We start from the raw sequence: 57,671 nt of genomic DNA, 5'->3' as shown, positions 1-57,671 counted from the left end.
TCGTTTGGTGGATCGGGAAACCGGGCGTGGTGAGCCGGATCGACTGGCCGCGGTCGCGCGGTTGTACCTGGAAATCGCGGCCATGAGCGACGAGGAGGTTCTTGCCCAGCTCTGAGGCTGCCGCATGACAAACAGCCGAGGTCCCAGCGCACGGGCGCTGGGACCTCGTTTGTGTAGTCCTGCTGGATTGACAGCGATTCAGCGTGGCGCGGGGGAACCGATGATCATGCTGCCGACGCTGCACTCCTCCAATTCGTCCACGCCCGCGGCGGCTGCGAAAGCCGCTGTGTCGCAGAAACCTTGGGCGCACGCACCCAACCCCATGGCGGTCACCGTCAGGTAGATCGTCTGCATCAGCACGCCGACATCCTTGAGGATCGTGGCATAGGCGACCTGCTCGTAGGTCCACATCACCCGGCCGCAACGGGCCGCCATGACCACGAGCACCTGGGGTTCGGCGCCCTGGGGCAACGTTGCCGACGTGGACTTCAAGAGTTGTGCCACCGCAGGCGAATCCGCCGTGGCCACGGGGCGCAGCACATGCTCGAACGAGTCGTAGTGGTACATACCCGGCGCCAGTCCCGCGACATTGCGCACCACCGGATAGAGCTCGAGTTCGTAGACACTGCCGCCCGACGGATAGGGCCGTGAGAGCAGCTCTTCGCCCCCGTCCGCCGGTCCGGTGCTCCGCGTTCTGGCTGTGCGATACAGCAATTCGGCCAGCTGCGCGATGGTGATCGGGAGCGCATCGTCGAAGGTCCTGGTCGAGACCCGGTCCTCCAGGACGGCCGTCAGCGTCGGATCCTCGACACGGTTCGCCGCCAGATCTGGGACCGGCAACGCCACCGCCTCGCCCGGGTAGTTCGCCTTGCGGGCGGGCGGCTGCGGGAACTGCCCCTTCGCCCACTTGGTCGGGCCGAAATGCTCCCAGGTGACGGTGCGCTCGCCGAGCGTGCTGCGACGGTGGAACCACAGGTCGGGCAGGCTCCAACTGCGCGTGCTGAATTCGCGGTCCTCCGCGTCCGCGTCCGACACCAGGAATCCGCACCAGTGCAGGTCCTCGGCGAACTGCGCCTTGACGCCGACCGGCAGATTGGCGTCGGCCGCGCCCGGCCCGTCGAGCAGGGCGAGCAGCCGCGGATCATGGATGCGCAGATCGCACCAGGCCCGTGGGTGCTCGAGCACGAAACCCTTCGAGTCCCGGTGCAGCACTGCGAATGTGGACAACGTCGCGGACCAGGACAACGGGGTGGTCGGGCGGGGCGCGGGCTGTCCGAATGGCCGGACGGTGTAGAGATCGCGCCCGCCATCGCGCACCGTGACCGAGAGCCAGCCGCCGTCGGCGAGCCGGTCCATCAGCCCGGCGACGTCGTCGCCGCCCGCCGCCGCTGACATTTCGGAGACGGTCGCGGGCCCGCGGTTCAGTGTCTCGAGTGCCTGGATTTGACCGGCGGCCAGGCCGACCAGCTTCTCGTCGCGCGGCGGATTCAGCAGCACCGCGCCCGCGGTCGTTGTCAGGCAGGTGACACCGTCACGCAGCGCGAATCTGGTCTGGTCGGGATATGTGACGGCGGGCAAAATCGCGAACCTCTGCTTGTGGGATCGAAATGACTGGCGCGCTGCCTATTTCGCCGCGGTGGCGAAGGCAGGTTCGAGCTTGTCCAGGATGTAGGGCACCGAAAGCGCGGTCGGCTGGTTCACCGCGCTGATCTCCTGGGTGGTGAGGAATACGACCGAGCCTTTCTTCACCGCGGGCAGCTCGGCGTAGCCCGGCAGCTGCCGGTACTTCTCGTCCAGACCGGTGGAGTAGCCGGCCAACAGCACGTCGGAGGTGAGTTCGTTGACGCGTTCCGGGGAGAGCGCGAGGCGCCCCTGGTTGGCGGGCAGGTCGGTGAGGTTCTTGGGGATGCTGAGGCCGAGTTGAGTGAACACCTTGGAGGAGCCGTCGTTCGGGTCGGTCAACACCATCAACTGCGTGGGGCCTGCCAGCCAGGTGCTCGCGAAGGTCTTGCCCTTCAGGCCTGGGTTCGCCGCGGTGATCGCGGTGATCTTCGCGTCCACCTTCGCGATCACCTCGGTCGCTTCGTCCTGTTTGTGCAGTGCCTTACCGAGCGCGGTGACCTGGTCCTGCCACGGGGTGATGGCCTCCTTGGTGAGTCCGGGGAGGGTCGCTGCGATATGGGAGAGCTCGTCGTAGGTCTTCTGGTCGGCGATGAAAGTGTCGACCAGAATGAGATCGGGCTCCAGCGCGGCGACTTGCTCGACCAGATTGCCCGAGGCGTTCAATACCTTCGCGGACTCCAGCGTTTTCGGTTGCCACGGTGGCGCGCTCTTCGACATGACTGCGACATTGTCGACGTAGCCGATCGGTGTCACACCGAGCGCCAGTGTGGTGTCGAGCCACTGGTTGCCGAGCGCGACGATCTTCTGGGGAGTGCCCTCGATGGTGGTCTCCCCGCGAGCGTGGGTGATGGTGACCGAGGAGCCGCCCGAGCTCGAATCGTCGCTGGACGATCCGCACGCGGTGACGCCGAGGGCGAGGGCGCCGGCCAGCACGGCCACCGTCGCGCGCGCCCACCTGCGGGATGCTCGAACAGACTTCATGGTTGAACCCTCCTTCGTCGAGGAGCTTCCTCGACTCGACTCCTTCGAGCCACCAGCATTAAATCAGCCAAGGCTAACCTATCTTGCTGCCGGATTCGATGAGCAGGTGCGCGTCCGAAGGGTGGGACATCGACTTGATCGTTACATCCGCTAACTATATAGTTTGCGGAGCTAATATTTCTGCGAGGGGCTGCCGTGACGAATCCATCCACCGATCTCGACCTCGGCGATGTCCGAACCATCCGCCGCCGGTTGCGCTACGACCGGGACCATCCGCGCTACAAGTGGATCGTCCTGACCAACACCACCCTCGGCGTGCTGCTCACCGCGATCAATTCCTCGATCGTGCTGATCTCGCTGCCCGCGATCTTCCGCGGCATCGGTCTGAACCCGCTCGATGCGGGAAATGTCGGCTACCTGCTCTGGATTCTGATGGGGTACCTGCTGGCGACGGCCGTGCTCGTGGTGATGTTCGGGCGGCTCGGCGACATCTTCGGACGCGTGCGCATCTATAACCTCGGCTTCGCGGTGTTCGCACTCTGTGCGATCGCGCTGTCCTTCGATCCATGGGACGGCGGGTCCGGGGCGATGTGGATCATCGTCTGGCGGGTCGTGCAGGGCGTCGGCGGGGCCATGCTCATGGCCAACTCCTCGGCGATCCTCACCGACGCCTTCCCCTCGAATCAGCGTGGCACCGCGCTCGGCATCAATATGGTCGCCGCGGTGGCAGGGTCGTTTCTCGGCCTGCTCATCGGCGGGGTGCTGTCGGAGTGGGATTGGCGCGCGGTGTTCTGGGTGAGCGTCCCGATCGGCATCCTCGGCGCGGTCTGGTCCTACCGGTCGCTGCACGAGGTCGGTGTGCGCTCCGAAGGCGCGGTGGACTGGACGGGCACCATCCTCTTCGGGCTCGGCTTGACCGCGTTGCTCACCGGCATCACCTATGGCATCCAGCCCTACGGTGGGCACGCCACGGGTTGGTACAGCCCGTGGGTGCTGTCTGCGGTGATCGGCGGCATCGTGCTGCTCGGAGTGTTCTGTGTGGTGGAGAGTCGGATCGCCGATCCGATGTTCAATCTGGCCTTGTTCCGCAACCGGGCGTTCGGCTTCGGCAACTTCGCCAACCTCATGGTCTCCATCGGCCGCGGTGGCATGCAGTTCATGCTGATCATCTGGTTGCAGGGCATCTGGCTGCCGTTGCACGGCTACGACTTCGCATCGACCCCGCTGTGGGCAGGCATCTACCTGCTGCCGCTGACCGTGGGATTCCTTGCCGCGGGCCCGATTTCGGGCTGGCTGTCGGATCGCTACGGGGCCAGGCTGTTCACCACCGGCGGCGCCGTGATCGCGGGGCTGACCTTCCTGTTGCTGCTGGTGATCCCGGTCGACTTCGACTACTGGCTGTTCGCGGTGATCATCCTGATCAACGGAATCGGCAGCGGGTTGTTCTTCTCGCCGAACACTGCCGCGATCATGTCCAGCGTCCCCGCCGCTCAGCGCGGGGCCGCCTCCGGCATGCGCGGCACGCTGTTCAACGGCGGCAACGCCCTGTCCATGGGAATCTTCTTCTCCCTCATGGTCGTCGGCCTCGCCGCCGGCCTGCCCGCGGCGCTCGACTCCGGGCTGCGCGCGCAGGGCGTCTCGGCCGACGCCGCCGCCCAGCTCGCCGGCATGCCCCCGGTGGCCAGCATGTTCGCCGCCTTCCTCGGCTTCAACCCGATCCAGGAATTACTCGGCCCCTCCGGCGAATTGAGTAAGCCCGGCGTCGACGCCGATACCCTGACCGGCCAGGAGTTCTTCCCGCATCTGCTCACCGGGCCGTTCCATTCCGGTCTGATCGTCGTGTTCGTCGCGGCGGCCGTCATGATGTTCCTTGCCGCCGCCGCCTCCTACTTCGCGGGCGACAAGTACGTCCATGACGAGGGCGATGAGCTCGCCGAGGCGGATGCGCCGGCCGAGATCGCGGTGCCGGTCCCGGTGCGCTGACACCGCGCCCGTGCGCGGGCATCGCCTACTTGGCGGCGTTGGCGAACGCGGGCTGCAGCTTGTCGAGCAGATACGGCACCGACAGCGCGGTCGGCTGGTTGAGGCCGCCGAGCTCTTGGATGGTCAAGAAGGTGACAGCGCCCTTCTTCACCGCGGGCAGCTCACGGAAACCCGGCAGCTGACGGTAGGTTTCGTCCATGCCGGGGGAATAGCCCGCCAGCAGCAGATCCGCGGTGAGCTCGTCGACGTGTTCCGGCGTCAGCGCCAGCCTGCCCTGACTGGCCGGTTGGTCGGCAAGGTTCTTCGGAATGCCGAGGCCGAGCTGGGTGAAGATCTGACCGGCGACGGCGTTCGGGTCGGTGACCACTATCAGCTGGGCCGGACTCGCCAGCCAGGTGCTCGCGACGGTCTTGCCCCGCAGCCCGGGGTTCGCGTGTGTGATGGTCTCGACCTTCTTATCCACGTCGGCGATGACCTTGCTCGCCCGATCCGTCCTGCGCAGCACCGAGCCGAGCGCGGTCACCTGATCCCGCCACGGCGCGATCGCCTCGTTGCTCAGCGCGGGCAGCGTCGGTGCGATCTTGGACAACTCGTCGTAATACCGCTGATCGGCGAGCAACCCGTCCACCAGAATCAGATCCGGTTCCAGCGCCGCGGTCTGCGCGGCGATATCGCCGGTGGTGTTCAACGCCGCCGCGGCACTCAGTGAGTCGGGCTCCCACGGCGGAGCCGAGTTGGGCACCGTCGCGGCCGTATCGATATAGCCGACCGGAGTAACCCCCAGCGCCAAGGCGGTATCCATCCACTGATTACCCAGCGCGACAACCCTTTTCGGAGTCCCTTCCACTGTGGTCGCGCCACGTGCGTGGGTGATGGTGACGGGTTCGCCGCTGCTGGGGTCTTCGTCGTTGCTCGAAGGCCCCCAGGTGACGACTCCGAGGGCCAGCCCACCGGCGAGCACAACGGCCGCGGCCAGTGCCAAGCCACGGGTTATCCGAACAGACTTCATCGTGTGACCCTTTCGCCGCGGCGCGTCTCCGGTGGTGCCAGCATCGGTCAGCCTAGGCCGACCCATTGTCCTGCGGACCGCAGCGCATCGGGTTGCCGCCTGGGTAGGCTTCCATCATGACCATCGAACCGTCCGGCCACTTGCCGCACGAGATGACCGAGGAGCAGTACCGTCAGCTGCCCGAGGCGATGGCGCGCGAGATCGAAGTTGTGCACGGGCACGTGATTGTCTGTGAGTCCCCTGTACCGGAGCACAATCGCGTAGCGCGCAGACTGGCAGGAGCCATGGAGCAGCTGCCGAGCACCGAGCCGTGCATCCGGGTGGAGACCGGTATTGATGTTGTGTTGTGGCGAGTGCCGAAGTTCACGTTCCGTCGGCCCGATGTGACGGTGTACCGGTGCTTGCCCGAACGGGGCGCGAAGCCGGAGTCCGGCGATGCGTTGATCGTGGTCGAGGTTTCGTCTCCATCCACCGCGGCCGAAGACTTGCTGGACAAGAAGGCCCAGTACGCCCGGGCCGGCATTCCGCTCTACCTGGTCATCGCACTCGACACCAAGTACGACATCGAAGAGGTCCGTGAGTTCAGACTCGACGCCCATGCCGCCGAGTATCGGCTGCATCGGCTGCATCGCGATGGATTCCTGCAGCTCGAGCATGTCGTGCTCGGCGAGATCACCTTCGCGGACCTCGTTCGATAGTCAGCGAGATTCCTGTCGCTGTCGGGGTGCCTCCGAAAGTTACTCGGCTACCGAACTGGCGACCGGTTCTTGGCGGGTGCCCCCGCGCAGCCCGATCGACATGATGTCGGAGGGTTGGTCGAGTTCGATGCGGTGCCAACGGCCGCGTGGCACAACGTAAGCCGTGCCGGAGGTCAGGTCGACGATGGTCTCGTCGTCGCCGGGATGTTCCGGTCGCAGGTACAGGCGCATCGCGCCGGAGAGGCAGCACACCGCCTCTTCGGAGGACGGGTGGACTTCCCAGTGGTCGGCGTGTACATCGGCGTTGGTCTCGACATGGAATGTCGCGAGCTGCCAGCCGTCGGAGCCGGTGCTCATGCGACGTTCGCCCGCGCGGATAGTGCTGTCGGGGCGAAAGTGCAGGCCGCTGTCGAACAGGTCGATCGGTGTCTTGTTCATGGTTTTCCTTCCTCGGGTACTGCTATGGACGTGCGGGGGAGAGTTCTTCGCCCAGAGGCGCTTTCGGGGTGACTGTCGCGTCGCGGCGGGCGGCGGGCAGGACCACGGCGGCGACAAGGGCGGCAGTGCCGAACACGAGTGCGGCGATACCGAGGGCGAGCGCGTAGCCGTCGTTGAGTCCGGCGGGATCGAGGCGGGCGCCGGAGCGGCTCGCGGCGATGGTGGCCAGCGCGGCGACGCCGACGCTGCCGCCGAGTTGTCGTGCGCTGTTGAACACACCCGACGCCATGCCCGCCTCTGGTCCCGCGACGCCCATGGTCGCCGCTGCGGCGACCGGGGCCAGGCACAGGCCGAGGCCGAAGCCGCCGACCAGCGAGGGTCCGAGCACGTCGGTGACGAAGCCGCCGTCGGGACTGATCAGCGCGAACCAGCCGATGCCCGCGGCGGTGAGCAGGCCGCCGCCGATGAGTGCGGACTTGGGTGAGCGTCGCGCGCCGACCCGGGTGGCGACCACGGTGCCGATGATCACGGTCAGTGAGAACGGCAGGAAGGCCGCGCCGGTCGCGCCCGCACTCATCCCCAGTACCTGCTGCATATACAGCGACACCAGGTAGAAGGCGGAGAATTGTCCTGCGGCGGCGAGGAATACGAAGAGGTTCGCGCCGGTGACCCAGCGACTGCGGAACAGTCCGAGGCGAACAAGGGGAGTGGCGACCCGCGCCTCGACCGCTAGGAAGCAGGCCAGCACGACAATGCTCGCGGTCAGCGTGGCAATCGTGACACCCGAGGTCCAGCCGTAGCGATCGGTGCGGACCACGCCGATCACCAGCAGGCCGATGCCCGCGGTCGCGAGCACCGCGCCGAGCGCGTCCAGGCGGCCGGTGGCGTGGTCGCGACGATCGGCCGCCACTCCCGCCGCCACCGCCGCGAGCGCGATCGCGACGATCGGGATATTGATCAGCATGACCCAGCGCCAGTTCGCGTACTCGGTCAGCAGCCCGCCGACCAGCACGCCCATCGCGCCGCCCGCGGCATTCACCGCGCTCCACACGCCGAGCGCCCGCAGCCGGGCGGGTCCTTCGGTGAAGGTGGTGGTCAGGGTGGCGAGTGCGGCGGGCGCGACGCCCGCCGCCGCCACGCCCTGCACAGCGCGCGCGGCCACCAGTTGCCACGGAGCCTGCGCGAAACCGCCTGCCATCGAGGCGATTCCGAACACGACCAGCCCGGCGGCGAACAGCCTTCGCCGTCCGAACAGATCGCAGGCTTTGCCACCGAGCAGCAGGAACCCGCCGAAGGTCAGCGCGTAGATGTGCACCACCCAGGCCAGCTCGAGCGGCGCGAATCCCAGATCGGCGCGGATCGCGGGCAGCGCGACATTCACGACCGCCATATCGAGGGCCACCATGAACTGTGCGACGGCCACGGCCGCCAGGGCGACTCCTGGCCGCTCACTCAAGTTTTTATACACGTATAAAAACTAGCCGCAGAGTGGTCCCGTGTCCACACATCCCTTCGGCGATGGGCGATGATGGACCCCATGCCGAACCCGTCGCCGCAGCACAACCGCACCGGAAGGCCCCCGCGCATCTCCCTGCCGGAGATCCTCGCGGCGGCCCACACGGTCATCGATGCCGATGGCGTCGAGAAGCTGACGATGCGTCGCCTGGCCACCGAACTCGCCTGCACCCCGATGGCGCTCTACCACCACGTGCACGACAAGGAAGACCTGCTGCGGCTGCTACTGAACGACTACGCCGACCAGGTGGTCTGGCCGTCGCTGCCGGACGCGCCACGCGAGCGAATCCTCGTCGCCGCCAAGGCAATGCACGAGGTGCTCGCCGCACGCTCCTGGATCGTCGAGGTCCTCGTCTCCGACGACCTGTTCGGCGTCTCGGCGCTCTGGATCAACGAAACCATCATCGATGCCGCCATCGCGAGCGGCCTCGGTCCCGACCGGGCCGTGTACGCCTACCGCGTGATCTGGCACTACACGGCGGGCGACCTCATAGTTCGCGCCAAATCCGGGCGCCGAGCCGCCGAAAACCGTCCCACCTACCGCGAATCGGTCTTCGCCGACCTCGACCCCGAAACCCTACCCCGCCTAGCCGCTCTCGGCCCGCGCTGGGTCGAACTCACCGCTGTGGACACCTACGACTACGGCCTCCGAGCCCTGGTCGACGGTCTGCTCGCCGGCGGCGAAAGCTAGCAGCCCGGCACTGTGGCCGGGCTGCTGGTCGGGATGGTGGATAACCACCAAGCGCTCAGAAACTGACGCGCTGGTTCTCCGGCATGAACAACTTGTCGCCTTCCTTCACTCCGAAGGTGTTGTAGAACTCGGCGAGATTGCGCATCACCTGGTTGCAACGGAATTCGCTGGGGGAATGGGTGTCCTGCAGCTGATTGATGGTGGCTTCCTCGGTCTGCTTCTCGCGCCAGCTGCGGGCATGGGAGAAGAACATCTGCTGGAAGTCCGGTTCCTTGCCCTCTCGCTTCGCCGCGATGCGGTAGGCCTCCAGCGCGATCTGCAGCCCGCGCAGGTCGGCGAGGTTCTCGCCGACCGTGAGCGCGCCGTCGACGTGATATTTGGGATCCAGGCCCTCCGGGACAAGCGGGTTGTACTGGTCGATCAACTGCTTGGTCTTGGCCTCGAACGCGGCCAGATCCTCGGCGGTCCACCAGTCGCGCCGGTTGCCGTCGGCGTCGTACTTGGCACCCTGATCGTCGAAGCCGTGTCCGATCTCGTGGCCGATGGTGGCCCCGACCGCGCCGTAATTGACGGCTGTGGTGGCGTCCTTGTCGAAGAACGGCGGCTGCAAATAGGCGGCCGGGAAGGTGATCTGGTTATTGGTCGGGGAGTAGTAGGCATTCACCGTCTGCGGCGACATACCCCATTCGGCTTTGTCGACGGGGGTGCCGAGCCGGTTGAAGGCCTTCTTGGACTCGAAAGCATTGACCGCGAGCAGGGATTCGATCAACTTGCCCCTGGTGATCTTCAAGTCGGAGTAGTCGTCCCACTTGTCCGGGTAGCCGATCCTGGACTCGATCTTGTCGAGCTTGACGAGGGACGCTTCCCTGGTCGGCTGCGACATCCAGGTGGAATGGGTGAAGTTATCCCGGTACGCGGCCATGAGGTCGGCGACCATTTCCTTGGCGCGCTCCTTGGCCTCCGGCGGAAAGTGCGCGGCGACATACAGTTTGCCGAGCTGGTCGCCGAGATTGTCGTCCACGACACCGACGGCCGACTTCCACAGCTCCGGGCGTTCGTCGAGCCCGCTCAGCACCCGGCCGACGAAATCGAAGCGCGCATCGGAGATGGGCTTGGGCAGGAAGCGGGCGAAATTCGCCGTCACGCTCGTGCGCAGGTACTCCCGCCAGACGGCGATATCGACGTCGGCCCACAGCCGCGCCGCCCCCGTCACGAACGACGGCTGGGAAACCACGATCTTGTCGAACAGCTGGCGCGGCCGGTCGGTATTGCCCGCCATCCACGGGTCCCAGTCGAATTGCGGTCCGAGCGCGGTCAATTCCGACCAGCTCATCAGGTTGTAGGTGGCGTCGGTGTTCCGATTGCGCACGCTGTCCCAATGCGCGGCCGCGATCTTGGTCTCCAGGTCGACCACCCGCTGCGCCAGCCCGGTCGGATCGGCGAAGCCTGCGGCCGCGGCCATCTTTTCCACGTAGGTCTTGTAGCCCGCGAGTTGCGTCGCGTACTCCGGTTTGCGGTAGTACTGCTCGCTGAGGCCGAGGCCGGATTGGCCGATGGTCGGGATGTAGGCGTTGGAGTTCTTGCGATCGATGCCGATACCGATGCCGATCAGACCCGAGATGGGCAGTTCGGCCATCACCTTGGCCAGGTCGGGCTTGGTCGCGGCGCCGTCGATCTTGGCGTACAGATCGGCGAGCGGGGTCATCCCGAGGCGTTCGATCGTGTCGAGATCGAGGCGCGCGTCGTAGAGATCGCGAATCTGCTGCGCCTCCGAGCCCGCCTTCGGATCCTTGATGCCTTCGATGATCGCCCGCAACTGGTCCAGCGTGCGGTCGGAAGCCTCGCTGATCGCACCGACGGCGGCCTTGTCCGGCGGCAGCTGGTACTCCCGCAGCCACTTGCCGTTGACGTGCCGATACAGGTCGTCCTGCGGCCGGATAGCGTCATCGGCGCCACCCAGATCGACACCGGTGAGCTGCACGATGTCGGTCTTCGAGCACGAAACCAGCGCCACGGCGGCCGGCACGGCCCCGAGCGCGATCAGGAAGGCACGACGGTCCAGCTGGCCGGGACGACCGGTTGATGTCACGAGGATTCCTCTCCCGATGCGGTGTCCCGCATCCTCGTCAGGCGCGATATTGCTTGCCCGAGGCTACCTGTCCGCAGCGATGCGGGCCCGGCGGATCAGAGCGTGACCCGCTGGTCCTCGGGCAGGAACAGCCGGTCGGCGGCGGTGACGCCGAAGGTGGTGTAGAACTCGGGGATATTGCGGATCACCTGATTGCATCGGAATTCATTGGGGGCGTGGACGTCCATGGCCAGGCGCAGCTCCTGCCGCTGCTTGGTCGACTTGTCCCGCCAGATGCGCGCCCAGGATCCGAACAGCGTCGGGTAGTCGGGGTCGCCGGTGCCCTCGCGCTGTCCCGCGATCCGCAGGGCCGCCAGCGCGATGCTCAGCCCCCGCAGATCGGCGAGGTTCTCGCCGACGGTGAGCGCGCCGTCGACGTGCTTGCCCGGATCGAGGCCGACGGGAACGAGCACGTCGTACTGTGCGATGAGCTGCGCGGTCTTGGCGTCGAACGCGGCCCGATCCGCCGGGGTCCACCAGTCGCGCAGGTTGCCCTCGGCGTCGTATTCCGATCCTTGGTCGTCGAAGCCGTGACCGATCTCGTGACCGATGATCGCGCCGATCGCGCCGTAGTTGACCGCCGCCTGAGCATCCTTGTCGAAGAACGGTGGCTGCAGAATGGCGGCGGGGAACGAAATCTCATTGGCGCTCGGGTCGTACATGGCGTTCACCGTCTGCGGCGATATGCCCCATTCGGATCTGTCGACGGGTGTGCCGAGTCGCGCGAACATTCGCTTGTTCTCGAAAGTTTCCGCCGCGCGGAGGGATTCGATCAATTTGCCCCTGGTGATGTGCAGTCCGGAGTAGTCGATCCAGGTGTCCGGATAGCCGATCTTCGCGACGATCTTGTCCAATTTGGCGATCGACGCAGCCCTGGTCGGCGGCGACATCCACGACGAGTTGGTGAAGTTGTCCCGATAGGCGGCCATGAGATCGGCGACGAGCGCCTGCGCCCGTTCCTTGGCGACCGGCGGGAAGTACTCGCCCACATATATCTTCCCGAGCTGCTGGCCGAGCGTGTCGTCGACGGTGTCGATGCCGTCCTTCCACGGCTCTTGACGCTGTTGCTGGCCCTGCAGCGCCTTGCCGATGAAGTCGAAGGCGGCCTCGGAGATGGCTTTGGGTAGTTCGGCCGCGAATTTCTTCACCACGGCCATGCGCAAATATTCCCGCCAGCCCGCGATGTCGACCTCGGCCCACAGCTGTCCCGCCGCGGTCACGAAAGACGGCTGCCCGACCACCACCTCGCCGAACAGCTGCCCGGGTCGGTCGGTATGGCCCGCGAGCCATGGTTCCCAGTCGAATTGCGGTGCGAGCGAGGTCAATTCGGTCCAGCCGAGCGGGTTGTAGGTGGCGTCGGGATTGCGCAGCCGAACGTCGTCCCAATACCCGGCGGCGATCCTGGTCTCCACTGCGAGCACGCGCTGTGCCGTGCCCGCAGGATCGGGGAAGCCCGCCCCGGCGGCGATGCGCTCCAGATAGGCCAGGTAGGCCGCCAGCTGCTCGGCGTATTCGGGCTTCCGGTAGTACTGCTCGCCCATGGTCGGATCTATGCCGGATTGCTGGATCATGGCGATGTAGTCGCCGGAGTTCTTCTGGTCGACCGCGACCCCGAGCCCGATCAGGCCGCCGACCGGCAGCGCGCCCATCACCCCGGCGAGGTCTGCCTTGGTCGCGGCGCCGTCGATCGCGGCGAACAGGTCGGCAAGCGGAGTGATGCCGAGTCGCTCGATCTCGTCGAGATCGAGCCTGGCGTCGTAGAGATCGCGGATCTGCTGTTCGGCCGACCCCGGCTTCGGGTCGCGAATGCTGTCGACGATGTCGCGCAACTGCTGCTGGACACGGTCGCGGACCTCATTGAACGAGGTGTAAGACGGCCGGTCCGGCGGCAGCTGAAAATCGCGCAGCCAAGCCCCGTTGACGTGCCGGTATAGATCGTCCTGCGGACGAATCGCCTGGTCGGCGCCGCTCATGTCGACCCCGGTCGGCGGCGTCGCCGCGTCCTTGGAGCAGGACGCCAGAACCGCGGTGGCGGGAATCACTCCGATCGCGATCAGGAAAGCTCGGCGATCGAATCGAAACGGACCGGTGGACGAACTCAAGAAACCCCTCTTCCAGCGGCGATATCGAATACGCGTGACATTTTTGGTGATCCTGCCAGGACCGAGGGTAGTAACGAGAAGGCTCGCGAGCACTGATCGGCGGGGTTTCACAGCTGAATGTCAGGGTCGCCGAAATGGCCCCGATTTTGGGATGACCAGCGGATTCCCCTACACTGAACCGGTTGCCTGCGGGAGCTATGCCCGCAATCCGGCCGTGAACCCCCAGTGGTTGGGTCATCGAGATCCACATAACCGCTGGCAGGCGCGCGTTCGGGTGGCAGCAGGACCATGCCCGTCGGGTCGGCAATCCGGCGTGCGTATACATCCAGGTCAAGGAGGCTGAAGTGATTCAGCAGGAGTCGCGACTGCGCGTCGCCGACAACACGGGTGCGAAGGAAATCCTTTGCATCCGCGTGCTCGGTGGCTCGTCACGTCGCTATGCCGGCATCGGCGACATCATCGTCGCCACCGTCAAGGACGCTGTGCCCGGCGGCAACGTCAAGAAGGGCGAGGTCGTCAAGGCCGTCGTCGTGCGCACCACCAAGGAGCGCCGCCGTCCGGACGGGTCCTACATCAAGTTCGATGAGAACGCCGCCGTGCTCATCAAGCCGGACAACGACCCGCGTGGCACCCGCATCTTCGGCCCGGTCGGCCGCGAGCTGCGCGAGAAGAAGTTCATGAAGATCGTTTCGCTGGCCCCGGAGGTGCTCTGACATGAAGGTGCACAAGGGCGATACCGTGCTCGTCATCTCGGGTAAGGACAAGGGCGCGAAGGGCAAGGTCATTCAGGCCTACCCGGCGACCGGCAAGATCCTGGTCGAGGGCGTGAACCGCATCAAGAAGCACGTCGCGGACTCCGCGAACCAGCGTGGCGCCTCCTCGGGTGGCATCGTGACCCAGGAAGCCCCGATCCAGGTCTCGAACGTGATGGTCGTCGATTCCGATGGCAAGCCGACCCGTGTCGGTTACCGCACCGATGAGGAGAGCGGCAAGCGGGTCCGGATCTCCCGTAAGAACGGGAAGGACATCTGACATGACTACCTCTGAGAAGACCCAGCCGCGCCTGAAGGCGCGCTACCGGGCCGAGATCAAGGACGCGCTGAACGGCGAGTTCGAGTACGCCAACGTGATGCAGATCCCGGGCGTGGTCAAGGTTGTCGTCAACATGGGTGTCGGCGACGCCGCCCGTGACGCCAAGCTGATCAACGGCGCCATCAAGGATCTGGAACTGATCACCGGTCAGAAGCCCGAGGTCCGCAAGGCGACCAAGTCGATCGCGCAGTTCAAGCTGCGTGAGGGCATGCCCATCGGTGCGAAGGTCACGCTGCGTGGCGACCGCATGTGGGAGTTCCTCGACCGCCTGGTCTCCATCGCGCTGCCCCGTATCCGCGACTTCCGCGGCCTGTCGCCGAAGCAGTTCGACGGCAACGGCAACTACACGTTCGGCCTGAGCGAGCAGTCGATGTTCCACGAGATCGACGTGGACTCCATCGACCGTCCGCGCGGTATGGACATCACCGTCGTGACCACCGCGACGAACAACGAAGAGGGCCGCGCCCTTCTCAAGCACCTCGGCTTCCCGTTCAAGGAGAACTGACGATGGCCAAGAAAGCACTGCGTATCAAGGCGGAGGCCAAGCCGAAGTTTGCCGTCCGCGCCTACACCCGCTGCCAGCGTTGCGGTCGCCCGCACGCGGTGTACCGCAAGTTCGGCCTGTGCCGTATCTGCGTTCGCGAGATGGCGCACCGCGGCGAGCTGCCGGGCGTTCACAAGAGCTCCTGGTAGCCACCACCAACTTCCGTCGTCCGGCACACGCCGGGTCGCGACGGGAAACTAACCCCCACTTCGTGATAGGCCCACGAGTCCCGCTGGGGCTCCTGCATGGGAACCGTTGCGAGAAAGGTAAACGGTCAAAAACATGACCATGACTGATCCGATCGCAGACTTCCTGACTCGTCTGCGCAACGCCAACTCGGCGTACCACGATCAGGTGAAGGCGCCGCACTCGAAGCTCAAGGCGAACATCGCCGAGATCCTCAAGCGCGAGGGCTACATCGCCGACTACCGGACCGAGGACGCGACCGTGGGCAAGAGCCTCATCGTCGACCTCAAGTACGGCCCGAGCCGTGAGCGCAGCCTGCAGGGCCTGCGTCGCGTCTCGAAGCCGGGTCTGCGTGTGTACGCGAAATCCACCAACCTGCCCAAGGTCCTGGGCGGCCTCGGCGTGGCGATCATCTCCACGTCGACCGGTCTGCTCACGGATCGCCAGGCGGCCAAGCAAGGTGTAGGCGGGGAAGTCCTCGCCTACGTCTGGTAAGGGGAGGTAGGACAATGTCGCGTATCGGCAAGAAGCCCATCGCAATTCCCGCGGGCGTCGATGTCACCATCGATGGCCAGACCGTGTCGGTGAAGGGTCCCAAGGGCACCCTGTCGCACACCGTCGCCGAGCCGATCACCGTCGCCAAGGGCGAGGACGGTCAGCTCGAGGTCGCCCGTCCTAACGACGAGCGCCAGAGTCGTGCACTGCACGGCCTGACCCGCACCCTGGTCTCGAACATGGTCGAGGGTGTGACCAAGGGCTACGAGAAGAAGATGGAAATCTTCGGCGTCGGTTACCGCGTTGCGGCCAAGGGTTCGAACCTCGAGTTCGCCCTCGGCTACAGCCACCCGGTCCCGATCGAGGCGCCGGAAGGCATCACCTTCGCGGTGGAAACGCCCACCAAGTTCTCTGTGTCCGGAATCGACAAGCAGAAGGTCGGTCAGATCTCCGCTGTGATCCACGGACTGCGTAAGCCCGACCCGTACAAGGGCAAGGGCATCCGCTACGCCGGCGAGGTCGTTCGCCGCAAGGTCGGAAAGACGGGTAAGTGATCATGGCGCAAACCGAAAACCAGAAGGCCAAGCGCGTCCCGCGCGGCAAGGACGTTTCGACCACGCGTCGGCTGTCCAAGACGCGCCGTCACTTCCGTCTGCGCAAGAAGGTCGTCGGCACCACCGAGCGTCCGCGCCTGGTGGTCAACCGCTCCTCGCGTCACCTGCACGCACAGCTCATCGACGACTCGATCGGCAAGACCATTGCCGCCGCGTCCTCGATCGAGGCCGATGTGCGCGCACTGGACGGCGACAAGTCGGCCAAGGGCAAGAAGGTCGGCGCTCTGCTGGCCGAGCGTGCCAAGGCTGCCGGCATCGAGGCTGTCGTCTTCGACCGTGGTGGTCACGACTACCACGGACGGATCGCCGCGCTGGCGGACGCCGCTCGCGAAGGTGGGTTGAAATTCTGATGATCAAGAACAACGGAAGGAACGTCTGATGCCGGGACGTCAGAGGCGTGACGGCGGCAGCGGACCCGCCGGACAGCAGAATGGTGCCGCCAGTGGCGGCGACAACCGCGACGGCCGCGGCGGTGGCCGTGATCGTCGTGGCGGCGGTGACCGTCGCGACCAGCAGGCCGAGAAGAACCAGCTCGAGCGTGTCGTCGCGATCAACCGTGTCTCCAAGGTCGTGAAGGGTGGTCGTCGCTTCAGCTTCACCGCCCTCGTGATCGTCGGTGACGGCAACGGTCTGGTCGGCGTCGGCTACGGCAAGGCCAAGGAAGTTCCCGCGGCTATTCAGAAGGGTGTCGAGGAAGCTCGTAAGAACTTCTTCCGCGTCCCGATGATCGGCTCGACCATCACCCACCCCGTTCAGGGTGAGGCGGCGGCCGGTGTCGTCATGCTGCGTCCGGCTTCGCCCGGTACCGGTGTGATCGCCGGTGGCGCGGCGCGTGCCGTGCTGGAATGCGCTGGCATTCATGACATTCTGGCGAAGTCGCTCGGTAGCGATAACGCCATCAACGTCGTGCACGCGACGGTTGCGGCACTCAAGATGCTGCAGCGTCCGGAAGAGGTCGCGGCCCGTCGTGGTCTGCCCCTCGAGGACGTTGCCCCCGCGGGCATGCTGCGCGCACGCGCTCAGGCAGCGGGAGGTGGCAGGTAAATGGCAGATCTCAAGGTGACCCAGATCAAGTCGTCGATCGGCGCCAAGGCGAACCAGCGGGAGAGCCTTCGTACGCTCGGCCTGCGGAAGATCCGCCAGACCGTGGTTCGTGAGGACAACCCTCAGAACCGTGGGCTGATCAACGTCGTGCGCCACCTCGTAACAGTTGAGGAGGTCTGACATGACCATCAAGTTGCATCACCTGCGTCCGGCTCCCGGCGCCAAGACCGAGAAGACCCGTGTGGGTCGCGGTGAAGGCTCCAAGGGCAAGACCGCGGGTCGCGGTACCAAGGGCACCAAGGCTCGCAAGAACGTTCCGGCCTCCTTCGAGGGCGGGCAGATGCCGCTGCACATGCGGCTGCCCAAGCTCAAGGGCTTCACGAACCGATTCCGCACGGAATACCAGGTCGTGAATGTCGGCTCGATCGCCAAGTTGTTCCCCGAGGGTGGCGAGATCGGCAAGGCCGAGCTCGTCGCGGCCGGTGCGGTTCGCAAGAACCAGCTGGTCAAGATCCTGGGTGACGGCGAGATCGGTGTCGCGGTCCAGGTGACCGTCGATAAGGTCACCGGTGCCGCCAAGGAAAAGATCACCGCGGCCGGTGGCACTGTCACCGAGCTGGGCTGACGGTACTCTGCACATAGTGGCACCGGACGAGTGAAGGCTCGTCCGGTGCCACTGTTAGAGTTCAATTGTTGTCTGCCAAGCCTCGTCATGGGATACGGCGCCTTCCGACCAGGACATCGCTGAAATATCCATGGCATGACCATGTCGTTCGCCAGGAGGATCTGTGCTTTCCGCCTTCGTATCGGCCTTCCGGACTCCGGACTTACGGCGGAAGATTCTCTTCACGCTGGGGTTGATCGCGTTGTACCGCTTGGGTGCCGCGCTGCCGTCCCCTGGCGTTGATTACCAGGCCGTGCAGGAATGCATCGACCTGGTTTCCGGCGGTGAGTCCGGCGGTATCTACCAGCTGATCAATCTGTTCTCCGGTGGTGCGCTGCTGCAGTTGTCGGTCTTCGCGATCGGCATCATGCCCTACATCACCGCCAGCATCATTATTCAGCTGTTGACGGTCGTCATCCCGCGGTTCGAGGAACTGCGAAAAGAAGGCCAAGCAGGCCAGAACAAGATGACGCAGTACACCAGGTACCTGTCGATCGCCCTCGCGATCCTGCAGGCCACCGGTCTGGTCGCGCTCGCGGCCCGCGGACAGCTGCTGCAGGGCTGCCAGCAGGACATCCTCGCCGATACCAGCATCTTCGGCATGATCATCATCGTGCTGGTGATGACCGCCGGTGCCGCGCTGGTGATGTGGTTCGGTGAGCAGGTCACCGAGCGTGGTGTCGGTAACGGTATGTCGCTGCTGATCTTCGCCGGTATCGCCGCTCGCATCCCGACCGAGGGCAAGTCCATCCTGGACGGCCGTGGCCCGCTGGTCTTCGGGCTCGTCTGCGCCGCCGCACTTGCCATCATCATCGCGGTGATCTTCGTCGAGCAGGGGCAGCGCCGGATCCCGGTCCAGTACGCCAAGAGAGTCGTCGGCCGCAAGATGTACGGTGGCTCCTCGACGTATTTGCCGCTGAAGGTGAACCAGGCGGGCGTCATCCCGGTGATCTTCGCGTCATCGCTGCTGTACCTGCCGAATCTGGTTGCCCAGTTGACGTCGTCGCAGGGCGCGGCAGACCAGAGCTGGTGGCAGGAGATCATTCAGAAATACCTGGTGACTCCGGGCAACCCGGTCTACATCGCGATCTATTTCAGTCTGATCGTGTTCTTCACTTACTTCTATGTCGCGATTACCTTCAACCCGGAGGAACGCGCCGACGAGATGAAGAAGTTCGGCGGCTTCATTCCGGGCTACCGTCCCGGTAGGCCGACCGCCGACTATCTCAATTTTGTGCTGAGCCGCATCACCCTCCCCGGCTCGATCTACCTCGGTCTAGTGGCAGTGCTGCCCAATCTGTTCCTCGACATCGGCTCGTCCGGTGGTGCGCAGAACCTTCCGTTCGGCGGCACCGCGGTGCTCATCATGGTGAGCGTCGGCTTGGACACGGTGAAGCAGATCGAGAGCCAGCTGATGAATCGAAATTACGAAGGGTTCCTCAAGTGAGAGTTGTACTTCTCGGTCCGCCGGGTGCAGGCAAGGGCACCCAGGCCGTCCTGCTTTCGGAAAAGCTGGGCGTCCCGCACATCTCCACCGGTGACCTGTTCCGTGCGAACATCAGCCAGCAGACCCCGCTGGGGCGCGAAGCGCAGAAGTACATGGACGCCGGCGATCTGGTGCCGAGCGATGTGACCAACCGCATGGTCGAGGCCAGGGTCGCCGAGCCCGACGCCGCCAACGGTTTCGTACTCGACGGCTACCCGCGCACGGTCGATCAGGCCGACGCACTGGAGAAGATCCTCGCCGACATGGACACCAAGCTCGACGCGGTGCTGTGCTTCGTCGTCGCCGAGGACACCGTGGTCGAGCGGATGCTGGCCCGTGGCCGCGCCGACGACAACGAAGGCGTGATCCGCAACCGGCTCCGGGTGTACCGGGACGAGACCGAGCCGCTGCTGGAGCACTACGACGGGTTGGTCGTCACCGTGGACGGTGTCGGCGAAGTCGACGAGGTCAACGCCCGCGCGCTGCGCGCACTCGGGCACTGATGCCACTCACCGCACCAGCGATGGGACACTGAACCGTCATGGTCTTCGGTCGTAAGAACAAGAAGGTGGTGCCGTTCCGCACCGCGGGCGAGCTGGACGCCATGGCGGCGGCAGGCGCGATCGTCGGCCGCGCGCTCGTCGCGGTGCGCGATGCGGCAAAGCCCGGTGTCAGCACCCTGGAGCTGGACGAGGTCGCCGAGCAGGTGATTCGCGATGCGGGTGCGGTGCCGTCCTTCAAGGGCTACCACGGGTTCCCCGGTTCGATCTGCTCATCGGTGAACGACCGTGTGGTGCACGGGATTCCGACCGCCGAGGAGATCCTGACCGACGGCGATCTGGTCTCCATCGACTGTGGCGCGATTCTCGACGGCTGGCACGGTGATTCGGCGTGGACGTTCGGCGTCGGCCCGATCATCGACGCCGATCGGCTGCTCAGCGAGGCAACCAAGCTGTCCATGGAGGCCGGTATCGAGGCAATGCTGCCCGGTAACCGGCTGACGGACGTCTCGCACGCCATCGAGCTCGGCACCCGCGCCGCAGAGGAACTGCACGGTCGCGCCTACGGCATCGTCGACGGTTACGGCGGGCATGCCATCGGCCGCGAAATGCACATGGATCCGTTCCTCGCGAACGAGGGTGACCCGGGCAAAGGGCCGAGACTCGTTGTCGGATCGGTCCTTGCGATCGAGCCGATGCTGACATTGGGCACGACCCAGACCAAGGTGCTCGGCGACGATTGGACCGTGGTGACCATCGACGGCAGCCGCGCCGCACATTGGGAGCACACGGTCGCCGTTACCGAAGACGGACCGCGCATTCTGACGTTGCGTCCGGAATAGCTGACCGGCCGGCCCCGGTGGCCGACTCGACCGTGAATTACGTTGGGCGTCGGTGACATTGACGATGCCCTACGTTGGTGGCGTCATGACTTCGTGCGGCGCCCAACGTTCGCGGTGCCTCGACATCGACAGGGCGCGATCGTCCGACATCGAACATGCTCCGACATCGATCCGCCGACATCGACGACGGACCCGGCGGGCCGCTACCCAGGACACCCCGACGTGACAAAGCGCCGACATTCGGGACGCTCCGACATGGGGTGCAGCGACATCGACGACCGAGGGTATGGGGACGTTACGCGGCGAGGCTCGATACGCGCCGACGCCGCGGGTAATCCGCAGGGCGATTACGCCTCGCGACACCCGCGTCGGCACAGTGGCCGATCCGCCGGTGTCACCGGGCGATACCCCAGCTCATCGCTGGATCGGTGACGTCGTTCCTTCCACCCGCGTCTGCACGCCCGACCTCGCCTTTCGGTCGAGCAGCCGGTTCGAACGCTGTGGTGTGTCAGTGCTTTTCCTTCCCTGTTCGAGATGAACTCTTGACGATGTAGAGATCGTATGTCGCATCGCCGACTGCTCACCTGAGTAGGGAACTACTCGAATTCCCTTGGGCTGCGGCCGATCCTGATGGCGTAGCGTTTATTTGCCTTGTGACACCGGGGTTTCGGTCCTGGGGACGGCGCGGATGACGTCGGTGACAAGGGGCATATCGAATTCGCCGTCGGCGGTCTCGGGCCTGCTGCGCAGGTAGTCGAGGATCCGGCCGAGCAGTTCGGCGCGTTCCGGCGCCGTGATCACCAGGGTGTGCGAGTGGGTTCCGATTGTGGTCGTGAGGGATTCGGCGGTCCGCCGGTGTGCGTGCGGGAATTGGGCTCGTTCGAAGTCGAGGAACAGCGGATGCTTCGGGAGCCGGTCACCGGGCTTCGGTGGCGGAACTGCGACTCTCGGCCGGGAGACCGCCAGCAGGCCCGCGAGCCAGTCGACCGTGCTGTCGTCGGTGTTCCAGAGTGCGGCGAACACGCCACCGTCGCGCAGCACCCTGGCGATCTCGGGGAAGGCACGCTCCTGGTCGAACCAGTGGAACGCCTGTCCGGACAGCACCGCATCCACCGAATTGTCCGGCAGCGGAATCGACTCCGCGGCGCCGGCAATCGTGGTCACGCCGGGATATCGGGCAGTCAGTTCACCGCGCATGTCGGCGTCGGGCTCGATCGCGATCGGCTCGGCTCCCGCGCCGAGCAGACCCGCGGTCAGCTTGCCGGTCCCTGCGCCGAGATCGAGGACCACGGGCGAGCGCTGACGCCCGAGCGGCTGCAAAGCCCACCGAATGGCTGCCGCCGGGTAGTCCGGACGATGTTCGGCATAGGCGGAGGCCTGTGCGCCGAATGAGGCGGCCGCACGGGCGTGTAGTTCGCCGTCCATCTCTCCACCATAGGGCCTCGACTTTGCCTGTCCGGTGGTATTCCGGGCCATCGACGCCCGGCCACACACGTGAATTTCTAGGTCGTCGTCGACATTGCCGACTGGCTGCTGTCCGCGTGAGCGGGCATCAGCCTTCCAGGAGCATGGTGACGGGCCCGTCGTTGGTCAGGTCGATATGCATATGGGCGCCGAAGCGGCCGGTGGCGACGGTGGCGCCCAGGTCGCGCAGTGCCTGGGCGAACGCGTCGACGATGGGTTCGGCGACCGAGCCGGGTGCGGCCGCGTTCCAGGAGGGGCGGCGGCCCTTCGACGTGTCGGCGTAAAGAGTGAACTGGCTGATCACCAGGATGGGTGCGGCCAGGTCGGCGGCGGAGCGCTCGCCATCGAGGATGCGCAGCCGCCACACCTTGTCCGCCAAGGCTTTCGCGGTCGCGCCGGTGTCGCCGTGGGTGACGCCGACCAGGGCGACCAGCCCGTGGGGCGCATGGTGGGCGGCGGGATCGATCCGGCCGACGATCTCCTCCTCGACCGTCACCCGGGCGGAGGACACTCGCTGTAATAGGACTCGCACATCGGTGATCATGCCGTGCGGTCCGGTCGACGCACCGGCGGGTGTGCTGTCTCAGCTCGGTTCCGGAGCCTTCACCTTCTTGAAGAAGAGCAGGTCGGTGTGCGGCACCGTTTCGGCAGTCTGCCGAATGCCATTGGCAGGCAGGTGGGTCAGCTTGGCGAACATGGGCGAATTGCCGAACGCGGCGCGGACCTGGGTTTCGGACGCGTAGTCCGCGCCGTAGTCCGCCAGCGTCGCGAAATCCATGGGCGCGAGCGGCTCGTCGAGCGGCGCCTGTCCGCTCGGTCGGCCGAGAGCGGCGTACTGCGTGGCCTTGCCGCCCTCGTACCGGCACAGTTCATAGGCCATGTTTTCGGTGGCGGCCACGCTGATCACCGGCCAGCGGTTCGAAAGCTGCAGCGCCAGTGGATGTCTGCCGACATTCGCCAGCTCCCATTTCAGGCTCATCACGGTCACCGAGCCCGGGTAGGGCTGTTCGATGAGCACCATGTCATCGCCCAGCTCGGTCGCGGAGTTCAGTTCGAGATCGGCTGCGCTCCAGATGATTTCCACCCCGCCGAGATGGGTCGAGCCGGTCGCGGGCTGCGCGCTGTCGGCCGCGTACGCGGCGATGACCGCGGCGCGGACCTGCGCGACGGCGTCACCGGCCGAGCAGCGCACGCTCAGCGCCCCGAAGGTCGTGGCGATCTCGACCGGCCGCGACGGCGGATCGGGCATCGCGCCGGGGGTCAACGGTTTGATGCCGACCAGGGCCAGTTTCCAGTTGATCTCTTCGATCGTGGAGAGGTCGCCCGCGGTCTGGTAGAGGATCTGCTGCTGGGTCAGCCGTCCGGCGCGTTCGAGCGTCGCGCAGTCCAGCTTCGCGAGCGCGCTATAGGACTTGATGGTGAGGTCGATGTCCTCGATGCGCGTCTGGCGCAGTTGTGTCGTCATTTCGGGTGAGGTCAGTGCCGCATATCGCTCGCGATACATCGCGATGGCCTGCTTACGCTCTCTGCCGACCATGAGGGTGCGCAGCAGCGTGCTCAGACTGGCGAGGTACTTGCCGGATTGATCCGGATTCGCCGCGAACAGCCTGCTGCGAATCCGCACCGCATCCTCGGACGCGGCGACGGCGGTCTTCGGATCCAGCCTGCACAACCACACACCGCACTTCGACAGTGCGTCGGCGCACACGCCGGCCGCCTGCGGATGAGTGTGCGCCACTTGCCGGTAGGCGCCACAGGCGCTGCGGATAGTGCTTGCCGCCAGTTCGCGGTGGCCGATGTGACGGGCGGCCTGTTCGAACACGCGCAGCGCGTCCTGCACCTCGCCCGCAAACTGTGCGGACACCTGCCCAGCGGTCAGCCAGTGCAACCGAATGGCGACTGCTTCTTGTGCGGGCGCCAAGGCTTCGGCAGTCCGGTCGCGGCCGGAGCCGTTCTTCGTGGCGACCAACTCTTTGGCCAATTCGACCAACGACGTGGCCAATCGCAGCTGGGCTTCGATCGACCGGTCTCTCGCCGCCCCTCGATCCGCAGCCACTCGGCGCTCGATCGAGCTCAGATCCATCGCGATCTCAACTCCCGCATCAACCTTCCGCGTACGGTCGTCGATCGGCCGCATCCATGCCCGCCGAGTCTGCCACAAATCCGGGCACCGTGCGCTGGTGATCGCGGTCCGAAACCATCCGGCGCGCGGCGAGGTTGCCACCGACCGGCGAGCTCGGCGTCATTGCCATGGCACTCGCCGTTCATTTCGGGGCAACAGGTGCGTCGTCAAGGGGTGTCATCGTCGAATCGAAGTATCCGAAGTGGAGGATGCGGGGCGCCCGCAGGAGCACACGAGGAGCGACGCGATGGCCGTGGTCAACCGCGCCGGAATCTTCACCCGCTGAACAGATCTCGAAGCATCGCCCCTCGCGCGGCACACCATCGAAACCCCTGCTCGCAGTTCGCCACAACCATGTGTTCTCAACGGGCGGTCGACGTCGAATGATCGGGGTCGGTGATCAGCGCCCATGTCAGGTTCCGCCGAACGTTCGGCGGTCGTTCGCAGGGCCGCTGTGCCAGGATAGGAGCGGTAATACTTCTCGGGCACAGCGGCGCTTCCCCGCGTGGGGCTGCCCGCGGTGCGCAGATGAGGGAGACTGCGGCGACGTGACCAGACCAGGCGACGAGGTACCTGACAACCAGGCCCGCGACGAGTCGGATCCGGGTCGCGAGGAATCCGCAACGGTGTCGCCGGGCGAACGCGATGCGGTCGCACCAGCCGACCTGGTTGACGACAGCGCCGATGCGACGGGCGGAGTTGCTCTCGGCGGAACATCATTCAACGAGCGCGGATCCGATGATCGGACCGTTGTCGAACGAACTTCTGGCAGGCAGATTTCGGACGACCGCCTGCCTATCGAGCCGCTGTCCGATGAACGGGCGTCGGTTGGTGGTGTACCCGATGACCAGGTGTCGGATGGTCGCGTACCCGAGGACCAGGCGTCTGCTGGTCGCGTACCCGAGGACACCTCCGACCCTGATGCGGACTTCATATCCGAGTTCATGAAGTCCTTCGAAGAGCAGGCGGGCGACGATCCGGATGTCGGTTTCTCGCTGGTCGAGAGTGCGCCGACGGTCGAGGTCACGGAGCGGGCCAAGCAGCTCAGCCACCAGATCGCCTATAGTCTCGCGGCTTTGGGGCCACGAGGGTGGCGGCAGTTCGAGGCGGTGTTCGCGCTGACCACCGAGGGGGAATTGGCGCAGGTGGTCTTTTCCGACGATCAGCAACGTTCGGCGCGTGTGCAGCCGACCGACGCGGTGCTCACACTGGTTCGTGAGCAGCGGCATGTTTCGGCGCGGCTCAGTGACGGGCCGTGGTGGCGACTGCTGCTGACGTTGTCGAACGCGGGCGAGATCGACGTCGACTACGACTACGGCGACGAACCGTTTCCGGATGATCAGCTGTTCCCGCCGGAGGCGTACCTCGCGGATATGGAGGTCTACCCGCGCGATTCGCTACCGGTGTGGTTGGCCGCCTACGTCGGTCACGGTGATCGGCAGTCACGCCCGGCGCAGGTCGCGGCCGCACAGGCGCGCGACGATCGGGACAGCGGTGTGCGAGGTGTGTTGTCCGAGCGGGATTTTCCGGCGTTTCCCATTATGTCGGCACGATGGGCGGTGATCGCGGCAGCATTCGTCGCGGCCGGATCGGAGTGGGGACCGCGGGTGCTGCCCGCATTGAGCTGGTTCGAGGGCGCCAAACGTAGCGGCTCGACACTCTATGCGCTGCCGGGTGGACGGGCCGTGCTGTCGGGTGGTGTGTGGGACGCGCCCGAGCTGGATGCCGCCTACAACGGGGACGAGCCGCTGCCCGACGTCTACGCGGGCGCACCGGATTGGGTGGCCAACCCGGTGCTGAATCCTCGTGCGGCCAATGGTCTTCTGTCGTTCTGCTACTGGTGGGAGGGCGGCAACTGGTATCGCGGCGACTCGCCGGACTCGGTTCAGCTCGCCGCGGCGATTCCGGGAGTCTGGAGTACCGAGACCGTGGTGGACGTGGTCTCGGGCCTGGTCGCCGACGAACCGACCGACCAGCAGCGTGCCGCGGTCGCCACCCTGGTGTCGGCCGCGGAGATCGGTGTCGTCACGCGTGACACCGTCGCCGGTGTCTTCGGCGAGGACAGCGCTTTCGACATCGACAGCGCCCTCTACCAGCTCATGCTGGCCGGGGTGACCATGACGCTGCCGGAACCGATGCCGCAGGAGGACGCGATCGCTCAGGTGCGGCAGTTCATCCTGGACCAGGGCATGGACACCACCGGCTACCCGCTGGAAGATCTGCGCGCGGACCGGATCACTGTGGGCTGGATGGTCTACGTGCCGACCCGGCCCGGTGAGATCTCGATCGGACGCGCGATCTTCTACATTGCCGACGACGGTGTGCTGGAACAGTCTTCGTCATCGGTGGCGCCGACGGTGTACATCACCGAATTCGAGCGGCGATTCCAGCAACGGCACGGTTCCGTTCAGGCTTGATCGCCGTCTCGAATCGATCGAGTGCGGCACTGACCGATTCGGCGCGAAATCCGGGGATTCCGAATCGAATCCCGCGTTTCCCGGCTGATTCCCTTTCGTGTCACATGACGTTTGTGCGATGATCACCTGAGTTGGTTCTGACGCATGGTGAGGGATTTGGCATGGCCGACGAAGTGAAGGTGACCTCCCCCCAGCTGCGCCACATCGCCGGTGACCTGGATACCGCTGCCGGGCATATTCAGAACGTGTTGTCGACGTTGGACGCCGCACGGAGCAAGCACTGGGGCAAGTGGGGCTCCGACGAATTCGGCGACCATTTCGCCGGCGACAAGGGCTACAAGCCTTCCGACGAGAACCTCACTGGTGTCCTCGACTCCAGAATCAAGCTGTTGCAGGCATATTCGGAGGGTCTGCAGGGCGGCGCCGACCTGCTCGATGCCATGGACGTCCTCAACGAATCGACCTTCCGCGAGTAGACATCGCAGCGACGTCCGACGCACGAGCGGGGCGAGGCAGGAGACGCGGAATGGCGAACGAGGCGGCGAAAGCCAGGTTGGCCGATCTGATGGATTCGGTCCAGGCCGGCATCAAGTCGATTCAGCGCGCGCAGCATCGACAAGCCCAGCTCATGGCGTCGGCATCGGCGGCGGGCAAGCGGGTGACCGTGGTCGTCAATGCCAAAGGCGTTGTCATCGAGACGCGCTTCGCCGCGGACATCGATGATCTGGCCTACCCCGAGATCGCCAGGGCGGTGACGACCGCTGCGCAGGAGGCCGCGGCCGAGGTCCACCGTAAGACCAAGGAGATGGTCGCCGAACTGACGCGGGAACAGTCACGGCTGCCACGGCTTTCGGAATTCATCCCGGGCATGCCCGATGTCCAGGACATGATCCCGGCCGCACCCGAGGTCTCCACCGAACCACCCGCCGCGCGGGCCCGTGCCCGCGCGAAACCCACCGATGAAGCCGTCACGGCATTGGAGTTCACCGGCGTCGAGCAGTTCGATCACGACGAACCGCCCTCGGCGCAGCCGAACGTCGCCGAGTCGGGCTGGTGAATCCGGATATCAGTGGTGCGGCGGTGATCTGAGATGTCTGCGATCACCTCCTTGTGGGAGTGGATTCCGTCATGGATTCTCAGTGCGCTGAATTTCGGTCAGGCCTATCCGGAGGGCGACGAGGACGACCTGTTCGACTTGGGCGACGCCTGGAAGCTGGCGGCCGAGGAATTGCGGAAGCTCGAACCGGAACTCAAGGCTGTCACCGATCGCACCCAGAAGGTCTACACCGGTGACGGTGCTGTCGAGGCCGCCACCGAATTCGGCAAACTGTTCGACGGACCCGTCTCCATCAAGGAGACGGCGAAGGCCATGGAGGAGCTCGGCGCGTACACCAGAAACGGTGGCACCGAACTCGAATACACCAAATGCCTCGAGGCCGGCTTCGCCGGAATCACCGCCTATACGGTCATCGCACTGATCGCGGCATGGCCGTGGGGTGAGGCCGGAGTGCCGCTCGCCTTGGGCGCCGGTCGTGAGGCGCTGGCCATCGCCGCGGGTGAGGGCGCCGAGCGTCTCGCGCTGGAGGCAGGCAAGGTCGGTCTGAAGAACCTGCTCAAGCCCTACTTCAAACAGATCACCCTGGCCGGTTTGAAGGAGGGATTGAAGACCGGCCTGAAGATCGGGACGAAGGCCGGGGTGAAGATGGGCCTGGCGGGCGCCGGATTCGACTTCGCGATCCAGACCGGCCAGATCCTGGAGGGCCATCGCGACAAGGGCTATGACCTCGGCCAGACCCTGAAGATGGGCGTCGAGTGGGGCGCAGGCGGATTCCTCGGCGCACCGGTGGGTGTCGGCATGTCCCGCCTGCTCGGTCGCACTGCGCTGTCGCCGGGCTTGCGTGGGTTGCTCAGCGGGATGACCGGCGGTGCGGCCGGCGGCCTCGGCATGTACGCGGGCGGCATCGGATACCAGGTCGGAAACCAGCTGGCACACGGCTATTTCGACTGGAACAAGATCGACAAGACGTTCAATCCGCAGCTGCTGGTGGTGGGTGCGGCGCTGGGTGGGATGCATGGCGCGAAAGTCGGGCTGAAGGAAGGTCGCGGGCCGACGCTGGGAGGTATCGGGGAGGGTCTGCCCGACGGCGGACCACGGCCGCGCGGTGGTGGTGACGGGTCATCGCATGTGCCCGAGTACGGCACGGCCAAGGAGGCCAAGCAGATCTATCGCGACATGATGCGCGAGGTTCATCCCGACACGGCGGGCGAGGGAACCAAGCCGAAGACCTCCTCCGGCGGGGAGTTCGACCGCGAGGTCAACAACGCGTATGAGCGAGCGGTCAACACCGCGGAAGCCGGCAAACCTGTCGACCTGTACGAGCTCAATAAGTTGCGTGCCGAATGGGACGCGGCGAAGGGCGGCGGCGTCACCGACGCCGGAGCCGCGCCCACCGCAACGGAAAGCGGTGCCAGATCGGCGGATTCGGGTGCCAGGACTGGCACGGATCGCGGTGCCGGGGTGGCTCCTGCCGATCGCGGTGCGGGCGTTGCACCCACGGAGGGTGGCGGCAAGTCCGCACCGCCCGCAGAACGCGGCGCTCGGCCGTCCGCACCGGACCGGGGTGGACCCGCGCGCGATGGCACGGCCCCGCAGCCGGGCGAGAAGAGCGCACCGCGGGCCGGTGCGAACAGTGCCGAGGGTGCCGATCGCACTGCGAATCTCGCTACCGGACAACAGGAGCAACCGGCCCCGGGGCGTTCCGGCGCCGAAGCCGAAGGGCGCACCGGGGCGAATGTGGCCCCCGAGCAGCAGCGTGGCGCGGATGTCGCCCCGGAGCGGCGCGGCACCGATGTGGCCCCGGCGGGGCGTGGCGCCGATGTCGCACCCGAACAACGCAGCGCCGATCCGCAATCCCGTGGCGCAGAGCTGGATCAGCGCCCGAACACTACCGGCGCGGAGCGAACCTCCGCCGAGAGCAACCAGCGGGCCGGACCCGACACGTCGACGACGCAGGGTCCCGCGGTGGGCGAGGCCGCGCAACGTCCCGGCGCGCTCGAACGCCAGCAGTTCCCTTCGACCGGTTCGCTGGCGGAGGAGTTCGCGAAAGCGCCGCTGGAAACCCGTCCGCCCGGCACCGGCGGGCCGCTGACGCCGCGCACCGGAGAAGCGCCGAAAAGCTGTGCGGTATACGGGTTGTGGTACGGCAGAGAAGTACTCGGGCTCGACGGGATCCTGCCGCTGCGCGGTGACGGCGCCGGCATCAAGGCCGTCGGTTTCAGTTCCGATCAGATCGCCACCGCGGCTCGCGCGGATTGGCATCCCGGCGGGTTCCGATCATTGGACGAGGCAGCGACGCTGGTCCGGGATACCGGTGGATCGGTGCTCGGATTGGTGGAATTCAAGGGTGTGCACGGGCCGATGAAGGTCGGCGCGCACCAGCTCACGCTGTTCCGGCCGGAGGGCCGTCCGGATGTGGTGATGGTGCGCGAATTCGACGGACACCGAGCCTACGAATACGAATTCCAGTGGGGGCAAGACCATTCGAATGTGGCCGGGGTGTACGGCATTGTCTACGGCCCCGATGGTCGCCCCGTGATCCCGCTCGAGGGCAAGCCGGCGGGGATGGCGGGCGTCGATTTCGCCTACACCAGAGCGGGTGCGCGTCCGGAAGCCGAACCGCCCCGCCCACCGGGTGTGGAGACACAGGCCTACGCCGAGGACGCGGTACGCCAACTGGGCGGATCAGCCAAAGACCTGGTGCCGGTGGACCGTACGGGCGAGGCGGTCACACAGGCACAGGCGCTGGCGGCCAAGAACGCCGCATGGTGGCATTCGCTCGGTCAGGCGCGGCAGGAAGCGATGATCGAGGTTCACCCCGCCGAAGTGGGCAATGCCAAGGGCCTCCCCGGCGAAGCGAAGAACGCCGCCAACCGGCTGGCGTTGGAACGCGACATCGATTCCTTCCGTGCGCGTCGCCCGGAGCGGCTCGGCAGCGGCCAGCTGGTCAATCCGGAATTCGGCAGTGGTGAGCCGAAACTGTTGCGCGCCATCATCGATACGCGCGCCGCGCTGCACCGCGCCGATCAGCTTGCCCAGGTGATGCATCCGGACGTGCACCATCCGCCGGTGCTGCTGCTGTCCTACGGCAACGGCGAAGTAGCGATCGCATTCGGCGATGTCGACAAGGCGACCTCGGTGTCCTGGCATGTGCTGGACGGAAATTCGGGCACCGGGTCGTTGCCCGAAGATGTGGTCTATCCGCGCAACCACTACGAGACGACCTCGCGGCAGAATCCGGACGCACGGGTGGCCTCGATCCTGACCTACCGCTACGACGTGCCCGGCACCGCTGCGATCGGACCACAGGCGGCGGCCGGGCTGCTGCGCGAGCAGATCGCCGGATTCAATATCGCCAGGCAGCATCTGCCCGATCCGCAGCTGCCGTCCAACCACGTCTTCGGCTACGGTCCCGGCGCGGCCACGGCGAGCGCCGCCGCCGAGAATGCCCGGCTGGCCGGTGAGATCAGCACGCTGACGATGTCGGACCCGCGCGGCTCGTTCCGGGTGCCGGACGCGGTGACCTACGGACTCGGGCCGGGCAGCGTGGCCGTTGTCGGCCCCGCGCCGAGCCCGCCGGGCGCGTCCTGGCCGAGTATGGGCCTCGGCCGCGGCGGCGCATCGCGGCAGCCGCGCACCGGCACGGGCATCCGGCGGATCACCGTCGATCCCGCACCCGGCTCGCGATCCTCACTGCTCGGGCGCTACCTCTCCGCGGACCCGGACACCAGGATTCCGTCGCCGTCATTGGCGGCTTTCGGCAAGATCGCGGCGGAACATGGCGCCGGACATGCAGTTTCCCGCTCACCTGCCGAAACCGGCGACGGAACAACAAGACCGGCCGCGCCGAGAAATCCCCGTGCGCACCCACGGCACCTCGGCCCCGCCCTGCCGGTGGACTGGCCACCGATCACCGGCGCCGAGCGCGCACACGTCACGAGCGCGGAAGCCAAGCTGCAGGCGGAGTTCGGGCAGGCCGCGGAGTTCCCGGTCCTGCAGCGCCCGGTATCGCGTGCGGATCCGGTCGCCGACTCGCGCGCCCGTACGACCGCGAACGCGCGCTGGTGGCATTCGCTGTCCGCCGAGGAGAATTCCGCGATGGTGCGGGTGCATCCGAAGCTGGTCGGCAACACCGACGGCGTCTCCTATGGCGAGCGGGATGTGGCCAACCGGTTGGCGATCACCCGTGGCCTGGAACGCTTCCTGGCTCGTAAGCCGGCCCAGCTCGGGATCATGAGCTGGTTCCGCACCGTGCTGACCGATGCCGAACGCATCGAGCTGCGCAACCTGATCAGCACCCGCAACCATCTTGCCGCCATCGAACGCGGTGCGAACGAGATGATCGGCTCGCCGGAGGTGCAGCTTGTCGCGTTCGACGAGTCGGCATACGGCGGCAACGGCCGAGTCTCCGTGTCGATCGGCAACGCCGACACAGCCCCCGTGGTGACCAGGCAAATCGGTGGATACGGGACCACACTGCAGTCGCTGCTGTATCGGTCTGCCTTCGCGCGTGGGCAGTACGAGCTGGCCACGCGGCTCGACCCCGGCATCGAAACCGCGACCATCATCGATATCGGCTACCACCATCCGACCGCGCCGCCCGAAGCGGCGAATCCGATCTTCGCCGAGGTCGGCGGGTATGTGGTGGCCCGGGATGTCGCGGCCTACAACGCGACCAGGAAGTTCCAGGCCGGCCTGCCCGGGTTCGCACCGTATCCGGAGCTGCTCACCGCGCATGGGCACAGCTACGGCTCGACCACTCTCAGCTACGCGGGTGTCGGAGGCCGACTCGGGCGTCCCTCCGGAAAACCTGATGTCAGAGGCGAAATCGACCAAGTGATCCTGTCGGGGTCACCCGGTGCGGGGCCACTGCTGCACGCCCGCCAGTTCGGGATCGGCGCGCACAACGTCTATGTGCTGACCGCGCATCGTGATCCGATCGCCAAGCTCGGCGCCGACGAGCCGGGTAGGCGCGGACGGTTCTTCAACCGCGGGCTCGGCGCCGACCCGTCGAATGCCCGTTGGGGCGCGGTCCGCGTCACCGCCGAGCCGCCGCGCACGCCGGACTTCCGCAGCGGCATGCGAGTTCATCAGGGCTACAACTCGTTCGCCGACCCGGAGACCAGGGAGCCGACCGAGGCGCTGCTCAATATCGGCCTGATCACCGTGGGTCGCGGTGCCGATGCGGTGCGCGCCGAGCACCGGCCCGCGGTGGGCGAACCGACACTGTGGCAACGGATCGCCTCACGGCCGGTCGATCCGGAGCGTGCCAGGGTGCTGCCGGACCGGCAGTCCTTCTGGGCGCCGAAGGTGGTATCGGTGCGCGACATCGAGGCCAGCTTCGCGGCGATCGAGAACGGGTCACCCTCATCGTTCCGCCCGGACAATCGCGACGAGGTCCGTCCCGGCGTCACACAGCAGGATCTGGACTATCGACGGGAGCTGGAGCAGGTTCTCGCGGCCGCGACACCACCCGATGCCTGGGAAATCGCGTTGGCGCGCAGTGCCTTCGATCCGTCCGGCCCGGTCGTTGACGTACAGGAGCTGCTGCATCCCGAGTACGCCGACGACGAAGTCGTCGCCAAGACGCTGGAGCGCACGCAGATCAACCACCGCTGGTGGCATTCGCTCGGCCCGCGGCAGCAGGCCGCGGTGCGGCGGGTGTTTCCGAACCAGCTCGGCAACGCCGACGGTATTCCTTTCACCGAGCGAGACCGGGCCAATCGGCTCGGCATCGCCCGTGACCTGGCTGATTTCCGCGCCGGGTACACCGAAGGCGCCGACCTCGGCGCGTGGCTGAAACAACTGAGCGCGCGTGCGCGGTTGCAGCTGGAAAACCTGGTCTACACCCATCGCGCGCTGCTACGGGCCGAGCGCAAGGCGCGGTCGATGACACCGTTCGTGCCCGCGCCACCGGTGCAGGTGATGTCGTTCGACGCCACCGAATTCGGTGGCGAAGGCCGGGCGGTGGTCGCCTTCGGCGATGCCGACACCGCCGGCATCGACCTCTGGCAGATCCCGGGCATCACCACCACCTTGCAACGGCTCAGCGGCAGGCTGACCAACTCGTGGAATCTCTACGAGGTCGCCGCGCGACTGGCGCCGGAGGCGAAGCTGCTGTCGATCGCATGGCTCGGCTACGACGCGCCGAGCGGCGGATCGATGATGACCGAGACCGTGTCACCCAAGCCCGCGGTGGAGGGCGGCCGACTGCTGGTACGCGACCTCTGGGGTTTCCATACGACCCGAGTCCTGCAGGCGCAGTCGGCCGGTGGCGCTCCGGTGCCTTTCCATCGGCTCTTCGCGCACAGCTTCGGCTCCACCACAACGGCGTACGCGGCAGCAGGCGACCGGTTCGCGGACATCGGGGACTTCATCGATGTGATCCTGCTCGGATCGCCCGGTATGGGTCCGCTGCGGCATGCCGACGAATTCCGGGTCGCCACCGTGTACGACGCGGCCGGATCGGCGGACCCGGTGACCTGGCTCGGTGCCAACACGCCGGGTCAGCTCGGGCGGTTCGCGGGGCGCGGACAGGGCATGGACCCGTCCACTTGGCGGTTCGGCGCGATCCGCATAGCCGCCGAATTCCCCGACCTGCCCCGGTTTTCCGACGGTCTACGGACACACCGGCAGTACTGGCAGTTCCTCGACGAGGCGCTGCGGATGCCGACCGAGTCGCTCGGCAACTTCGCGCTGATCGCGCTCGGGCGCGGCGACGCCGTGCCGCAGGTAGCGCACCGTCCCGGCGTGGACAAGCCGACCTGGCTGCAGCGCCGGGTCGCCGGTCGTCCGAACGATCCAGAGGCGAGCAGGCCCGCTCCGGTCGCGGGCGCGTTCGACTACCGGTTGCCGCCGCTGCCCTCGGCCGCGACACAGGGTTTGCCATCGGGGCCGGAGGTGCAGGGCCATCGTGGCGGTCGCGGGCTGTGGGCGGAGAACACGCTGCCAGGGTTCCGGCAGGCGATGGCCATGGGTGTCGATGCCATAGAGCTCGATGTCGGTCTGACCGCCGACGGCACCCCGGTCATTCACCACGAGCAGCGCATCGACTCGAAAACAGTGCGCGACACCGCACCCGCGACGCCCGGCGACCCGCGGTTCCCCTACGTGGGCAAGCCGATTCGCGAACTCACCCTCGAACAGGTGCGCACCCTCGACACGGGCGTGGTCAACACCGCGTTCGCGTCGACCCAGCAGGCCGAACCCGGCAGCCGGGTGCCCACACTCGACGAGGTGGCGCGGCTGATGCTGGATTCCGGCTGGAACGGCACGCTGTGCATCGAGGTCAAGACCGATCCGAAGTGGCGCACCGCAGAGGTGCGGGCGCTGGTCCGCGCGACCGTCGAGACGATGAGCAGGCACGGTGTCCGGTATCGGCTGCTCGGCTTCGACTGGCGGGTGCTGACCGCGGCACAGGAACTGGCGCCGTCGGTGGACCGGGTCGCGCTGGTCGCGCCGCGCACGGTGACCAACGCCTGGCTCGGCCGCGACCCCGGCGTGCCACGGCTGAGCCGGCTGGGATCGCTGGCCGCGCAGGCCGCGGGGCGCGCCCGTTCGCTGGGCGGCGATCTCGCGAAGGCGGCCTTCCAGGCGGGCGCGACGATGCTGTCGCCGGAACGCACCATGGTGACCGAGGCGCTCATGTGCCAGGCCGGGGCGGTCGGTCTGCCGGTGGTGCCGTGGACGGTCAACAGCCCCGTCGAGATGGGCCGCCTCATCGAGCTCGGGGTGGCCGGGATCGTCACCGACTTCCCGGACCGCCTGCGTGCGGTGCTGACCGATCGTGGACTCGCTGTTCCCGGCGCGGCCGGGTCGCGGCCGAGAGCCGGTCCGCGGCCATCGCCGATGGAGCCGTCGGCCGTGACCTGGCCGATCGAGGCGACGAGCGCGGCAGGACGGGCCGCGGCCGAAGGGCTGGACGCCGCGACCCAGCGTGCCGGCGCGGCGTTGGACGAGGCATTGCGCGCGATCGAGGCGAGCTTGGCCGAGTTCGGGGTCGAGCCGGCGCTCACCGAGCCGGGCCGACCGCTCCTGCACGACAACCTGTGCGCACCATGGGCGTTGGAGCTGATTCGGGCCTGGCTCCGTGCGATATCCGGACGCACCGATGTGCTCGACCTGCCGGTGCTCGACATCGGCCCCGGCGGCATGCTGCCCGATGCGCTGGAAGACCATGCGGGCGGTCGCCTAGAGGCAGTCGGCACCCGCGACGATATCGCCGAGCGGCTGCTCGGGATGGGTCACGGCGCGGCCGTGCTCGTGGTCGACCGGTATCGCGGTCCTGTCGATGACCACGGCGTCGGCGCGCACGCCTACGTGATGATCAACGACCGCGACACCGTTCGCGTCTACGACCGCAATACGGCCGGGCCGCAACGACATCAGTGGGGCTTGTCGGCACCGGAAGTGCTGAGCAGCTCCGGCATCTTCTACACGGCGGCCGGAGATCCGGTGCGCCCCACCGACGTCTATGGACCCGACCCCGTCATCCACCGCGGCGTAGGCATCGGCCAGACACCCGAAGATCCGACCGAGCCGCAGCGCCGCGACGATGCCGCCGTGGAACCAGCCGCGCCCAGCGGTGATTCGTTACAAGATCTGGCTGACTACGCGGTCGAATTCGCTGCCAAACTTCGTGCGCTCGGTGTCGAGCCGATGCTCGTCGGCGGGCTGGTGCTCAATGACTACCGAGCCACCCCACGCCCGACCGGCGACGTGGACTTCCTCGTCCGCTCCCTCGATGACGTGCATCTTCGCCTGCGCGAGGAGGGCTATGAGATCGAGCCGAAACTGGAGCGGCGCGGCGCGCAACCGTATCTGGTGTATGTGCGCGGCAAGGGGTTCCCTGTCGACTTGATCGTCGCCGAAACGCCGTTTCAGCACGAGGCACTGAATCGTGCGGTGAACGGCCGCATCACCGTTGAGGACGCGCTCGTCTTCAAACTGATCTGGTGGCGTTCGAAAGACCGCGCCGACGTCGAGTCGATACTGCGGGCGGGGCACGACCTCGATCTCGCCTATATCGAGCGCTGGGCCGCCGAGTGGGAAGTCGGCGACCGGTGGGCCCAGGTTTGGCAGTCCTGGGGAACGGCAGCACCAGTGCCGAACGCAAGCACCCCGGTGCTCGATCCGGCCGAAACGGTCCATGAGGCCGTCGCGCCGGGCACTGTGGCTATACCGGAACATCCTGCGCTCGAGTCGAATCCGGACTCGGCGGGATCGGATGCCGCACGTGCGGATTTGGTCGAGTCCGCCTCGGGCACTGCTGCGTCGATGGCGGGGACAGCAGTGCCCGAGCCGGATTCCGTCGCGCCGACGGGGCCGCCGGTTCGCAGGCAGCTGCTGCGTGGCGGGCCGGGCTCACCGGACAATGAGGTGTACTCCGTCGAGTTCGCCGACGGCAGTGTGTGGGTGTACAAGCCGGTCGCCGGGCAGACCGCGGGGCAGATCCCGGTCCCCGCGTCGGGTTTCATCGTCCGGGAAGTCGGCTTCGGTGACCTGGACCGCATGCTCGAGTTCGACATCGTCCCCGATACCGTCGCATGGGATGGCTTCCGTGGTCCCGGATCGCTGCAGCGGGTCGTACCGTTCGATCCGCAACGGCCGATCGAGGAGTACTCCTGGCTCGCGCGCAGCATGATGGCGATCGAGGACTACGTCGGCGGTAGCAGAGACCGCAATCACGGCGGCTATGTCACCACCGAGCAGTCGGCGGTCACCGCGGAGCGCGGCGAGGCGACCACGGGGCGCGGCGTGGTCACGACGCCGCGGGACGAGGTCACCGCTGGGCAGCGTGCGGCCACGACAGAGCGGGGGGAAGCCGCTGCCGGTGCACTCGGCCCCGAGCGCATGGGCGCGATCGACAACGAGCACACCTTCCCGATCGACGCGAGCGGCAGGGTCGGCATCAGATCCAGCTTCGTCTTCGACGCGCTGAACCAACCACTGCATCCACTCGCCCTGGAACGGGCCACCGCACTGCCCGCCGAGCAGCTCGCCGCGCAGTTGCGCAGGCGGGGTGAGGAACTCGCCGCGCGGCTGGGCACACCGGTCATGGAGCCGGAGGCGATCGACGGCGCGGTCCGCAGGCTGCGGGAGATCCAGACCAACGGCATGATCACCGGCGCGGAATGGCCCGGGCGGATCGATGACGCCACCAGGAGAAAAGGACAGCAGAGCGCATCCGCGCCCGCGCCGAGCGATATCGCGGACGGCACGGCCGCGCCCCGCCCGGAGGTGCAGGGGCATCGCGGTGGCCGCGGATTGTGGTCGGAGAACACCCTCCCTGGCTTCCGCAAGGCCATGGAACTCGGTGTCGACGCGATCGAATTGGATGTCGGCGCGACCAAAGACGGTATTCCGGTCATCCATCACGAGCAGCACATCGACGCGGCCACCGTGCACGACACCGCGCCGATCACGCCGGGCGATCCGCAGTATCCGTATGTGGGACGGGCGATTCGGGAGCTGACCTACGAACAGATTCGCACCCTCGACACCGGCGTCGTGCACGAAAAGTACGCCGAGACCCAGTCCGCGGTCCCCGGCAGTCACATTCCGTCGTTGGCGGAGGTGGCCCGACTGGTGGCCGGGCACGGTGTGACGCTGTCGGTGGAGATCAAGACCGATCCGTCCTGGCGCGACGAGGATGTGCGCGCCCTGGTCGCGGCGAGCGTGCGGGTGCTCGACGAGCACCAGGTGCCTTACCGCATCCTCGGTTTCGACTGGCGCGTGCTGACCCACGCCGCGGACCTGGCACCGCGGGCAGCGCGGGTGGCGCTGGTCAGTCCGCGCACCGCCACCGAATCCTGGACCGGACAGCGTCCCGATGTGTCGTCGTGGTCGCGGTTGCGCGGGCTCGCCGCGCAGCGGTTGGGCGCCGCGCACACCCTGGGCGGCGATATCGCCGCGGCCGCTGTGGCCGCGGGCGCGACGATGCTGTCACCGGAACGCACCATGGTCACCCCGGAACTCATGCGACAGGCGCACGGGCTCCCGGTGGTGCCCTACACGGTCAATGAACCGGCGCAGATGCGCCGCCAGCTCGATCTCGGCGTCGCGGGGATCGTCACCGACTTCCCGGATCGGCTGCGCGCGGTCCTGACCGAGCGTGGTCTCGCTGTCCCGGATGCCGTGGTGAACGACTGTGCGCCCGCTGCTGTCCGGACCGTCATCATGCTGACCGCAAGCACCGCGGCGCGGGTGCCGCAGGGCCGGGCCGGACCGTCGGGCTGGTCGGCCGGAGTGCTGGAGTCCCACGCGGGCGGCCGATTGCGCCGCGCTCGCTCACACGCCGAGATCGTCGACCAGTTGCGTGATCGGGGTGAAGGCGCGACGGTGCTCGTCGTCGACGAGTATCACGGTCCTGTCGATCGGTACGGTGTCGGGGCCCATGCCTACGTCCTGACCATCGAGAACGGCGACGTCGTCGTGCACGATGAGCGCAACGGTGCGCCGCGCCCGTATCCGGAGGGTGTTGCGGCGGGTGAGATCAAGGGCACCTGGGGCATCCACTACGACGCCGCCGGAAACCCGTCGCATCCCAACGCTACCTACGCTCCCGATGTTCGCCCGGAATCGAATATCGGTCGAACCAATGGCCACACCGACGATCCGACGCCCGAACCCCGGGAACGCGCGGTCGCCGCACCCGGCCCCGGCGGCCCCGCGCCGCCAGGACAAACCGCTCACGATGGCGTGGTGGCGCCCGCGACCGTCGAAGTCGCCGCGCCCGATCCGCTGCGGGCGCTGGCCGAGTATGCCGAAGCGTTCGCCGCGAAGCTGCGAGCGCTCGGTGTCGAGCCGATGCTGGTCGGCGGGCTCGTGCTCAACGACTATCGGTCCACTCCGCGGCCTTCGCGTGATGTGGACTTCCTCGTGCGTTCCCTCAACGATGCGCCTCTTCGCCTGCGGGAGGAGGGCTATGAGATCGAGCCGAAGTCCGAACGTCCCGGCGCGGACCCGTATCTGGTGTTCGTGCGCGGCAAGGGTTTTCCCGTCGATTTGATCGTGGCCGAAACGCCGTTCCAGCACGAGGCGCTGAATCGCGCGGTGAACGGGCGTATTTCGGTCGAGGATGCGCTGGTCTTCAAGTTGATCTGGTGGCGTCCGAAGGATCGCGCCGACGTGCGATCGATCCTGGAGGCAGGCCACGACCTCGACCTCGCCTATATCGAGCACTGGGCCACCGAGTGGGAAGTCGACGACCTGTGGTCGGAAGCCTGGCAGACCTGGGGAACGCCCGCGCAGACCCCGGTGCGGGCGGCTCCGGAGGCCGGGCGAGAGGTCGGGGCGTCCCAGACCACGGTGCGGGCGGCTGCTGAGTCAGGGTTGGTGGGTGCTGGGCAGGCCCCCGCGGATGCCGCTCTGGAACCGGAATCGGTGGTGGGAACGACGCAGGCAGCGGCTCCGGAGCCAGCGTCGGTTGTCAGGTCACCGCAGATTCCGGTGGCGGCGTCGCCAGAGCGGGAGCCGGTCCTGGGTACCGCACAGACCACCACGGACCTGGGCGCGGATGCGGACCGAAATCTGTCGCCGGAGCTGATATCCGAGGTGCCGGAGGCGCTGGTGTCCCCGCAGGCGGATGCGGCGGGGTGGACCATGAGCGCACCGGAACAGGAGTTGCTCGGGCACGGTCCGGTCGTGCGGGAGGAGGTGCTCGACACCGGGCACTTCCATCTCAACGAGATCCTTATCGTGCATTTCGCCGACGGTGCGCGAGCGGTGTACCGGCCGGGGGAGCGGGAGCCGATTCCCGGCATGGAGTTGCCCGAAGCCGGGCCGGTGGCGAGCGAGGTCGGCACCTATCGACTCGACCGGATGCTCGAATTTCATCAGGTTCCGCCGACCGTTCCGTGGACCGGGAGTCGTGGGCCCGGGTCGCTGCAGTTCTTCGTTTCCGGACTCGGCGAAGCGCTCGCTCCCCACAAGTATTCGCGTATCGAGCAATTCAAGGCCGCGATCCGGGACTACATCGCCGGTGAATGCGACCGTCAGGCCACCGACGGCACCGTCGAGGATCTGGCCATCACGGCCGACAACGACTTCTCGTTCCCGCAGCAGCCGACCTCCTTCGTGGTGGCCGATGAAGACCTGATCCTGTCCGACGACCCGCAAGCGCGTGTCGACCTGCCGTTCCTCGGCACCCGGTTCACCTTTGTCGTCGAGGCGCTCAACAAGCCGGTCCCGCCCGAACTGCTGACGCAGGTGCGCGCAGTCGTCCCGGCAGACGTCGCGGCGATGTTGCGCGAACTCGGCCACCGGCCACCGGCGGTGGAGGGTGCGCTGCGGCGACTGGCCGAGATACAGGCCGACGGCATGATCACCGGCGCGGCATGGCCGTACGCGGGCGAACCGCCGAGCCCGAGCGCCACCGTCGCCTACGGCGCGGCGGACACGCCCCCGGTGGGCGAAGTCGCACCGGAGCAGGCAGCGGCCGGATCCGGTCTGGGTGTCGAGACCATGACCGGCCGGGAAACCGCTGAGACAGTGGGTGATTCGGCCTCGACCTCAGCCGAGGACCGGTGCACCGATGGCGAACCGGTAGATATGGCCTCGGGTGACGTGCTGCTCGACCGTGTCGACGCGCGCATCGCGGGCGCCTTCCCGTTCGAGCTCCGGCGCACCCACATTTCGTCCCGCAGACTCGGCCGTCACTTCGGACCCGGCTGGTTGTCGGCGCTGGACGAGCGGCTCGAAATCGACGACCACGGCATCGTGCTGGTGTGTGCCGACGGCGCGGTGCTCTGCTATCCGTTCGCGATGCCCGGCGGCGTGGAGGTCCTGCCCGCATCCGGCCCCCGCTGGCCGCTGTCGCTGGGCGACAACGGGTATCGCGTCGTCGACCCGTCCAACGGTGTCAGCCGAGAGTTCGGTCTCGCGATCGGTGCGCACGACAGGGGCCCGACGATCGCGCCGATCTCGGCATACCGTCATCGCACCGGGCACAGCGTGCTCTTCGAGGCCGACGAACGCGGAATCGTGCACACAGTGCGGCATTCCGGCGGCGCCCGGATTCGGCTGGTCGCCGATCAGCACGCCGCCCGCGTGACCGCGCTGTCGATCGAATCCGGCAGCACGTCGATTCCGCTCGCGCGGTACCGATACTCGGACGACGGCGATCTGCTCGAGGTCGTCGATCATGCCGGACATGCCTCCGGGTACACCTACGACAACGCGCGTCGGCTGGCCTCCTGGACCGACCGCAACGGCGTCTCCTACCACCACCGCTACGACAGCGCCGGTCGCTGTGTCGCGCAGATAGGCACCGGCGGCGTCTACGCCAACTCCTACGTCTACGGCACCGACGCGGCCACCGGCGGCGGGTGGGCGGCATTGATCGAAACCGCGCGGTCGCTGGATGTTTCGACGAGTGCCCGCTCGGTTCCGGACGCTCGTGTCCAGGCGGAGCTGGAGGCGCTGCAGGCCATGCCGGTGGCGACGGCGCTCCGAACGGCGGGCCCGGCCGCGCTGAATCCGCTCGCGGTGCCCGATGATCCCACCTTCGGCAGGGTCCGGCTGTCGGTGTTCCGTTCGGACGCACACGGCGACGTCTGGCAGATCATCGATGGAGCGGGCGGCGTCAGCCTCTTCGAGCGCGACGCCGCCCATCACCTGGTCCGTCAGGTCGACCCCAGCGGCGCCACCGTCACCTACCAGCGGGACCGCTACGGCCTGATCACCGCCGTGACCGGCCCCGACGGCGCGACCACCACCGTGCGTCGTGGCGTATGGGGCGAGCCGATCGGCGAAACCGGCCCCGGCGGTCGTACCTGGGCGCACCGGTCCGACGCGGCAGGCAACACGATCGCGACTCTCGGCCCCGATGGTGCGCTGACCCGCTACGACTATGAATACCGCCCGACGGGGGCGGTGCTGCGCCGGATCATCGACCCGACCGGACTGATCACCGAAATCGACTGCGACGCCGCCGGTCTCCCGATCCGGGTGAGCGCACCGGGCGACAAGGTCTGGCAGTACGAGCGCGACGCGTTCGCCCGCATAACGACCGTCACCGACCCGCTCGGCCGCCGCACCACCCACACCTGGACCGTGGACGGCAAGCCGCTCGAACAGCGCAATCCGGACGGCACCGCGCTGTCCTGGACCTACGACCGCGAGGGCAACCAGGTTTCCCGCACCGACGAAGCCGGGCACACCAGCACAACCGCCTACACCGTGCTGGATTCCCCGCTGCGGGTGACGACGGCGGACGGCGCCCGTCTGCGCATCGGCTACGACACCCAGTTGCGGATCATCTCGGTGACCAATCCGGCCGGGCTGGTGTGGCGCTACGAATACGACGCCGCCGGCCGGATGATCGCCGAGACCGACTACAACGGCGCGCGGACGACATATCAGCGCGACCGAGCCGGGCGGGTGCGCGCCGCGACCAACGCCGTCGGGCAGACGACCGCCTACGTTTTCGACACGGCGGGCAGGCTCGCGGAGGAACGCACCGAGGACGGTCTCGCGGTCTACCGCTACGACCGGCACGGCGATCTGGTCGAGGCGGCGAACAGTGATGCGGTGGTGCGGATTTCACGCGACGCTACCGGCCGTGTGGTCGCCGAGCAGATCAACGATGTGGTGGTCGGCACGGCATACGACGCGGCGGGCAAGCGCATCGCGCGGACGGTCGAAACGCCGGTGGCCGGCCGGGCCTGGCGCACCACGTTCGGCTACGACGCCACCGGCCTGCTGGTCAGCGCCGCCACCGTGGACGGCTCCGGACCCGCGCGGGTCATGGGATTCGGCTACGACCCCGCGGGCAACGAGACGATACGAGGTATCGGCGCCGCCCGCCTGACTCGCCGCTACGACGAGCGAGATCGGATTGTCGCGCAGCACGCCTCGAACCCGAACGGCCTGGTGGCAGGGCAAGATTGGTCCTATCGCGCGGACGGCTACGCGATCGGCGTCGACGACGTGCTGCGCGGACCGCGCCGCTTCGAGGTGAACCCGGTCGGGCGGGTGACAGCGGTGACCGCCCCGTCCGGCGTGGATGCCACGCCGACGGACGCCGAGCGCTATTGCTATGACCCGGCAGGCGTGCTGACCATGGCGCGGGACACCGCACCCATCGGACTCGACGACCCGGCGGCCGCCGGTGGTGTCACCTCGACCGGCACCCTGGTTCGCACGGCGGGCCCGCGCCGCTTCCGGTACGACGCCGCGGGCCGTCTCGTGCGCAGTTATCGCTCCCGGATATCCCGACTCCCCGAGATATTCGAGTTCACCCACACTCCGGCGGGACACATCCGGACCGTGTCGGCACCGGACGGCTCCACCTGGCGCTACGCCTACGACCCGTTCGGCCGCCGCGTCGCCAAGACCCACACCGACCGCACCGGAGCGGTCCTCGCCTCGGTGGTGTTCGGCTGGGACGGCGACGACCTGGTGTACCAGCACGATTCGCCGCGTGCTGCCGCAGGCACGAGCTGGTGCCTGACCTATCGCCCCGACACCGGCGAGCCGCTGACCCAGCACCGGCACAGCGACGCGGACGACCTCGACGCCGAGTTCTACGCCATCGTCACCGATCTCGCAGGCGCCCCGACCGAATTGCTCGACCCGGACACGGGCGCGGTCGCGGGATGGTCGACCAGCACGCTCTGGGGCCGCACGCACTGGAACGGCAGCGCGGTCACCGACCTGCGTTTCGCAGGGCAATTCCACGATGCCGAAACCGGCCTGCATTACAACCGCCACCGCTACTACCACCCCGCGACGGCCACCTTCACCGCGCCGGATCCGCTGGGCCTGGAACCGAATCCGGTCAGCGCGACAGCGTACGTGCACAATCCGCACACCTGGGTGGATCCGCTCGGGCTCGCGGCCTGTGGCGGCGGCTGGTGGCGCCGGATCCGTACTCTGGGAGGTATCGGCGCGGCAAGGCAGGCCTACGTCGATGCGACACGGGCGATCACTGTGGACGGTCTGGCCAGGGTCGAGGCGGGCGAGGATCCGGAGACGGTGGCGCGCTGGGCCATCGACCAGCGCAACGCGATGAAGCTGGCCACCCGTGCGAAGCTGCCGAGGATCTTCAATATCTGGGCCGAGCGGCGCAACATGGGGCACTACAACGATCCGGTCGGGCCGACCTACGAGTTCCTACACGACGTGAGGGGCAAGACACCGGTGGACATCATCAAGGGTGCGGGACGAACAAGCAGGCGCGTCAACCGATTGCTGGGGGTGCGGTAGATGACCCGCGACCAGATCTGGCTGACCCGCAGCGACCGATTCGAGTGGGTGTTGTACGCGACCGGCACCGGCCGCATCGTGGAGTCCCTGCGGCCGGAGTCGGCGAAACCGACTGCGGGCCTGCTCGGGAAATGCTTCGGCAAGCCGGTCGCGTTCTACGTCAACGCCGATCGCACCGGCTTCGTCGTGCAGTCCGGCGCCACCGCGATCGCACTCGACGAGCAGGCGCGGGTGCGGTATTGGAAGTCGCGCCGAAACTACCTAGCCCACCTGTCGGTCGAACGCGGCACACAGCGTTTGCGGCTCACCGAGTTCACGGTCGCGACCGCGGCCGACGATCGCGACGATCCCGTCAGTTCGAAGGACTTCCTCGGCACCATCAATGACTTCCGCACTCGGGAGGAACGACGCGGCCAGGGCTTGCAGGTCTGGTCGCAGGACGCCGATCCGATCGGAACGACGTAACCAGATAGGAAAGGAGCGAATATGCCCGATTGTTGCGCACATCGAGCGCGGCCGCGCACACCAGGGCCGCAGCGCGCCGGGCATATTCGCTACGCGCGCCACTCCCGGCGATATCACGATTCGGTCACCGGCCGTTCAACTCGTTCGTGGGATGATCGGGGTTCCGGAGCCGAGCAGATTCGCGCAGCACAGCTCGCGGCCGATCGATGTCGGGACGTGCGGAAATCGGCGGGTGCGGCAGCGCGCGGCGACGTCGAGCTAGGCAGGAGGTCGATCGATGGCCGGTAACGCCGACAACCCGTGGTCGGGCCTGAAGAACCAGGCGAAGAACGGTGTGTTCACGATCAAGCCGGACACGGCGCCCAAGGCGGCCCAGTTCGTGGCGGACGCTCTTGCCGTGTTCGATGTCGCGGCAGGTGACTTCAAGGGGCCTTATGGGGATTCCGCATCGGCGCAACTGAAGTCGCAGTACACCGACATGGAGCATGTCGACCACTTCGGCAGTCTCGGTTCGGGCAAGATTCTTTCGCGCGCCTTTCAGGACGTCGGCGTCGAGCTGATCGACAAGACCCTGCCTGCCTATAAGAAGTCGCTGGAAGATCTGGCCGAAGCATTCATCATCGCCGGGCACATGGTGAAGAACACCGAGGATGCCTCGCAGGCAGCGTTCGAAGAGCTGAAGAACCTGAAGGGCAAAGGGACCGCGCTGCACGCCGCAGCCGTCGCAGGCGAGATGATGATGCGCAAGTACGACCCCGGCAACGGGTGGAAGTGGATCGACGCCGATCCCGAAATGCCGAAGTGGGGTGGGGGCGACAAGTACGGCGGGCCCCCTGCGATCGCAGCGAACGGGCCCGCCACCCAAACGATCAACACCAATATGGAACCGCCCGAGATCATGACCTGGGATAACTCGGTGGCGATGTGGTATGCGCTCAACGAGAAGTCCAACGGCCTCGTGATGATGGGCGGGGACTGGTGGCGAATGGCGTCCCGGCTGGAGATGGCGTTCTCCACCCTGGGCAGCAGTATCGACGGACTCACCAAGACCGAGTGGAAGGGCGATGGCGCCGACACCGCCAAGGGTGCTGTCGATAGGCTCGTCGGCACCGGCCACCAGCTCACCGTCAGTATGCGCAAGATCGGTCAGCTCTTGTTGGACGGCTCCGTGTGGACGGCCGTGATGAAGGCCGGAATGCCGCAGCCGGGCGCGAACGGTGAGTACGCGATCCCCACGATCGACGAGGAGAACGCGGCGGTCCGCCGCGCCCAGGACACCTTCCGGAATTGGTACAAGCCCGGCGTCGACGCCAGTTCTGTGCTCCCGGTGCTTCCCCCGCCCACCGGGATTCAGATGCCGAAGCCCGACCCGCGCACCACCGAACGTCCCGGCGGCGACGGCGGTGGAACGGGCGGCAACGCAACCGGCTCCACCACCGCCCAGCAAGCCGCCTTCAAGAAGTCCCAGCAGGCTCTCGCCGATCAGCAGAAGGCATTCGACAAGGCGCAGCAGCAGGCGGAGAAGGACGCGAAGGCACGCAACGCCGAATACGAGAAGCAACAGAAGGCCGCAGAGCAGCGCTACGCCGAGCAGCAGCGCATCGCGCAGCAGCAGGCGCAGCAGCAAGCCGCCAAGCAAGCCGCCGATCAGGCTGTTCAGCAGGTGCATCAGGGCATGCAGCAAGGCATGGACGCTGCCCAGAAAGCCGTGGAACAGGGTATGGCGGCGGCGCAGCAGGCCATGGCGAAAGATATGCAGACAGCGGGCCTTTCGGGACTGTCCGGCCTGCCGTCCGCGTTGTCGGCACTGGGCAAGGATGCGCTCAAGGCCGGTGGCGGCGGTGCGGGCAAGGGCGGCGGCGGCGCTGGTGGCGGCGGTGCCGGCGCGGGCGCGGGTCTGACCAACGCCGCGGCACAGAGCGCCAAGCTGTTTCCGAGGGCCGCGCTCACCGAAGCCGCGGCCGCGGCGGCCGGTCGTGCCGGATTGGCCACGGGCGCGGGTGCGCCCGGTGCGCCCGGCGGCATGGGGCCCGCGGGCCAGGGCGCTAACCAGGGCGGCCAGAAGGAACACAAGCGCGCCGACTACCTCGACTCCATCGAGCACCTCGACGAAGCGCTCGGTGCGGCACCCGTTGTCGCCAAACCTGTTGTGGAGAAATGATCCGCACCTGGAAGTTCACCGACCTCGAGTTCTACGCCCTCTGGTTCGCCGAGGAGGGCGAGGCTCTGCCGTGGCCGTTCTACTTCACGACGACGGTGCCGCGGCACGACGAATTCGAACGGCAGAAGGCCGAGGCCTCGGGTGCCGTGCGGCACCGGCTCGGCAGGTCCTTCGACGAGCCGCTGGCCGCGATCGTGCGCCCGGATGTGTGGGTAGCGGTCAGCGGCTGGGACGGGCGCGAGCCGCGCAAGCCTGCCGCGTTGCTGCGCATGCTCGCGGTCCGGCGTGGTGATCGTGGATACCTCGTCGCCGCGCAGCCCGGTGTGACGTATTGGGACTCCCGCGGTTTCACGGTCACCGAATGCGATGCCGTCGCGCTGGCGGACGCGGTGGTGGACGCGATGCCGGAGACCGACCCCGGTCGGCTGTCCGACATCACGCTGCCCGCACCACCGGGCAGTGACGATATGGACTATTCCTACGGTGCGTCGGCGGTGCACGATTCGTTCGCCGTTTCGTTCGCCGAGCGTGCCCAACGGTTTCTGGACACGCCGACGCCGAGTGTCGGCGTCATCGATATCGTCCAGGGCCGTTCGCTTTTCGGTCCGCGCGGTATCACCCGCTATCGAATCGGATGGCGTGATCTAGAAGAAGACGGCCGATATGCGATCGATGATCAGAATCCACCGCTTGCGGTGGCCGCCGATCGCAAAAGAATGATCTTGATGATCAACACCAGGATTGCCGCGATTGTGCGCGCGATCAAGGATGAACGGATCTGAGAGGTGTCATAATGGATGAACAGCAAACAAATTCGGACGGGTGGACCGCGACCTCGCGGACCGGTGCGATATCGGTGCGCACCACCGAACAGGGCCTGCCGCTGGGAATTTCGGTCGATCCCGCGGAATTGCGCCGCGATCCCGCCGGTTTGGCCGCCGAGGTGCTTCGACTGTGCAAACAGGCGGCCAACCGGGCGGGTCTGATCCGGCGGGCGGAACTGGAGGCGGCCGGGATGTCGGGCGACATGCTCGCCCTGCTCGGGCTGCCTACCTCGGAAGACGTGGCCCGCCACGAGATTGCCGAGGAGCAGGAGTACGAGACCGAGCCGCGCAGTTGGCTGCGATCGGTGTAGATCGCCAGCGGAGGTCGACGGCGTGTACGAAACGATGGACGAACTGATGGCCAGTGTGCAGCGACGGCTGTACCGAATGCGCGGACTCGCCGAGGACATGGCGGCGGTCCGGGCCCGCGAGACGGCGCAGGACGGGTCGATCACCGCCGAGGTCGACGGTAATGGCGCACTGCTGAATCTCGAATTCTCGCAGGCGATTTCACGGCTTTCACCGGCTGAATTCGAGACCACACTGGTAGCCACGGCAGCGGCGGCCGCCCGGCGTGCTTTCGAGCTACGTGGCGAGATCGTCGCCGCCTTCAACGAGGAGGTTGCCGAGTAGACATCCGCTGTTTGCGGAGTTACATCATTGTTTCGGAAAACTTCCTACCGATTCGCGCAGATCGGTTGGTATCTTTAAATAGTTGGTCAATTGCATTACTGGATCGGGGATTACGATGAGCGAACTCGTGGCGACACCTGATGCGATTCGCCGGTACGGGGATGCCGCGGCAGCGATGGCGACCGGAGTCGCGACGGCGGGGGCCTTCGACCAAGCGGCGACCATTGCCGCCGCCGTGCCGGTCTTCGGCCTGATCGGCCAGGACTTCCTGATGTCCTTCGCCTATGCGCAGGGCAATCATGTCTCCTCGGTGTTCGAACTCGCGGCGGTGCACGCGGGCACCGCGTTGACCGCGCATCAGGGCGCCACCGCGTACGAGGTGAACGAAGCGACTTCCATCGCCGAATTCGGCGCCGCCGGCAGCGCCTGATGAACCCGCCACTAGACCCGACGATCGTGGATCTGCTGCGCGGCAGTGCGCTCGCGCCGCTGATCGATCGACCCGTCAACGACATCCTGAAGGACATGGGGCTCGGGCCGCTGCCGGAAATCTCCGGCCTGTCACCACTGCCCGAACTACCGCCGCTGCCCGTCATCGATCTTTCGGCCCTCGCCAGGCCGTTCACCGATCTGGCAAGTAGCTTCGGCACCGGCGCGCTCGGCGCGGGCGCAGGCGGCGGAACCGACCCGACGCAGGCGCTTTCGGGCATCACGACCGCGCTGCAGACCGCGATGACGCTGGGCACCACCGCGGTTCAGACCGTGATGTCGATCTGGCAGGGCATGGCCGCGATGCAGGCGGCGGAGAAGGCCGCGCAGGCCCAGGAGGACGGCGGGCAGGTCGCCGCGCAGGGCACGCAGGAAAAGGCGGTGCTCGGCACCGCCGCCACCTCCGTGGCGACCGGTGGGGCACTGCTCGCCGCGATCATCGCGAAATACCTCGCCACCATGACCGCCGCGGCGCCACTGCTCGGCACCCCTGGTGGACAACTGTTCTTGGTGGCCGCGACCACCGAGGCGCTGACCGAGGCGACCGCCGTGGTCGCCAAGACTCGGGTCGAGATGACCGGGCACTCGGCGAATATGACGCAGACCGGTCAGAAGGTGAAGGTCACCAACGCACCCAAGGGCGTCGACTCGGCGCAGCAGATGGCGCAGATGATGCAGATGCTCACACCGCTGATGACGCTGGCGACCACCGGCGTGCAGACCGCCGGCCAGCTGGCGACCGCGAGTTCACAGCTGCTGGCGCCCAAACCGGCCGATATCGCCGCGAAGGCCGAAGAAGAAGCCGACCGCAAAGCACGCGAGGAAGACGCGGCCGCGGCCGCAAGCGGTGGCGGTGGTGGCGGTGGTGGTGGTGGTTTCGGTGGTGGCGGCATCGGTGGTGTGGCCGCGGCCGCGACGCCGCTGAGCCCGTACTCCGGGACCAGGGTCGCGAGCGTGGGTCCGCTGCCGGGTGCGCCGGGCCTCGGAACCGGCTCGTCCGCGACGGAACCCGCGGGCGGCCTTCGTCCCGGCGGGTCCGCGCCGGGCAGCCCGGGCATGATGCCCTACGGCGCGGCGGGGGCCGCGGGCAGCCGCGCCGGGGACGCGGGCAGCGACCTGCCCGGCTTCCTGGTTTCCGGGCAACACGGCGACGAGGTCGTCGGCGATATCGATGGGGTCTCGCTGCCGGTGGTCGGCGCGACCGAGCAAGTGTCCGAACCACCGCCCGACAAGGAACTCACGCTCTGAGGGGTGTGCGGCACGGTTCGGATCTGGAGGAGGTTGCCATGGCAAGCAGCGGTGCGGATTTCGACGGAGTGGTGTTCGACCCGGTGGCGGCGCGTAATGCCGCCGTTCGGCTCGATGGGCTGGCCGATCGGCTGGAGCGGGATCTGCGCTCCGGCGCGACGTCGCTGACCGTTCCTGCGGCAGGGCTCGAAGAGGTATCGGTGCGTGCGGCGCGGACCATGAGCGATGTCGCGTCCTCGTACACCGAGAGCGCGTCCGCGGGAATCCTGGAAATCAGGAAGCTGGCCGCGACACTGCGCACCCAGGCGGCGCAGTTCGGTCGCGCCGAAAGCGACAGCGCCGCCGACTTCGGCGCCGGCGCGGCGTGACGGCGGACTACCACACGGAGCAGCAATGATCGAACCACCGCAGCCCGGCTTCACCGGGGTGGTGTGGGAAGCTCGCGAGCCGGATCGACTGGCGCGCGAGATTTCCACCGGGCCTGGTGCGGTGCCGATGGCCGAGGCGGGCGCGGCATGGACCCGCCTGGCCGCGAGTTTCGGTACTGCGGTGGCGGAATACGAACTGATCGTGGCATCGATACGCGGCGCATGGCAGTCCACCACGAGTGGTCCGGTGCTGGACCGCATTTCGACGCTGCGTGAATGGCTGACGGATGCGGCGACGGCCGCGGGCAACAATGCCGTGCACGCCCAGACACAAGCCGCCGCCTATGAACTCGCCAGGCTGACCATGCCGCACACCGCCGAGATCGCGGCCATTCAGGCCGTGCAGCGGATGCTGGAGCAGGTCACCGGCGCGCTCGGCGCGCCATTACGTGCGGTGGCCGCGGAACACGACGCGGACGCGGACATGGCCAAGGCGGCGGCCGCCAGGGTGATGCGCAGCTATGAGGCGGCCACCGAGCCACTGGCGATGCCGTGGATTCAACAGCAGCCGCCGGTGATCGCGACACCCGCCGCGCTGGAAGCCGAGCAGACGAGTACGACGGCGGCCACAGCCGCGACGACGGTCGCACTGCCCGCCGTCGCGCCGGGGATGTTCCTGCCGGGCGGGTTCGGCGCGGCCGCGCCGTCTCGGGTGCTGACCGCCTATCGCGCGCCGGTGCTGGCACCGATCAATGAGCCGGTGGAAACGGTCGCTCCGCAGCCGGTTCCGGCGTCCGCGTCGAGTGCGGCGGCGATGCCGATGGTGCCGGGAGCCATGGCGCCCGGCGCGGCGATGGCGCAGGAGGAACAGCAGTACCAGTCGCGCGCGTCCGATGCTGGCGTCGACGCGCTCGGCCCCGAACTCGGAGTCGTCGCCGCCCCTGCGGTACTCGGTGCGGCCGAACCGCCCGCGCCTGCCGAGGGTCGGGCCGTCACGGGAGGCTCCCCGTGACAACGATGACCAACGATGGACTGCTCGCGGTGGCCGACCGGCTCGGCGTGCAGACCCTGCCGCTGGTGCTTTCGGTCGCACCGCAACAGGATTCGTTCGACGAGTGGACCGCGGCCCAGCAGCGCGCGGTGACCGCGCTCGTCGGCGCCGGTGTGATCGACTCCGACGGCGCGGTCGATCCGGACCTGGCGGCCGCGCTGCGTACGCTGGCGCAGCCGGACGTCGAACTCGTCGCGCGGATCTTCACCGGCGCCGATTCGACAAGGATCTGCCTGGCCAGGCGCGCCGAACAGCATGCGCTCGCGGTGCGCGCCGGTGACAGCTTCGACATCGGGCCCGTGTGGGCCGACGGCTCCGGCGCCGCCCTCCTCCGTCCGCTGCTGGCCGCGCTCGGACCGGGAAAGCCCGCGGATGTGGTCAGTTTCAGCGCGCCGTCGAGTGAGCTGAGCGAACGCCTCGCGGCGGCACAGGCTTCCGCGGACTTCACCGATGCCGTCTACGCACTCGGCGTCGCCGATCGCGACGCCGTCGCCTACGGGATGGCCTTCGCCTCCTGCCACAGCTTCGCCGAGATCGTGGCCTACGCCCATCTCGACGGCCAGACCACCCGGCCGCCCGGCGCGGTCGCGGTGTACGACACCGGGCGCGGTCGCATGGTGGCCGCGCCCGGGATCGCCGCGGATCAGCAGGTGTGGTCCACGGTGACACCGGGCACCGATCACCGTATCGCGCAAGCGATTTCGGCACTGATCGAATCACTGCCCGGGGGAAGGTGGCTGCCGCAGTAGACCCGAAGGGCGCGCAGTAGCTCGCCAACCTTCCGGCGATGCCGATCGGCATCGTTTCCGGGTACTCGAATCACGATACGAAAGGTTTGATCATGGGTGATGGTGTATACGCCGATCATGCGACCGCGAAAGGCGCTCAAGGCGACATGGCGGACGCGGTGGCGGCGATGAAGTTCGTGCTTCAGCAGATTTCCGACGAAGTGCACTCGGCGACCGGCTGGTCCGGCGATGCGCGCGTGGCGTTCATGGACGCGTCGCGCATGTGGGACGACGAGGCCAAGGTGCTCAACGACCGGCTCGACCGGATCAGCGAGCAGGTCGGCACCGGCACCGTCCAGTTCCAGCGCACCGACGCTGAGGGCGAGGACGAGTTCAAGATGATCCGCCTCTGAGCGGTCAAGCGGCACCAGGCAATTCATTTTTTGGAGGAATGTCATCATGGCAGATGGAGCAATGGAATATAGCAAGGCCAAAATGGTCACGCTGTTCCACGACCTGCAGGGTTTTCGTCAGGCCCTCATCGACCGTTCGCAGGACATGAACGACGCGGGCAACAACCTGCGCAAGGCTTGGCAGGACAACGCCGCCCTGGTGGAGTTCGAAAAGACCTACAAGGGCTGGACCGACGAGCACGAGCACATGCTCCAGGTCCTGAACAAGATCGCCGCCGCGGTCGAGAGCGCACTGCACCGCGCTCTTGGCACCGACGGCAAGATCGGCGACGGCTTCGCCGGTCTTTGATCGAGGCGATCCGGCCACCCCGGCCGCGGTCGAGAGCGCACTGCACCGTGCTCTCACCCGCGATCGGGGCTGCGCGTCCGCGGTACGGCAATGGCCGGCCAGGAGCGGCCCGCTCTCGGTCGGCCGTTGTGCGGTATGCGCTGTGTCGGGTTATCGTGCGGCGGTGAGGGATTCGCCGATGTAGCGCATCTCGTCCGGTGTGGTGACCATATTGACGGTCGCGCTCGCGGTGGAGGTGCGCACCGTGATGAGGTTGCGCGCCGCGGGGTCCTGGGTCAGCACGACGTCGGCGTCGAATTGTCCGGCCGACTGCCCGGGCGGGCGCACGTGCACGATGGTCGCGCCGCCGGTCAGCGCGGTGGGCGCGATGCCGTCGAAGACCACGACGGTCGCCGGGGGAAAGGGCGTGCCGGACTGCGGAACCGGCGTCGGGTGCTGGCTCGCGGTGGTATAGCGCGAGGCCAGCGAAAGTAGATGCGGTGCATCGACATTCGCGATCATGGAATGCCAGGCGTCGGGTCGGTCGGTGTGCACGACGGCGTGCGCCCCGAGCGCGATGGCGCGCAGGATCACCTGCTGGGCCAGGTCCAGTTCGCCGACGACTTCGAGATGCCGGGTGCCGTCACCGATCAGCGGCACGGCGATGCCGTGCCCGAGGTCGTCGGCGCCGATCAGCTGACCGCAACCGGCGGTGGGCACCGCGATCCCGCTGAGTGCGGACAGCGGGCCGCGATAGTCGCCCGCGCCCCTGGCGCCGTGCCCGCTGCGGATGGGCAGGCAATCGAGCAGCGCCCTGGATTGCTGCCCCGGCAGGGTGCGCAGCCCGGGCACGGGCGGGTCGAGCGGTTCGGTGGCGGTATCGAAACGGACCAGCGCGCCGAGGGTGACCGGCGGTGATGCGGAGCCACGTGCTTCGGTGGCACGGGTCGAGCCCGGCCGCAGCCGAACGGTCACTGTGGTGCTGAGGCTCGGCGTCGCCCAGATGTCGGCGAAGCCGCGCGAGCCGATCAACTCGGGCCCGATCTCGTAGCTGGTGAGGTGGATACCGTCGTGCACAAGCGATTTCGGTGTTTCGGTGAACTCGTCGATAGCCGCGCCGCGGATGAGCGTGCGCACTGCGGCGTTCATCTCGACCGCGGTCAGCACCGAAGCGGAGATGTCGCGCGCCGCGAGCCGATTGGCCACCCGGCGGGTCGCGATGATCGCGGCGCGCAGCGCGCCGGTGCCGCCACCGCCGCGATTGTCCACCGCCTGGGCATTGGCCAGCGGGTCGAGGCGAAGCACCAGCCACACGGTCCGGTGCGCGATCGCGGGCAGCGGGCCGAGGATGCGGTCGTAGAGCTGGGCGACCGCGCCTGCGCCGACGGTCCGCGCCCCGGTGCTGATCACATCGATGGAGGCCAGGCTGATGTCGAATTGACCGAGGCAGCGGGCGATCTCGGTGAGTGGAAGGACCTGATCGGTGGACAGCGAGCCGCGGCGCAGCAGGGTCAGCGCGTCCGGCGGCGGGTCGATGCGCAGCATCGTGGTCAGCAGATCGCCGTCCCAGCGCACGCCGTAGCTGCCGCCCTCGGGCAGCGGCACATCCAATGCCGCCGCGCTGCTGTCGACGGGCTTCGACCGCGCGCGGTGCCAGCGGAAAGTGATGGTGCGCCCGAGCATCCCCGCGAGCGTGCGCGGATTTCGTCGTCGCGCCGGCGCGGCGCCTGCGAGAAAAACCATCGCGCCGATTGCGACCACGGCTATGGTTGGTAAGTCGAACGCGGTGGCGATCCAGGCCGCCGCGGCGGCGGCCAGCGCGATCGGGATGATGAGCCGCAATGGCATCTGCCGAAACAACCAGAATTCAGGGTCACGTAATTGCGAGTTCGCTGAATTTTCCATTGATTCACCGGGGTTGGTTTCCTGCGCGTGCACGGCCTCGCTCACGATAATTAGCCCTGGGTCGAATACCGGTGGCCGGAGTTTGTCGGCCGTGGGGTCTGCTGCGCTAACAGTACCGCGCCGCAATGGTGTTGGCGGTGCGAGTGGTCGAGCCGATACAGTGAATTTCGAGAGCGCAATTGGATCGAGACATAGTTCGATGGAGGCCACGTGCCGGCTCAGCTGACCACCAAGGCCCAGGTCAATGGATACCGTTTCTTGCTCCGGCGTCTGGATCACGCACTGGTGCGCCGCGATGTTCGGATGCTGCACGATCCGATGCGCTCTCAGGTCAGGTCGATGTTCGTCGGCGCCATCCTCGGCCTGCTCGTGGTGGCGGGCGCGGCGATCCTGGCTTTCCTGCGTCCCCAGGGCTCCATCGGCGACGCGAACATCGTGATGGGCAAGGACAGTGGCGCGCTGTATGTCGTCGTCACCGACGCCGACAAGAACAAGACGCTGCATCCAGTGCTCAATCTGGCCTCCGCCCGTTTGATCAGCGGCAGCAGCGAGTCGCCGAACTCGGTCAAGGACGGCAAGCTGGCGGCGCTGCCGCGCGGGCCGATGCTGGGCATTCCCGGTGCGCCAGCGGCTTTGCCAGGGTCGCGGCAGGGCAACCGATCGGACTGGTCGCTGTGCGAGTCGGTCGAACTGTCGATCACCGGAAGCGCGGCGTCGGCCACCGGCGTGAGTACCACGGTTCTTGCGGGAAAACCCCTGCTGGACGACCATATCCGTGTCGCGGCCGCCGAAGAATCCCTGTTGGTGCGGCGCGGCGACAAGACCTACCTGATCTACGACGGCAAGCGTGCGGAACTCGACCCGGCGAACTCTGTGATGGCTCGGTCGATGACCTTGGCCGGGCGCAAGCCGCGGCCCGTCGGAACCAGCCTGCTGGACGCGGTCACTGCGGTGCCGCCGCTGACGCCGCCGGACATTCCGCAGGCCGGTCAGCCGGGGCCGGGGCGGTTGTCCCAGGTGCCGGTCGGTGGCGTCGTCGCGGTCGGCGGCGTCGGCCGCGACGATCGCGCGGAGCTGTATGTGGTCCTCGCCGACGGTGTGCAGCGCATCTCCGACTTCACCGCGCAGGTGATCCGCTCCGCGAATTCCCAAGGCATGCGCGAGATCAGCTCGGTGCCGCCGGACGTGTTGACCAACATGCCGGTGCTGCACCGGATTCCGGTGGACGATTTCCCGGCTGACACACCGAAGATCGTGTCGGCCGAGGACGCCCCGGTCGCCTGTGTCGCCTGGTCGAAGACCCAGCAGCGCAATGAAGAGGCCATCGACGGACCGGTCGACCGCGCCGCCGCCACACTGCTGCTCGGTACCACATTGCCACTGGCCGACTCCGCCGAGCCGGTAGCGCTCGCCACCGCCGACGGCACCGGCGAGCGGGTGGACGCCGCCTACATTCCGCCGTCGTCCGGTGAATTCGTGCAGGTGACCGGCACTGAAGGGGGCAGCCTGCGCCGCGGCCCGCTGTTCTATGTCGCGGACAATGGAATCCGCTATGGCATACCGGACATCGAGACCGCCCAGGTGCTCGGGCTCGGCACGGAACCGCGCCTGGCTCCAGGAGCCATCATCGGTCGACTCGTCGCGGGACCCACCTTGGCCAAGCCGGACGCGCTGGTCGAACGCGATACCGTAACCACGACAAAGTAACCCGCAGGCGGGATCGGTCGACGGTCAGGCGACGCCGAGCGAGGCGAGCACAGCGCTCAGCGCCGCCTCCATGTCGGGCGCCTCGATGCGCATCAGCACGGACCTGTCGACGGCGGTCAGGTCGAGCGAATCGTCGTTGGCCAGCCGGAACTCGCGCTCTTCCTCGGCAGCCTCGATGATGTTGCGGACGAACCGGCCGTTGCCTGCCAGATCGATGCCGCGCCGCGGCTGCCCGCTCTGGTCGGTGCGCTCGGAGTTGTACAGGTTTTCGCAGGCACGTTCCAGCAATTCGAGCGCGCCTTCGGACAATTCGGAGTCGCGTGACGCGGCGATGAGCTGACCGATCTCGCCGAGTTCGGCCGGTGTGTAAGACGGGAACTGCAGACGCTTGGCGAAACGCGAGGACAGACCGTCGTTGGAGGCGAGCAGCCGATCGATCTCGCCGTCG

The 57,671-nt window shown here is 67.2% G+C and carries 46 protein-coding genes (2 of these 46 running past the window's edge); 34 read left to right on the top strand and 12 right to left on the bottom strand.

Features of this window, described 5'->3' with window-relative positions; genetic code table 11:
- Positions 1-115 carry the 3' end of an amino acid adenylation domain-containing protein gene (locus tag ACFU4Z_RS01885; RefSeq protein ID WP_379058891.1) on the top strand. 3,395 nt of this gene lie to the left of the window's left edge, so the window shows 115 of its 3,510 coding nt (coding positions 3,396-3,510); its start codon lies off the left edge, out of view; the stop codon is at positions 113-115.
- An 83-nt stretch (positions 116-198) separates the two neighbouring features.
- On the opposite strand, the gene ACFU4Z_RS01880 is transcribed toward ACFU4Z_RS01885, so the two are convergent.
- Both ACFU4Z_RS01880 and ACFU4Z_RS01875 read right to left on the bottom strand, forming a co-directional pair.
- Positions 199-1,578, bottom strand: a complete 1,380-nt coding sequence (locus ACFU4Z_RS01880) for a SagB family peptide dehydrogenase (RefSeq protein WP_379058888.1) — start codon at positions 1,576-1,578, stop codon at positions 199-201.
- Between the two features lie 45 nt (positions 1,579-1,623).
- Complete coding sequence (locus ACFU4Z_RS01875) at positions 1,624-2,604, bottom strand: ABC transporter substrate-binding protein (RefSeq protein ID WP_379058886.1); 981 nt, start codon at positions 2,602-2,604, stop codon at positions 1,624-1,626.
- Between the two features lie 195 nt (positions 2,605-2,799).
- Here ACFU4Z_RS01875 and ACFU4Z_RS01870 point away from each other — a divergent pair, with 195 nt between their 5' ends.
- Positions 2,800-4,587, top strand: coding sequence for an MFS transporter (locus ACFU4Z_RS01870; RefSeq protein ID WP_379058883.1), 1,788 nt, complete (start codon positions 2,800-2,802; stop codon positions 4,585-4,587).
- Positions 4,588-4,612: 25 nt separating this feature from the next.
- Here the strand turns inward: ACFU4Z_RS01870 and ACFU4Z_RS01865 are convergent, their stop codons facing one another.
- Positions 4,613-5,596: an ABC transporter substrate-binding protein gene (locus tag ACFU4Z_RS01865; protein WP_379058881.1), complete on the bottom strand. Its 984-nt coding sequence runs from the start codon at positions 5,594-5,596 to the stop codon at positions 4,613-4,615.
- 116 nt (positions 5,597-5,712) lie between these two features.
- Here ACFU4Z_RS01865 and ACFU4Z_RS01860 point away from each other — a divergent pair, with 116 nt between their 5' ends.
- Positions 5,713-6,294: a Uma2 family endonuclease gene (locus ACFU4Z_RS01860; RefSeq protein ID WP_379058879.1), complete on the top strand. Its 582-nt coding sequence runs from the start codon at positions 5,713-5,715 to the stop codon at positions 6,292-6,294.
- 39 nt (positions 6,295-6,333) lie between these two features.
- Here the strand turns inward: ACFU4Z_RS01860 and ACFU4Z_RS01855 are convergent, their stop codons facing one another.
- Complete coding sequence (locus ACFU4Z_RS01855; protein ID WP_379058876.1) at positions 6,334-6,732, bottom strand: cupin; 399 nt, start codon at positions 6,730-6,732, stop codon at positions 6,334-6,336.
- Positions 6,733-6,754: 22 nt separating this feature from the next.
- Positions 6,755-8,200, bottom strand: a complete 1,446-nt coding sequence (locus ACFU4Z_RS01850) for an MFS transporter (protein WP_379058873.1) — start codon at positions 8,198-8,200, stop codon at positions 6,755-6,757.
- A 69-nt stretch (positions 8,201-8,269) separates the two neighbouring features.
- Between ACFU4Z_RS01850 and ACFU4Z_RS01845 the strand changes: the two genes are divergently transcribed.
- Complete coding sequence (locus ACFU4Z_RS01845; RefSeq protein WP_379058871.1) at positions 8,270-8,938, top strand: TetR/AcrR family transcriptional regulator; 669 nt, start codon at positions 8,270-8,272, stop codon at positions 8,936-8,938.
- A gap of 55 nt (positions 8,939-8,993) precedes the next feature.
- On the opposite strand, the gene ACFU4Z_RS01840 is transcribed toward ACFU4Z_RS01845, so the two are convergent.
- Together ACFU4Z_RS01840 and ACFU4Z_RS01835 are read right to left on the bottom strand one after the other, a co-directional pair.
- Entirely contained in the window at positions 8,994-11,027 is a 2,034-nt protein-coding gene (locus tag ACFU4Z_RS01840) for a M13 family metallopeptidase (protein ID WP_379058868.1), read from the bottom strand.
- A 95-nt stretch (positions 11,028-11,122) separates the two neighbouring features.
- On the bottom strand, positions 11,123-13,168 hold the full coding sequence (locus ACFU4Z_RS01835; RefSeq protein WP_379058865.1) for a M13 family metallopeptidase: 2,046 nt from the start codon (positions 13,166-13,168) through the stop codon (positions 11,123-11,125).
- Positions 13,169-13,512: 344 nt separating this feature from the next.
- Here ACFU4Z_RS01835 and rplN point away from each other — a divergent pair, with 344 nt between their 5' ends.
- The 13 genes from rplN (at position 13,513) to map (ending at position 20,635) form a co-directional block, all read left to right on the top strand.
- Positions 13,513-13,881 (top strand): 50S ribosomal protein L14, encoded by a 369-nt coding sequence (rplN, locus tag ACFU4Z_RS01830; RefSeq protein ID WP_379058863.1) that lies wholly within the window; start codon positions 13,513-13,515, stop codon positions 13,879-13,881.
- 1 nt (position 13,882) lies between these two features.
- Positions 13,883-14,200: a 50S ribosomal protein L24 gene (gene rplX, locus ACFU4Z_RS01825; RefSeq protein WP_328409219.1), complete on the top strand. Its 318-nt coding sequence runs from the start codon at positions 13,883-13,885 to the stop codon at positions 14,198-14,200.
- A 1-nt stretch (position 14,201) separates the two neighbouring features.
- Positions 14,202-14,765, top strand: a complete 564-nt coding sequence (gene rplE, locus ACFU4Z_RS01820) for a 50S ribosomal protein L5 (RefSeq protein WP_328409221.1) — start codon at positions 14,202-14,204, stop codon at positions 14,763-14,765.
- Positions 14,766-14,767: 2 nt separating this feature from the next.
- Positions 14,768-14,953 (top strand): type Z 30S ribosomal protein S14, encoded by a 186-nt coding sequence (locus tag ACFU4Z_RS01815; RefSeq protein WP_056818387.1) that lies wholly within the window; start codon positions 14,768-14,770, stop codon positions 14,951-14,953.
- Positions 14,954-15,086: 133 nt separating this feature from the next.
- The gene (gene rpsH, locus ACFU4Z_RS01810; protein WP_364780183.1) at positions 15,087-15,485 is read left to right on the top strand and encodes a 30S ribosomal protein S8; all 399 of its coding nucleotides are present in this window, start codon (positions 15,087-15,089) and stop codon (positions 15,483-15,485) included.
- A gap of 14 nt (positions 15,486-15,499) precedes the next feature.
- The gene (rplF, locus tag ACFU4Z_RS01805) at positions 15,500-16,039 is read left to right on the top strand and encodes a 50S ribosomal protein L6 (protein WP_379058858.1); all 540 of its coding nucleotides are present in this window, start codon (positions 15,500-15,502) and stop codon (positions 16,037-16,039) included.
- Between the two features lie 2 nt (positions 16,040-16,041).
- Complete coding sequence (gene rplR, locus ACFU4Z_RS01800; RefSeq protein ID WP_378687868.1) at positions 16,042-16,449, top strand: 50S ribosomal protein L18; 408 nt, start codon at positions 16,042-16,044, stop codon at positions 16,447-16,449.
- Positions 16,450-16,477: 28 nt separating this feature from the next.
- Complete coding sequence (rpsE, locus tag ACFU4Z_RS01795; RefSeq protein WP_379058856.1) at positions 16,478-17,143, top strand: 30S ribosomal protein S5; 666 nt, start codon at positions 16,478-16,480, stop codon at positions 17,141-17,143.
- Positions 17,144-17,323 (top strand): 50S ribosomal protein L30, encoded by a 180-nt coding sequence (gene rpmD / locus ACFU4Z_RS01790; protein ID WP_062983142.1) that lies wholly within the window; start codon positions 17,144-17,146, stop codon positions 17,321-17,323.
- A gap of 1 nt (position 17,324) precedes the next feature.
- Positions 17,325-17,768 carry a 50S ribosomal protein L15 gene (gene rplO, locus ACFU4Z_RS01785; protein ID WP_379058853.1) on the top strand — a complete coding sequence of 148 codons (444 nt, stop codon included), beginning with the start codon at positions 17,325-17,327 and terminating at the stop codon, positions 17,766-17,768.
- Positions 17,769-17,931: 163 nt separating this feature from the next.
- A complete protein-coding gene (secY, locus tag ACFU4Z_RS01780) occupies positions 17,932-19,254 on the top strand; it encodes a preprotein translocase subunit SecY (protein ID WP_379058851.1) in 1,323 nt (440 codons plus the stop codon).
- Positions 19,251-19,796, top strand: a complete 546-nt coding sequence (locus tag ACFU4Z_RS01775) for an adenylate kinase (RefSeq protein WP_364903754.1) — start codon at positions 19,251-19,253, stop codon at positions 19,794-19,796. The genes secY and ACFU4Z_RS01775 overlap by 4 nt, the downstream gene beginning before the upstream one ends.
- A 38-nt stretch (positions 19,797-19,834) precedes the next feature.
- Entirely contained in the window at positions 19,835-20,635 is an 801-nt protein-coding gene (gene map, locus ACFU4Z_RS01770; RefSeq protein ID WP_379058848.1) for a type I methionyl aminopeptidase, read from the top strand.
- Between the two features lie 642 nt (positions 20,636-21,277).
- Here the strand turns inward: map and ACFU4Z_RS01765 are convergent.
- The 3 genes from ACFU4Z_RS01765 to ACFU4Z_RS01755 form a co-directional block, all read right to left on the bottom strand.
- Entirely contained in the window at positions 21,278-22,060 is a 783-nt protein-coding gene (locus ACFU4Z_RS01765) for a class I SAM-dependent methyltransferase (protein ID WP_379058845.1), read from the bottom strand.
- Between the two features lie 127 nt (positions 22,061-22,187).
- The gene (dtd, locus tag ACFU4Z_RS01760; RefSeq protein ID WP_379059297.1) at positions 22,188-22,631 is read right to left on the bottom strand and encodes a D-aminoacyl-tRNA deacylase; all 444 of its coding nucleotides are present in this window, start codon (positions 22,629-22,631) and stop codon (positions 22,188-22,190) included.
- 51 nt (positions 22,632-22,682) lie between these two features.
- Complete coding sequence (locus ACFU4Z_RS01755; protein WP_379058842.1) at positions 22,683-24,182, bottom strand: hypothetical protein; 1,500 nt, start codon at positions 24,180-24,182, stop codon at positions 22,683-22,685.
- Positions 24,183-24,769: 587 nt separating this feature from the next.
- Between ACFU4Z_RS01755 and ACFU4Z_RS01750 the strand changes: the two genes are divergently transcribed.
- The 16 genes from ACFU4Z_RS01750 (at position 24,770) to ACFU4Z_RS01675 (ending at position 53,632) form a co-directional block, all read left to right on the top strand.
- Complete coding sequence (locus ACFU4Z_RS01750; RefSeq protein WP_379058839.1) at positions 24,770-26,638, top strand: hypothetical protein; 1,869 nt, start codon at positions 24,770-24,772, stop codon at positions 26,636-26,638.
- Positions 26,639-26,799: 161 nt separating this feature from the next.
- Positions 26,800-27,114, top strand: a complete 315-nt coding sequence (locus tag ACFU4Z_RS01745; RefSeq protein WP_379058836.1) for a hypothetical protein — start codon at positions 26,800-26,802, stop codon at positions 27,112-27,114.
- 50 nt (positions 27,115-27,164) lie between these two features.
- On the top strand, positions 27,165-27,695 hold the full coding sequence (locus ACFU4Z_RS01740; protein ID WP_379058833.1) for a YbaB/EbfC family nucleoid-associated protein: 531 nt from the start codon (positions 27,165-27,167) through the stop codon (positions 27,693-27,695).
- A 33-nt stretch (positions 27,696-27,728) separates the two neighbouring features.
- Entirely contained in the window at positions 27,729-44,903 is a 17,175-nt protein-coding gene (locus ACFU4Z_RS01735; RefSeq protein WP_379058830.1) for a glycerophosphodiester phosphodiesterase family protein, read from the top strand.
- On the top strand, positions 44,904-45,368 hold the full coding sequence (locus tag ACFU4Z_RS01730; RefSeq protein WP_379058827.1) for a hypothetical protein: 465 nt from the start codon (positions 44,904-44,906) through the stop codon (positions 45,366-45,368).
- Between the two features lie 277 nt (positions 45,369-45,645).
- The gene (locus ACFU4Z_RS01725) at positions 45,646-47,529 is read left to right on the top strand and encodes a hypothetical protein (protein ID WP_379058824.1); all 1,884 of its coding nucleotides are present in this window, start codon (positions 45,646-45,648) and stop codon (positions 47,527-47,529) included.
- Positions 47,526-48,311, top strand: a complete 786-nt coding sequence (locus ACFU4Z_RS01720) for an ESX secretion-associated protein EspG (RefSeq protein WP_379058821.1) — start codon at positions 47,526-47,528, stop codon at positions 48,309-48,311. The genes ACFU4Z_RS01725 and ACFU4Z_RS01720 overlap by 4 nt, the downstream gene beginning before the upstream one ends.
- A gap of 11 nt (positions 48,312-48,322) precedes the next feature.
- A complete protein-coding gene (locus tag ACFU4Z_RS01715) occupies positions 48,323-48,664 on the top strand; it encodes a hypothetical protein (protein WP_379058818.1) in 342 nt (113 codons plus the stop codon).
- Between the two features lie 22 nt (positions 48,665-48,686).
- Positions 48,687-48,986, top strand: a complete 300-nt coding sequence (locus ACFU4Z_RS01710) for a YbaB/EbfC family nucleoid-associated protein (RefSeq protein WP_379058815.1) — start codon at positions 48,687-48,689, stop codon at positions 48,984-48,986.
- Between the two features lie 115 nt (positions 48,987-49,101).
- Complete coding sequence (locus tag ACFU4Z_RS01705; RefSeq protein WP_379058811.1) at positions 49,102-49,416, top strand: type VII secretion target; 315 nt, start codon at positions 49,102-49,104, stop codon at positions 49,414-49,416.
- Positions 49,416-50,723, top strand: coding sequence for a hypothetical protein (locus ACFU4Z_RS01700; RefSeq protein ID WP_379058808.1), 1,308 nt, complete (start codon positions 49,416-49,418; stop codon positions 50,721-50,723). The genes ACFU4Z_RS01705 and ACFU4Z_RS01700 overlap by 1 nt, the downstream gene beginning before the upstream one ends.
- 38 nt (positions 50,724-50,761) lie before the next feature.
- A complete protein-coding gene (locus ACFU4Z_RS01695) occupies positions 50,762-51,091 on the top strand; it encodes a PE family protein (protein ID WP_379058806.1) in 330 nt (109 codons plus the stop codon).
- 25 nt (positions 51,092-51,116) lie between these two features.
- Entirely contained in the window at positions 51,117-52,103 is a 987-nt protein-coding gene (locus ACFU4Z_RS01690) for a PPE domain-containing protein (protein ID WP_379058802.1), read from the top strand.
- Positions 52,104-52,108: 5 nt separating this feature from the next.
- On the top strand, positions 52,109-52,891 hold the full coding sequence (locus ACFU4Z_RS01685) for an ESX secretion-associated protein EspG (protein WP_379059296.1): 783 nt from the start codon (positions 52,109-52,111) through the stop codon (positions 52,889-52,891).
- A 38-nt stretch (positions 52,892-52,929) separates the two neighbouring features.
- Entirely contained in the window at positions 52,930-53,283 is a 354-nt protein-coding gene (locus ACFU4Z_RS01680; RefSeq protein ID WP_379058799.1) for a WXG100 family type VII secretion target, read from the top strand.
- Between the two features lie 46 nt (positions 53,284-53,329).
- The gene (locus ACFU4Z_RS01675; RefSeq protein WP_379058796.1) at positions 53,330-53,632 is read left to right on the top strand and encodes a type VII secretion protein EsxR; all 303 of its coding nucleotides are present in this window, start codon (positions 53,330-53,332) and stop codon (positions 53,630-53,632) included.
- Between the two features lie 150 nt (positions 53,633-53,782).
- On the opposite strand, the gene eccE is transcribed toward ACFU4Z_RS01675, so the two are convergent.
- Positions 53,783-55,726 (bottom strand): type VII secretion protein EccE, encoded by a 1,944-nt coding sequence (gene eccE, locus ACFU4Z_RS01670; protein ID WP_379058793.1) that lies wholly within the window; start codon positions 55,724-55,726, stop codon positions 53,783-53,785.
- Between eccE and eccB the strand changes: the two genes are divergently transcribed.
- On the top strand, positions 55,727-57,223 hold the full coding sequence (eccB, locus tag ACFU4Z_RS01665; RefSeq protein WP_379058791.1) for a type VII secretion protein EccB: 1,497 nt from the start codon (positions 55,727-55,729) through the stop codon (positions 57,221-57,223).
- A 24-nt stretch (positions 57,224-57,247) separates the two neighbouring features.
- Here eccB and eccA read toward each other — a convergent pair whose 3' ends face one another.
- Positions 57,248-57,671, bottom strand: the 3' portion of a protein-coding gene (eccA, locus tag ACFU4Z_RS01660; RefSeq protein WP_379058788.1) for a type VII secretion AAA-ATPase EccA. Its footprint extends 1,400 nt past the window's final position; only the last 424 of its 1,824 coding nucleotides appear in the window; its start codon lies beyond the right edge, outside the window; the stop codon is at positions 57,248-57,250.

It is taken from the genome of Nocardia sp. NPDC057440 (assembly GCF_042802915.1).
GTDB lineage: Bacteria > Actinomycetota > Actinomycetes > Mycobacteriales > Mycobacteriaceae > Nocardia.
The sequence above is the reverse complement of the archived record's forward strand: the minus strand, read 5'-3'. Positions and strand labels throughout refer to the sequence as shown.

What these genes read in the sequence shown, in the direction of transcription:
- ACFU4Z_RS01875 (WP_379058886.1), bottom strand. Translation starts at nt 2,604, where the DNA reads ATGAAGTCTGTTCGAGCATCCCGCAGGTGGGCGCGCGCGACGGTGGCC.
- ACFU4Z_RS01865 (WP_379058881.1), bottom strand. Translation starts at nt 5,596, where the DNA reads ATGAAGTCTGTTCGGATAACCCGTGGCTTGGCACTGGCCGCGGCCGTT.
- ACFU4Z_RS01860 (WP_379058879.1), top strand. Translation starts at nt 5,713, where the DNA reads ATGACCATCGAACCGTCCGGCCACTTGCCGCACGAGATGACCGAGGAG.
- ACFU4Z_RS01855 (WP_379058876.1), bottom strand. Translation starts at nt 6,732, where the DNA reads ATGAACAAGACACCGATCGACCTGTTCGACAGCGGCCTGCACTTTCGC.
- ACFU4Z_RS01845 (WP_379058871.1), top strand. Translation starts at nt 8,270, where the DNA reads ATGCCGAACCCGTCGCCGCAGCACAACCGCACCGGAAGGCCCCCGCGC.
- rplX (WP_328409219.1), top strand. Translation starts at nt 13,883, where the DNA reads ATGAAGGTGCACAAGGGCGATACCGTGCTCGTCATCTCGGGTAAGGAC.
- rplE (WP_328409221.1), top strand. Translation starts at nt 14,202, where the DNA reads ATGACTACCTCTGAGAAGACCCAGCCGCGCCTGAAGGCGCGCTACCGG.
- ACFU4Z_RS01815 (WP_056818387.1), top strand. Translation starts at nt 14,768, where the DNA reads ATGGCCAAGAAAGCACTGCGTATCAAGGCGGAGGCCAAGCCGAAGTTT.
- rpsH (WP_364780183.1), top strand. Translation starts at nt 15,087, where the DNA reads ATGACCATGACTGATCCGATCGCAGACTTCCTGACTCGTCTGCGCAAC.
- rplF (WP_379058858.1), top strand. Translation starts at nt 15,500, where the DNA reads ATGTCGCGTATCGGCAAGAAGCCCATCGCAATTCCCGCGGGCGTCGAT.
- rplR (WP_378687868.1), top strand. Translation starts at nt 16,042, where the DNA reads ATGGCGCAAACCGAAAACCAGAAGGCCAAGCGCGTCCCGCGCGGCAAG.
- rpsE (WP_379058856.1), top strand. Translation starts at nt 16,478, where the DNA reads ATGCCGGGACGTCAGAGGCGTGACGGCGGCAGCGGACCCGCCGGACAG.
- rpmD (WP_062983142.1), top strand. Translation starts at nt 17,144, where the DNA reads ATGGCAGATCTCAAGGTGACCCAGATCAAGTCGTCGATCGGCGCCAAG.
- rplO (WP_379058853.1), top strand. Translation starts at nt 17,325, where the DNA reads ATGACCATCAAGTTGCATCACCTGCGTCCGGCTCCCGGCGCCAAGACC.
- map (WP_379058848.1), top strand. Translation starts at nt 19,835, where the DNA reads ATGGTCTTCGGTCGTAAGAACAAGAAGGTGGTGCCGTTCCGCACCGCG.
- ACFU4Z_RS01765 (WP_379058845.1), bottom strand. Translation starts at nt 22,060, where the DNA reads ATGGACGGCGAACTACACGCCCGTGCGGCCGCCTCATTCGGCGCACAG.
- ACFU4Z_RS01755 (WP_379058842.1), bottom strand. Translation starts at nt 24,182, where the DNA reads ATGGATCTGAGCTCGATCGAGCGCCGAGTGGCTGCGGATCGAGGGGCG.
- ACFU4Z_RS01745 (WP_379058836.1), top strand. Translation starts at nt 26,800, where the DNA reads ATGGCCGACGAAGTGAAGGTGACCTCCCCCCAGCTGCGCCACATCGCC.
- ACFU4Z_RS01740 (WP_379058833.1), top strand. Translation starts at nt 27,165, where the DNA reads ATGGCGAACGAGGCGGCGAAAGCCAGGTTGGCCGATCTGATGGATTCG.
- ACFU4Z_RS01735 (WP_379058830.1), top strand. Translation starts at nt 27,729, where the DNA reads ATGTCTGCGATCACCTCCTTGTGGGAGTGGATTCCGTCATGGATTCTC.
- ACFU4Z_RS01730 (WP_379058827.1), top strand. Translation starts at nt 44,904, where the DNA reads ATGACCCGCGACCAGATCTGGCTGACCCGCAGCGACCGATTCGAGTGG.
- ACFU4Z_RS01725 (WP_379058824.1), top strand. Translation starts at nt 45,646, where the DNA reads ATGGCCGGTAACGCCGACAACCCGTGGTCGGGCCTGAAGAACCAGGCG.
- ACFU4Z_RS01720 (WP_379058821.1), top strand. Translation starts at nt 47,526, where the DNA reads ATGATCCGCACCTGGAAGTTCACCGACCTCGAGTTCTACGCCCTCTGG.
- ACFU4Z_RS01715 (WP_379058818.1), top strand. Translation starts at nt 48,323, where the DNA reads ATGGATGAACAGCAAACAAATTCGGACGGGTGGACCGCGACCTCGCGG.
- ACFU4Z_RS01705 (WP_379058811.1), top strand. Translation starts at nt 49,102, where the DNA reads ATGAGCGAACTCGTGGCGACACCTGATGCGATTCGCCGGTACGGGGAT.
- ACFU4Z_RS01700 (WP_379058808.1), top strand. Translation starts at nt 49,416, where the DNA reads ATGAACCCGCCACTAGACCCGACGATCGTGGATCTGCTGCGCGGCAGT.
- ACFU4Z_RS01695 (WP_379058806.1), top strand. Translation starts at nt 50,762, where the DNA reads ATGGCAAGCAGCGGTGCGGATTTCGACGGAGTGGTGTTCGACCCGGTG.
- ACFU4Z_RS01690 (WP_379058802.1), top strand. Translation starts at nt 51,117, where the DNA reads ATGATCGAACCACCGCAGCCCGGCTTCACCGGGGTGGTGTGGGAAGCT.
- ACFU4Z_RS01685 (WP_379059296.1), top strand. Translation starts at nt 52,109, where the DNA reads ATGACCAACGATGGACTGCTCGCGGTGGCCGACCGGCTCGGCGTGCAG.
- ACFU4Z_RS01680 (WP_379058799.1), top strand. Translation starts at nt 52,930, where the DNA reads ATGCCGATCGGCATCGTTTCCGGGTACTCGAATCACGATACGAAAGGT.
- ACFU4Z_RS01675 (WP_379058796.1), top strand. Translation starts at nt 53,330, where the DNA reads ATGGCAGATGGAGCAATGGAATATAGCAAGGCCAAAATGGTCACGCTG.